This window comes from Blastococcus sp. TML/C7B, from assembly GCF_016612845.1.
In the GTDB taxonomy this organism is placed as follows: Bacteria; Actinomycetota; Actinomycetes; order Mycobacteriales; family Geodermatophilaceae; genus Blastococcus.
In genome coordinates this window covers 1247771-1305441 of the sequence record NZ_JAEOAA010000002.1, presented here as the reverse complement: position 1 = coordinate 1305441, position 57671 = coordinate 1247771, and the positions used below count along the sequence as shown (strand labels likewise).

Here is a 57671-nt window from a genome sequence, read left to right as displayed (position 1 = left end):
CGACGGCGGTCTTGGCGCCGTACTTCTTGGTGAGGCCGGAGACGTCGATCATGGCCGCGCGCCGGGGGAGGGAGTCGGTGGAGTCATGGCGGAGAGCCTCCCGGCCGGCGGGGGGCGGGCACATCGGGGAGCGCCCTGACCCGACCCTGAACCGCCCCCTACGGGCCTTCCCCGCCCCACATCGCCGATGTGGTCTCATCCGGGACGCGGACGGCCCCGGATCGCCGATGTGGGTGTCTCAGGCGGTCCGGGCGAGCTCCGGGCGGAGCAGCCGGCGCAGCTGGCGGGCGGCGGACTGCCCGGCCCGGTTGGCGCCGATCGTGCTGGCAGAGGGGCCGTAGCCGACCAGGTGGAGGCGGGGCTCGCCGGCCACGTGCGTGCCGTCCATCCGGATGCCCCCGCCCGGTGCGCGCAGGCGCAGCGGTGCGAGGTGGCCGACGGCGGCGCGGAAGCCGGTGGCCCACAGGATGACGTCGGCCCGCTGGGTGGTGCCGTCCTCCCAGGCGACGCCGTCGGGGGTGATCCGGTCGAAGACCGGCCGCCGCACCAGGACGCCGCGGTCCAGCCCGTCGCGCACGTAGGGCGTGGAGGTGAGCAGCCCGGTCAGCCCGACGACGCTTCCCGGGCGGCGGCCCTCGCGCACCGCGCGCTCGACCTCGGCGACGACCGCCCGGCCCGCGTCCTCGTCGAAGACGCCGTCCCGCCAGACCGGCTCGCGGCGGGTGACCCACGTGGTCGAGGTGACCCGGCTGATCTCGCTGAGCAGCTGGGTGGCCGAGGCGCCGCCACCCACGACGACGACGTGCTGCCCGCGGAACTCCTCGGCGGTGCGGTAGTCGACGGTGTGCAGTTGCCGGCCCCGGAAGGTCTCCTGGCCGGGGTAGCGCGGGACGAACGGCCGGGTCCAGGTGCCGGTGGCGTTGACGACGGCGCGCGCGGTCCAGGTGCCGGCGTCGGACTCCACGAGGAAGCGGTCGTCGTCGGTGCGGCGGACGGCGGTGACGCGCACCGGACGGAGCACCGGCAGGTCGAAGCGGCGCTCGTACTCCGCGTAGTAGGCGGGCACCGACTCGACGGCCGGTGCCGCGGGGTCGGCCGGCTCGAACGGCAGGCCGGGCAGGTCGTGCACCCGGTGCGTGGTGGTCAGGGTGAGCGAGGGCCAGCGGTGCTGCCAGGCGCCGCCGGGGGCGCCGTCCCCGTCCAGGACGACGAAGCCGGTGGACCGCTCGAAGCCCTGCCGCAGCAGGCCGTAGGCGGTGGACAGCCCCGCCTGACCGGCGCCGATCACGACGACGTCGGCGTGGCGGTCCCGGTCGGTCATGCCCGGTCAACGGCGGCCCGCCCCGCGGCCTTCCCGCCGTCGTCCGAGGTCACGGCTCGGTGGTCAGCGCGAACGGAAGGGGTGCCCCATCCGTCGTCGGGCCCTACAGTGCCGATCATGTGGTCCAGATCACATTCCGACGTGGGACGGGGGCGCTCGTGCTGACCGTCGACGACCTGCACGTGACCTACGGGGGTGCGGTGCAGGCGCTGCGCGGCATCTCCCTGCAGGTGCCCGACGGCGAGGTCGTGGCCGTCCTCGGCAGCAACGGAGCGGGCAAGACGACGCTGCTGCGGGCCATCTCCGGCACCCTGCGCCTGCAGAGCGGGCGGATCGAGTCCGGATCCGTGCGGTTCGACGGCAACGACCTGCGTGCGCGCGACCCGGCGCAGTCGGTCCGCATGGGGCTGGTGCAGGTCCCGGAGGGCCGGCGGATCTTCGGCCGGCTCACCGTCGAGGAGAACCTGCGGGCCGGCGGGATGGGGAGCCGGGACAAGGCGGCCAAGGCGCGCGCGCAGGACCGCGTCTACGACCTCTTCCCGGTGCTCCGCGAGCGCAGCTCCCAGCGCGGCGCCCTGCTCTCCGGCGGGGAGCAGCAGATGCTGGCGATCGGCCGCGCGCTCATGGCCAGCCCGAAGCTGCTCCTGCTCGACGAGCCGTCGCTCGGGCTCGCGCCGCGCATCATCGGCCAGATCGGCGAGGTCATCGCCGAGATCAACCGGCAGGGCACCTCGGTGCTGCTGGTGGAGCAGAACGCGACCATGGCCCTCGGCGTCGCCGACCTGGCCTACGTGCTCGACGTCGGCGAGGTGTCGCTGTCGGGCAAGGCCCGCGAGCTCGCCCAGACCGACGAGGTGCAGCGCCTCTACCTCGGTCACGACGGCGAGGGGAGCGGCGACGGCGCCCCGCGCACGCGGGCGGCGTCGGGCCGCAAGCTCTCGCGGTGGACGCCGTGAGCGCGCCGGGACCGGCCGCCGAGGTCCGGTCGGACGTCCCCCCGGTCCTCGTGGAGGGCGTCACCGTGCGGTTCGGCGCGATCACGGCCCTGTCCGAGGTCTCGTTCACGGTGGAGCCCGGCACGATCCACGCGATCATCGGCCCCAACGGCGCCGGCAAGTCGACGATGTTCAACGTCCTGTCCGGCGTCTACAAGGCGGCCGAGGGCCAGGTCCGCTTCGGCGAGCACCGCCTCGACCGGATGCGGCCGTACCAGATCGCCGGCATCGGGGTGGCGCGGTCCTTCCAGAACATCGCGCTGTCGGCAGGGCAGAGCGTGGCCGAGAACCTCATGCTCGGCCGCCACCACCTGACCCGGGCCGGCTTCGTCGCCGCGGGCCTGCGCCTGCCGCGGGCCACCCGCGAGGGCCGGGTCCACGGTGAGCGCGTCGCCGAGATCGCGGAGTTCCTCGAGCTCGGCGACAAGCTGCACACGCCGGTGGGGGTGCTCTCCTACGGCGACCAGAAGCGGGTCGAGGTGGCCCGGGCCCTGTGCACCGAACCGAAGTTGCTGCTGCTCGACGAGCCGGTCGCCGGCATGAACGCCCAGGAGACCGACCGGATGGCGGAGGCGGTGATCGAGATCCGGTCGGCGCTCGGGATCTCGGTGGTCCTCGTCGAGCACGACATGGGGATGGTCATGTCGCTGGCCGACCGGGTCACGGTCCTCGACTTCGGCCGCCGCATCGCCGACGGCACCCCCGCCGAGGTGCAGCGCGATCCCGAGGTCATCCGCGCCTACCTCGGCTCCGGGGACGAGATCAACCCCTCCGAGGCGGCCGAGGCCGCCGCCACCGGTGCGCACCCCTCCGAGACCCCCGGGACGCCGTCATGACCCAGTTCCTGTCGCTGCTCCTGAACGGCATCTCCCTCGGCGCGATCTACGCGCTCATCGCCCTCGGCTTCGTGGTCATCTTCAAGGCCAGCGAGGTCGTCAGCTTCACCCAGGGCTCGCTCCTGCTGCTGGGTGCGTACTGCATCGCGCGGCTGTCCGACCCGCTCGGCTTCTACCTCGCGGCCGCGGTGGGCATCGCCATCACCGCGCTGGCCGCCTTCGTGATCGAGCGGCTGATCATCAACCGGCTGCGCGGCGCCCCGGTGATCAGCCTCGCGATCGTGACCATCGGCGTCGACATCATCCTGCTCACCGAGCTGGTCCGCCGGATCGGCTCCGACATCCTCAACGTGCCGCACCCGTGGGGCGGGGGATCGGTCCGGATCGGTGACGTCGGCATCAGCGAGAACCGGCTGATCGCCATCATCGTGGCCGGCCTGCTCATCGCCCTGTTCTTCCTCGCCTTCAAGTTCTCCAGCTGGGGCGTGGCGATGCGCGCCTCCGCCGAGGACGGCGAGACGGCCGCGCTCATGGGCATCCGGCTGGGCCGGGTGTCGGCCCTCGCCTGGGTCGTGGCCGGCATCCTGACCGGCGTCGCGGCGCTGTTCCTCGTCGGCTCGCCGACGCCGGGGGTGAGCCCGACGGCGTACTCGGTCGCGCTCCGCGCCTTCCCCGCCGCCATCCTCGGCGGACTGGACTCCACCGGCGGCGCGCTCGTCGGGGGGCTGCTCATCGGCATGGCCGAGTCGTTCGCCGCCGGCTACCAGGACGACCTGCTGTTCCTGGGCCGCGGGTTCGGTGACGTCGTCCCGTACATCGTGATGATCGCGGTCCTGCTCGTCCGGCCGTCGGGGCTGTTCGGGACCCGGGAGCTGACCCGTGTCTGAGACGACCGCGACCGCCACCCGGGGCGCGTCCCGCAGCCGAGGCGGGGCGCCGCCGGCCCCGCGCCGCTCGTACCTGAAGCCGGTGCTGCTCGCCGTCGCGCTCGTGGTGGTGCTGGTCCTGCCCATCTACGTCGACGAGTTCTGGCTGCGCACCGGTTTCGCGGTGTGCGGGGCGGTGGTGGGGGCGATCGGTCTCAACCTGCTCGTCGGGACGACCGGTCAGCTGTCGCTGGCGCACGCGTTCTTCCTCGCGGTCGGCGCGGTCACCTACGTCTTCGTCGCCGGTGAGTCCGGCGGGCTGGGCCTGACAGACCTCAGCGGCCTCGGGTGGCCGCCGGTGGTCGGGATGATCGCCGGGGTCCTGCTGGCCGGCCTCGCGGGGCTGCTGTTCTCCCCGATCGCGGCCCGGTTGCGCGGCATCTACCTGGGCGTCGCGTCGCTGGGCCTGGTGTTCATCGGCCAGCACGTGCTGAACAGCTGGACGCAGGTGACCGGCGGGTTCAACGGCCGCTCCGCACCCGAGTTCTCCCTCTTCGGGTTCACCTTCGGCAACACCGACCCCGACCTGTATGTCCTCGAGGTGCCCTTCCGCGAGGCGGAGCGGCTCTGGTACCTCGGCCTGGCCCTGGCGCTGGCCGCCTACCTGTTCGCGCGGAACCTGCTGCGCAGCCGGCCGGGCCGGGCGCTGGAGACGCTGCGCGACAGCGAGGTCGCAGCCTCGGTCATGGGCGTCAACGTGCAGCGCTACAAGGGCCGCGTCTTCCTCGTCAGCTCGATGTACGCGGGGCTGGCCGGGGTGATGTACGCCCTCTCCATCGGCAGCATCGCGCCGGAGTCCTTCGGTCTGGAGCCGTCGATCCTCTACCTCGCGATGATCGTGCTCGGCGGGCTCGGCTCGGTGAGCGGCGCAGCTGTCGGCGCGCTCTTCGTCAGTGCGCTGCCGCTGATCTTCCAGCGGTACGCCGACGTGGTGCCCCTGGTCGGCGACGGCGGCCTGGCCGCGGGCGAGGCGGCCCGCTACCTCTTCGGGCTCGCGATCATCCTCGTCGTCCTCTTCGAGCCGGCGGGTCTGGCCGGCCTGGCGGCCCGGTTCCGGCGAAGAGGCCGCGACGCCGGCGGCCGGGCCCGGAGCCGGTCCGCAGCAGCCACCGACGAATCCACCACCTCCGTCCCGTCCGACCCGCCAGCACAAGGGAGCACGTCATGAGACTTCGTCAGGGTTCGCGCGGCGCAGCCGCTCTGGCCGCCGTGGTGCTCGCCGCCGCCGCGGGCTGCAGCACCAAGGCGCCGGAGTCCGGCGGTGGTGGCGGTGGCGGCGACGCCGCCGACGTCCAGACCGACATCGGCGTGGAGGGCGAGACCATCCGGCTCGGCGTCCTCACCGACCTGACCGGCGTCTTCGCCGCGCTGGGCAAGGACATCACCAACGCGAACACGCTGTTCTGGGAGGAGAACCAGGTCTGCGACACCTACACCGTCGAGCTCGACGTGCAGGACACCGGCTACGTCCCCCAGCAGGGCGTGCAGCTCTACAGCGGCATGAAGGACAGCATCCTGGCGATGCAGCAGACGATCGGGTCCCCGATCAACACGGCGCTGGCGCCGGAGTACGAGGCCGACCAGATCGTCAACTTCCCGTCGGCCTGGTCCAAGACGCTCACCGAGATCCCGGGCACCGGCGTGGTCGGCGCGACGTACGACGTCGAGATCGCCAACGGCTACGACTACCTGTTCGAGCAGGGGCTGCTGGCCGAGGGCGACACCGTCGGCCACATCTACTTCGAGGGCGAGTACGGGGCCAACGGGCTCGCGGGCACACAGGCGGTCGCGGAGGAGAAGAACCTGGAGGTCGTCGAGGCGCAGATCAAGGCGACCGACCAGGACATGAGCGCGCAGGTCACCCAGTTCGCCGCGGCCGGCGTCGACCTGATCGCGCTGACCGTCGCCCCCGGGCAGACGGCGTCGGTCGCGACCGTGGCCGAGGCGCAGGGCCTCGACGTCCCCATCCTGGGCAGCAATCCGGTCTTCGCCCCCGGTCTGCTGCAGGGCCCGGCCGCCAACTGGTTGAAGGAGCACCTCTACGTGGCCTCGCCGGTGTCGTCGTTCGACGCGCACCCGGAGCTGCTCGAGCAGTACAAGGAGGCCTACCCGGAGGCGACGGTCAGCCTGGGCGTGGTCGTCGGCTTCGGGATGAGCGAGCTCATGAAGCAGGTGCTCGACGCCGCGTGCGAGAACGGTGACCTCACCCGTCAGGGTGTCGTCGACGCCTTCGAGTCCCTCGAGGAGGTCGACACCGGCGGGCTCGTCGTCCCGATCCGCGGCTTCGAGCTGGGCAAGTCCCCGAGCCTGGAGAGCTTCGTGCTCCAGCCGGCGGACGTCGAAGGCGGCGCCACCGTCGTGGCCGAGGCCTTCGAGGGCGAGTTCGCGGAGCAGATCGCCGGCTGAGCTGCGGGCACCCGGCGCCTCTGACCGCAGGGGCGCCGGGTCACAGCCGGCCGGACCGCGCGACCGGCACCAGGCGCAACACCAGCGACGCGGTGAGGACGGCGGCCGCCGCCAGCGGCACGGGCGCCGAGGAGGCGCGGGCGGCCACGGCCATCGCGAAGGGAGCGGCGAACCCGAGGTAGGCGCACGCCAGGAACAGCGAGTTCAACGCACCGAGCCGCGCCGGCGCGGCCAGCCGGGCGGTGAGCGTGAGCCCCGCGGCCAGGCACAGCCCGCCGCCGGCGCCCAGCAGGGGAGCCGCGAGGACGAGCCAGCCCACGGCCTCCGTCGTCGCGAAGAGCGCGGCGGCGGCGAAGCCGAGGGCGCCCAGCCCCGCACCGACGACGGCGGTCCAGGCCAGGAACCGCCGCTGCAGACCGGCCACCAGCGTGCCGGCCCCGAGGGTCACCCCGGCCAGGAGACCGGTCACCGCCACCCCGCCGTAGGGCAGGTCCACCAGGAGCGGGACGGCGCTGATGATCGAGCTGGGGAAGGCGTAGACGCACACCGCGACCGGTGCCAGGACGGTAAGCACCAGCAGCCCGTCGCCCGGGCGGATCAGCGGGGCACCGGGCGACGCGTCCGCGCCGGCGGCCAGCGGCCGGGTGAGGTCGACCGTCTCGGGCAGCCGCACGGCGAGGACGAGGGCGACACCGACCAGGGCCACGTGCACGAGGTAGGGCAGCACCGTGGGTGCCGGCGCGTACTGGCCGAGCAGGCCGCTGGTCAGCGGGCCCAGGGAGAAGCCGGCCGTCATGGCGAAGGCCGCGCGCCGGCCGCCCGCACCCGCGCCGGAGGCGAGCGAGAGCTCGCCGACCCAGGCGCTGCCCACGCTGAAGACGATCCCGCTGACGACCCCCTGCGCGAAGCGGGCGAGGAAGAGCAGCGCCAGGGCGTCGCCGGCGGCGGCGAAGGCCAGGGAGGCGAGCGCGGAGAGCACGACGCCGGGGACGGCGACCCGCCGGCGGCCCAGCCGGTCCGACAGCGGCCCGGCGACGAGCAGCGCGGGGACCAGACCGGCGGCGTAGACGCCGAACAGCGTGGTGAGCACCTCGGGGGAGAGGGCGAGGCGCTCCTGGTAGACGAGCAGCAGCGGCGTCGGGACGTTGGTGCCCGCGGCCACGGCGAACAGGACGAACGCCGCCCGCTTCCAGGTCACGCCGGCGACCCTACGGAGATCCGGCCGCCGAGGACCCGCTCGCGGCCGTCCGCCCGGTCTCGACGGGCGGACCGGGCCGCCGACCAGCACCATCAGGGCGCGGGGCTGCGACGGCGGGGAGGCCGGGGTGAATCTCGAGAAGGTGGTGTTCGGGTTCTTCGTCGTGCTCGCCGCGACGCTGAACTTCGGGTTCTTCATCGGCGACATCTCCGATCCGACGCTGCACAACCCCTACGAACTGTTCGCCGCCGTCGTGGTCAACCTGATCGCGACCGTGCTCAAGTTCGGCGACCGCACCCAGATCGGCGCCGTCCACCTGGCGACCAGCCTCGTCGCGGTGCTCCAACTGGTCACCGCCTCGCTGGCCTACGGCTACGCCGAGTACGTGTCCAGCGCCGGGATGGACGCCGGCTGGACGGCCAGCGTGGTGTCGCTGTCGGCCGGGGCGCTGCTGGCGAACGTGGTGTCGGTGGTGCTGCTCGTGGTGGAGACGGTCTCCTTCCACCGCGGCTGACCGGAGGCCGTCATGGGCAACCCGCTGCTCACCTTCTGGAAGAACCTCTTCGACCCCGACGACGAGGACCGGCGCGCCCGCCGGGCGACCCTGCGCGTCGCCGCCGCCTCGTCCGCGCAGGCCGAGGCCACGATCTTCCTGGTCCTGCGCCGCATGCGGGCGCCGCTGATCGTGCTGATCGTCATCTTCGCCGTGAGCGTGCTCGGGCTGACCGTGATCCCGGGGCAGGACGTCGACGGCCGGCCGACCCGCATGGGGTTCTTCGACGCCTTCTACTTCATGAGCTACACCGCCTCGACCATCGGCTTCGGGGAGCTGCCGGACCCGTTCACCTACAACCAGCGGATGTGGGTGACCATCTCGATCTACCTGACGGTGATCGGCTGGGCCTACGCCGTCGGCTCGCTGCTGGCGCTGCTGCAGGACCGGGCGTTCCGGTCGGCGCTGTCGCTGCAGCACTTCAGCCGCAAGGTCTCGCGGCTGCGCGAGCCCTTCGTGCTGGTGGCCGGCTACGGGCGGACCGGCGAGCTGCTCGGGCATTCGCTGGACCGGCTCGGCCGGCGGATCGTCGTCCTCGACCACGACGGCGAACGGATCGACGGCCTGGAGCTCGACTCGTACCACGCCGACGTGCCCGGGCTGACCGCCGACGCCCGCGACCCGGGGCACCTCGCCGTCGCAGGGTTGGACCACCCGTCGTGCGAGGCGGTCGTCGCGCTCACCGACGACGAGGAGGCCAACCTGACGATCGTGATGGCCGCGGCGCTGCTCCGGCCGGAGCTCCCGGTCATCGCCCGGGTGACCTCCCGCGCGCTCGCCGAGCGGATGGACGCCTTCGGCAGCCCGAGCCTGGTCAACCCGTTCGACCGGTTCGGGGACCACCTGCGGCTGGCGCTGCGGGCGCCGTCGTCCTACCAGCTGCTCACCTGGCTGGAGAGCGGTCCGGGCGGGGAGCTGCCGGCCCGGGGTTCACCGCCGCGGGACGGGCGGTGGGTCATCTGCGGCTACGGCCGGCTGGGCCGCGAGCTCTCCGCGGACCTGCGCGCCGAGGGGCTGGAGGTCTCCATCGTCGACCCCGCCCCGGAGGACGACGGCACGCCCGGGCTGCGGGTAGGGGACGGCACCGATCCGTGGGTGCTCGCGCAGGAGGACCTGGACCGCGCCGTCGGCCTGGTCGCGGGCACCGACAACGACACGACCAACCTGTCGCTGGTCGCCGCGGCTCGCCGGAGCCGGCCGTCGCTGTTCCTCGTCGCCCGGCAGAACCGCCCGGCCAGCGCGCCGCTGTTCGCGGCCATGGACATCGACGCCCTGCTGGTGCCCAGCGAGCTGATCGCGCACGAGGTGTACGCGCAGCTGTCGACTCCGCTGCTGTGGCGGTTCGTGCGCGAGATGCCCGAGCGCGGGGACGCGTGGGCGGCCGGGGTGGTCGACCGGCTCACCGCCGTGTGCGGCACCCGGCTGCAGGCGATGTGGAAGGTGCGGCTGACCCGGCGGGAGGCGCCTGCGCTGGAGCAGCGGCTGGCCGGCGGGTCGCTGCGTCTGGGCGACCTGCTGCGCAACCCGGAGAACCGGGACGAGCCGCTGTCGGCGGTGACGCTGGTCGTGCTGCGGGACGGCGAGTCCACGCTCGCCCCCGACGACGACTTCGTGCTCCGGGCGGGGGACGAGCTGCTGCTCGCCGGCCGGCCCTCCGCGCGCCGGGCGCTGGGCACGGCGCTGTTCGTCGAGTCGGTGCTGGAGTACGTCGTCAGCGGGCGGCGGGTGCCCTCGAGCTGGATCTGGCGGAAGCTCACCTCGGAGCCGGCCCCGCCCGGGTGACTCTGCGCGCGGATTGCCGACGGTGCGCCCGCGATCGCGCCCGCATCGTCCGGAACGCGTCCGCGGAGTGAGGCGGCCGCGAACGACGGAGCGGCCCGGTCCTCGCGAGGACCGGGCCGCTCCGGGTGGTGCGCCATCAGGGACTCGAACCCCGAACCCGCTGATTAAGAGCCGCTATTCCGGCCCATTTCTTCTCCATTCCGGACGCTGCATCGTCGCTGCTCAGGAGGATGTTATACGTCGCTGACCTGCGGTAACGTGTGCCGCGAGGTGATGACGAGAATGTTGACATCAATTGGTGGGCGTCGGCTGAAAATGGCTGGAGACGGCTCTGTTGCGGACTCTCCGCGGACAGCTGCACTTCTTTCCCGCGCTGCGCGGTGCAGGAGTCGGCGGCTCGACGCCAGCTGCGCCGGCGGGCGGGCTGACCGGTGACCAGCATCGCGCGGCGGCCCAACGGGCGCTGGCGCCCGCGCTACCGCGACGCGGCGGGCAAGGAGCACGCGCGGCACTTCGAGAAGAAGGCCGACGCCCAGGCGTGGCTGGACTCGGTCACCACCTCGGTGCTCACCGGCGCCTACGTCGACCCCAAGCGAACCCGGGTCACCGTCGCCGAGTGGGCCGGCCAGTGGCTGGACAGCAAGGTCGACCTCAAGCCGACGACCCACCGCTGCTACGAGGTCTCGCTGCGGGTGCACATCCTGCCGACCTGGGGGCCGGTGCGGCTCGGCGACATTACCCACCAGGGCGTCGCCGCCTGGGTGACCCAGCTCTCCCGGTCGGGCAAGAGCGCCTCCACCGTGCGCCACGCCCACCGGGTGCTGTCGCTGATCCTGGGCCTGGCGGTGCGCGACGGCCGGCTGGCCCGCAACCCGGCGGTCGGCGTGCCGCTCCCGCGGAGGGTGCGCGGCGAGCAGATCTTCCTCACCTACGCGCAGGTCGACGACCTGGCCGCGGCCGCCGGCCGGGACCGGCTCGCCATCCTGTTTCTGGCCTACACCGGCGTGCGCTACGGCGAGATGGCGGCCCTGCGGGTCCGCAACCTCAACCTGCTGCGCCGACGAGCGCTGATCGCCGAGGCGGTCGCCGACGTCAACGGCCGCGCGGTCTTCGGCACGCCGAAGACTCACCAGCGCCGACAGGTGCCCATTCCGCGGTTCCTGGCCGAGGAGCTCGCCGCCCACGTCGCGGACAAGCTGCCCGGCGACTTCGTCTTCGCCGCGGAGAAGGGCGGCGTGCTGCACCTGCGCAACTTCCGCCGGATGAGCTTCGACCCCGCCGTCCGCGCCGCCGGCCTGGACGGGCTCACCCCGCACGCGCTCCGGCACACCGCCGCCTCGCTGGCCATCGCCAGCGGTGCGAACGTCAAGGTGGTGTGCAGACCATGCTCGGCCACCAGTCGGCGACGATGACCCTGGACCTGTACGGCCATCTGCTGAACGACCAGCTCGACGAAGTCGCCGACGCGATGGACGCGGCGCGTGCCGCCGAGGCATCGTCGCGTCGCCCGGCAGCGACCGTGGCGGCGCTGCCTACCGGTCGCTCGGCCGGCGGCCCGGTCGGATGACCGACCAGCGGCCGGGGGTGTGCAGCCGCGGGTCGGCCGCTTCCCACCCCGAGCAGGATGCCGGCCGCCTTGGTCGCCGCAAGGGCGCTGCGCGTCGCTGCGCGATGGGCCTGCGGCCCACCCTTGCCCCGACCTGCGCCGGCCGGCGGGAGGCGGGTTGTGGGATGCGGCCAGGAGCGTCAGACGTCGCCCGGGTCCGCGAGGAAGGTCGGCGTCGTCCAGGAGGGCTGTGGACGGCGAACGAGCCGTCCACAGGCCACGGGACGAAGCGCTCCGGCGACACCGCGACCGCCCACTGTCACCGCGATGACACCTGCACCGCTCCGCGACCGGCCCCGAGAGGACACTCGATGAACGACGCAACCAGCAGCGCGCGCGACGAGACCACTCGCGGCCCGTGGATGACACCCGCCCAGGCGCGGCAACTGGCCGCCGCGGCCGGCGACCTGTACTTCCAGCTCCGCGAAGCCGACCTCGCGCGCGACACCGACCCCGACCCGGCTCGGCGGCGCGCTGGCTGGCGGCTGGACCTCGCCGCCGGAGGTCCGCACAGCGCTGCCGAAGACCTGCTGGACACCGCCGACGAGCTCATCCGACTGGCCGCCCGGCGGACCGACGCCTGCTCGGTGCCGTGGGGCGTCTGCCCCGAGCACGGCGCGACGCTGCGGTCCACCGCGGGGCGCTGCTGGTGCACCGCCCCCGGCTGCCTCCGCCGGTGGTTCCACGACCGACTCGGCGAGCCGTGCGCCGAACCGGTCACCCACCGCGTCGTCGACGCCGATGGCGATTGGCTCGACCTCTGCGACGGTCACGCCATCGACGCCCGCACCCGCATCATCAACGCCACGGTGATCCCGCTGTCCTGACCGCTCACCGGAAGCCATACGAGACGCCCCGCTCTGGTCTGGTGTCTGGCTGCCCAAGCAGGTCCCGAAGTCGCGGCAGGGTGATCTTCGGTTCGCTGGGAGCTTCGGCAGGGTCAGGCCGTGTCGCGCGGCCACGCGTGCTCCATGCGGCAGGATCACCGAGAACGCGGCGGCCAGCATCGAACGCTGCGCCCAGCCGATTGATCCCGGGAGATCAGTATGCCGTTCAAGACGCCGATCACCATCGCTGAAGCGCTAGAGAAGATGCACCGGCACGAGTTCGTGCTGCCGGCCATCCAGCGGGAGTTCGTCTGGGGCCCGGAGCGGATCTGCACGCTCTTCGACAGCCTGATGCGCGGCTACCCGGTCGGTTCGCTGCTGTTCTGGCACGTGGACGGAGACACGGTCGGATCGCTGACCTTCTACGACTTCGTGCAGACCTATCACCAGCGCAACGCCCCACACTGCCCGGTGCTCGATGTGGAGAAGGGCCGGTCGGTCACCGCCGTGCTGGACGGGCAGCAGCGGCTCACCGCGCTGAACATCGGCCTGCGCGGCTCACACGCGGAGAAGCTGCCCCGGCTGTGGGCCGGGAACCCGAATGCCTACCCGGTCAAGAAGCTGTACCTGGACCTGCTCTTCGTCGCCGAGGACAACGACCTGGACCAGCGCTACCGATTCCGCTTCCTCACCCCGGCCGAGGCGGCCGACCGGTCCGGCCAGTTCTGGTTCGAGGTGGCGACGATCCGCACGTTCAAGGACAGTTTCGACGCGCTGAGCTACGCCGAGCAGAACTCGCTGGGCATCGCCTCCGGCCGAACGTTGCTGCGGCTGTACGAGGCCGTGCACAAAGAGGCCTCGCTCAACTACTTCGAGGAGATGGAACAGGATCTGGAGAAGGTGCTGAACATCTTCATCCGGGTCAACAGCAAGGCGGTGGCGCTCAGCTCCAGTGACCTGCTGTTGAGCGTCGCAACCGCCCAGTGGCGGGACCGTGACGCCCGCGAGGTGATCCACCAGCTGGTCGACGACCTCAACGAGACCGGTCAGGGCTTCGCGTTCACTAAGGATCTCGTACTCAAGGCCGGACTGGTGCTGCTAGGCCGCGGAGACATCCGGTCGAAGGTCGGCAACTTCGACCGGCAGACCATGCGCGAGATGGAGGACGCCTGGGACGACATCGACAGGGCGCTGCGGCTGGCGGCGCTGACCCTGAGCACCTTCGGGTTCTCTTCCGCGACTCTGCAGGCCGGCAGCGTGCTCATCCCGGTGGCGCACTACCTCCATCTGCGGGGGCTCAGCGAGAGCTATCTCACCGCCGCCCAGTACGCCGACGATCGCGAGGAAATGCGCACCTGGCTCATGCGGTCGCTGATCCAGAGCGGGGTGTGGGGAAGCGGGTTGGACACGCTGCTGAGCGGGTTGCGCGCGGTGCTCGACGCCGAGGCCCGGCACGGGTTCCCGCGGGTCGCGCTGGAACGGGAGATGGGCCGGCAGGGCAAATCGCTGCGCTTCGATCCGGCGCAGATCGAGGATTTGCTCGACACCCGCTACGGCCCCCGGGCCTATCCGCTGCTCGCGCTGCTCTATCCCGGCGTTGACGTGCGGGGGGCGTTCCACATCGACCACGTGTTCCCGAAGAGCAAGTTCACCCCCGCCCGTCTTCGCGCTGCCGGCTACAGCGGAGAGGTCGCCCTGCTGTCAGAGCAGGCCAACCGGCTGGCCAACCTGCAGCTGCTGGAGGGCGCTGAGAACGTCGACAAGCGGGCCAAGCTCCCAGGGGCGTGGATGGCTGAGGCGTATCCCAACGCGGACGCCCGCGCCGGCTACGTCACCCGCAACGACCTCGGCGACGTCCCGGAGGAGATCACCGGCTTCGCCGACTTCTACAACCAGCGCCGGTCGCGCATGCGCGACCGGCTCGTCGCCCTGCTCGACGTGGCTGAGGTCATCTACAGGGTCATCCGCCGCGCCGCAGGCGGACGACATGTACTTCGACCCCGCACCACGGTCGGAGGCGACCCGCCGCGACATCGGCGCGCATATCGTCTCGGCCTTCGCCGGGCTGCCCGAGGGTGCGTTTCTGACCGTGAGAGAAATCCGGGCGCACCGCAGCGACGAGTACGGCGACGAGTTTCCTTCGGCTGGCGCGATCAGCGCCCGGCTGTTCCCGTCCAGTGGGCGATGCACCGTGCCCGGCGTCGAGCCCGGCGAGAACGAGCGCGGCGTGCGGGGCGCCAGGCGGATCACCGCGTAGCCCTGCACCCCTCACCCGAACGGCGGCACCGCCATGCGGTCGTAGTCGTCCAGTGGCATGTCGTGGGCCTCGCGCGCGCGCCGTCGCCCGCGCAGCAATCCGATGGTGCGCGAGTCCGACCACGGCCCGCATCGTCCCACGTGAGCGGTCTGCGCACGGCGGGCCACGGTATGCGACGCGGGCGGGCGGCACGTGAGCGGACCGTGTCGTTCCGTAGGGCAGGATGGTGGACGGCGAGGAGAGGGGGCCGCGCGCGATGGGTGCGATCCGGCTGGAATGGGACGGCAAGAGCGCGGAGGTGCCGCGGCTGCGGCTGCCGCTGCAGACCGTGGAGACGGTCAACAGTCCCCGGGCCGACCGAGGCACGCTGTTCGAGTCCAGTGGGGACGACGGCGGGGACGGCTGGCGCAACCGGCTGATCTGGGGCGACAACCTGCACGTGCTCGCCTCGCTGGCCGACGAGCTGGCCGGGCAGGTCGACCTGGTCTACATCGACCCGCCGTTCGACTCCCGGCAGGACTACAAGGTGCGCATCGCCGTCGGCGACGGCGGCGCCGCGGCCGACCAGGACCTCGCCAAGCTCTCCTCGGTCATCGAGGAGAAGGCCTACCGCGACACCTGGGGCAAGGGGGTCGACAGCTACCTGCAGATGCTGTACCAGCGGCTGGTGCTGATCCGGGAGCTGCTCAGCGACCGCGGCTCGTTGTTCCTGCACCTCGCCCCGAACGTCAGTCACCTTGCCCGGGTGCTGCTCGATGAGATCTTCGGCGCCGACAATTTCCGCGCCGAGATTATTTGGAAGAGAACCACGTCGCACACCAGTACGCAGGATTTTGGGCCGGTGCACGATGTGATTGCGTGTTATTCCAAGAGCGATTCCCATCTCTGGCATCCGCAATTTGAGCCTTACGAGCAGGACTTCGTCGATCAGTACTACCGATACGACGATGGGGATGGCCGAAAGTACTGGCCAGGGGACATCACTGCTCCAGGTGTCCGGCGGGGAGACAGTGGCAAAGCTTGGCGGGAGTTTGATCCAACCAGCAAAGGGCGGCATTGGGGTGTCCCCTATGCAGACCTCGACACATTGGATGCCGAAAAACGAATCTACTGGCCGAAGCGTGGTTCAGGGTTCCCAATGCTCAAGCGCTACCTGGACGAAATGAAGGGCATGCCGGTCGGCGATGTTTGGACCGACATCAAGCGGATGAATCAGATGGCACAGGAACGCCTGGGCTACGACACGCAGAAGCCCGAGGCGTTGCTGGAGCGCATCATCAAGTCGTCTTCTGATGAGGGCTCGGTCGTACTCGATTGCTTCGCGGGCTCGGGCACGACGCCCGCGGTGGCCGAGAAGCTGAAGCGACGGTGGATCGCGGTCGACATCGGCCGGTTCGCCGTCCACACAACCCGCAAGCGGCTGCTCGACATCCCCGGCTGTGCGCCGTTCACCGTCGCCAACCTCGGCCGCTACGAGCGACAGGTGTGGCAGCAGGCCACCACCGGCGACGTGGTCCGCGCCTATCTCGACTTCGTCGTCCAGCTCTACGGAGCCGTCCCCGTCGAGGGCTTCAGCCACGTCCACGGCAACGTCGGCTCGCGGGCGGTGCACGTCGGGGCGGTCGACGCCCCGGTCTCCATGGAGGAGATCACCGACGCGGTCGACGATGCTCGCGCCGCCGGATACGTCGCCGTCGACGTGCTCGGCTGGGAGTTCGACATGGGCCTACATGAGCTGGTTCAGGACACGGCCCGCGACCGCGGCGTCGACCTGCGGCTCCGCCGCATCCCCCGCGAGGTGATGGACCCGCGCGTGGTGGCCAGCGGCGAAGCGGTGTTTCACGAGCTGGCCTACGTCAAGGTCGACACCGCGCTGCGCAACTCCAGCGTCGAGGTGCGGCTCGTTGACTTCGTCCTACCCAATCCCGAGTTGGTGCCGGCGTCGGTCCGCGACAAGATCACCGGCTGGGCCGACTACGTGGACTACTGGGCGGTCGACTTCACCTTCGGGGCCGAGGGCGGCTCCGACGGCAACAGCGCCGACACCTTCCGCAACCAGTGGCAGTCCTACCGCACGCGAGCTGACCGGCGCCTGGACCTGACTGCGCACCACGAGTACGACGAGCCTGGCCGGCACACCGTGTTGGTCAAGGTCGTCGACATCTTCGGCAACGACACAACCACCGCCGTCCACGCCGACGTGCCCGCTCCAAGGTCACGAAGGTGAGCGACCCCTTCGCCGTCCCGACCAGCCGACGCGAGAGCCACGCGCCGCTGGTTGCCGGCGTCCGCATCGAGGTCGATGCCTGGCGGGCGGAGAACTATCCCGGCGTCACCGACACCACGCGTCGACTGCTCGAACACTGGTTCCTCGATGAGCACCAGACCGTCGACGGCTACCCGTTTCGCTACTACTTCGCCCAGCGTGAGGCCGTCGAGACGCTGATCTATCTGCACGAGGTCACCCGCACCCGCTCGCTGGCCGACATGGTCGGCCGGTTCGCCCGCACACCGGTGCCGGTCGCGCCCCAGCCCTACCCCCGCTATGTGGTGAAGGCTGCCACCGGCTCGGGCAAGACCAAGGTGATGAGCCTGGCGATCGCCTGGGCCTACTTCCGGGCGCTACGCGACGAGGCGGACGACGTGGCTCCGACCTCTCTGGTGATCGCACCGAACCTGATCGTGTACGAGAGGCTGCGGACCGACTTCGAGGGCGGCGCGATCTTCCGCGGCGACCCCGTGGTACCGCCGGAGTGGCGGGCCGACTTCGACCTGCGGGTCTGCCTGCGCGACGACCCCATCCCGCAGCAGGCCCCAGGCGTCCTGGCCCTCACCAACGTCCAGGCCCTGTACGAGCGCCGTCCCAGCCCGGACGCCAACCCCATCTCCGTACTGCTCGGGCCGGTGCCGCCTGCGCGGCTCTCCGCCCCCGATCCGCTGCTGTTGCAGTTGTCCCGTCGTGGACGCGTCGTCGTCGTCAATGACGAGGCGCACCACCTGCACGACCAGGTCAAGTCCGACACCGGTGAACCCTTGGTCGCCGTGCAGACCCTGCGCCGGTTGCACGAACTGACCCGAGAAGCCGGGGGGGCGGGCGTCAGCGCCCAATTCGACTTCTCGGCCACCCCCCGCAACCAGCAGGGCCAGCTGTTCCCCGAGATCGTCGCCGACTATCCGCTGGCCCAGGCCATCGAGGACGGCATCGTCAAGCGTCCCGTGATCGGTGAGCTCTCCGGCGACCTGCAGGCAGTCAGTGATGACGCGGCCGAGCGGTATCGGCAGCAACTCGGCGCCGGAGTGCTCAAGTGGCGCGAGTTCCGCGACCGGCTGGCACCAGCCGGGCATCGGCCGCTGTTGTTCGTCATGGCCGAGAACACCGAGGCTGCCGATCAGATCGCGGCCTACCTGCAGAGTCTCTCCGACCTGGCGGGCAGGGTGCTCACCATCCACGTCAACATGGCCGGATCCGCCCGGGGTGAGATCCGCCGGGACGACCTCGAACTCGCGCGAGAGGCCGCCCGTGCAGTGGATGGGCCCGACAGCCCATACTCCGCGATCGTCAGTGTCCTCATGCTGCGCGAGGGCTGGGACGTCCGGAACGTCTCGGTGATCGTGCCGCTGCGTGCCTACACGGCGAGGTCGGCGATCCTGCCCGAGCAGACACTCGGCCGCGGCCTGCGCCGGATGACCCCGCCCGGGTCCGGTGTCGATGAGCAGGTCGTGGTCATCGAGCACGAGGCGTTCCGTGACCTCTGGGACAAGGCCATGGACGACGAGGGGCTGGAGATCGAGCGGCGCCGTTCCGACGACGTTCACCCCGAGCCGGTGGTCATCGCCGTCGAGCCCAACCGGCTGGGCTCCGACATCGAGATTCCCAGCCTCTCCCGCACCCTGGTCCGCAACACCGCCGACCTGGCCGCAATGCGCGCCACTGACATCCCCGAGCGCCGGCTCTCCCTGCCCGAAACCCTGCGCGGCGGAACCGTCGACTACACCGGCCGCGACCTGCTCACCCGCGAGGTGATCGAGCAGGCCCGCTACGAGCTGCCCGCCGCGGATGATCCCGGCGCCGTCCTCGCCTGGTACGTCAACGTGCTGCAGTACGCCACCCGGTTGACTGGACAGTTCGCCGTGCTCGCTCCGCTCGTGCAGGAGTACATCGAGACGCGGGTCTTTGGCGGGCCGGTGGGACATCACCGATCCGCTGGTGCTGCAGGTGCTGCGCGAGCCCGCCGTCCAGGAGACCGTCCTGGGTGCCCTGCGGGAGGCCGTCGACCGGACCACGCTGGTCACTCAGCGGGTGGCCGGGCGGGAGAAGCCGCTGCTGCTGTCGGCGACCCGGCCGTTCCTGTGGAGCGGGGAGGTCGCGTCGGCCCAGCGCTCGGTGTTCTCCGGCCAGCCGTGCGACAGCGGCCTGGAGGTGCGGCTGTGCGGTTGGTTCGACCGGGCCGAGGACGTCGCCGCCTTCGCCAAGCTCGCTCGGGAGGTCCGGTTCTCCCTGGAGTACCGCGCCGAGAACGGCCGGCTGGCGTACTACTACCCCGACTTCGTCGTCCGCCTGACCTCCGGCGAGCATCTGGTGATTGAGGCCAAGGGCCTGGCCGACCTCGACGTCCCCCGCAAGGACGAGCGCGCCGTGCGCTGGGCGGCCGACGCCACGTCGGCTTCCGGTGTGCGCTGGTCGTACCTCCGGGTGGACGAGAACGTGTTCGACCGCCATGCGCCTCGACTGCGCTCGGTCGCCGGCCTGGTCGAGGTGGTGGCCGAGGTGCGCCGGCAGGACTACCTCCGGTCGCAGCCGGAGCCGCGGCGGCGCAGCCGGGAGGAGATCCTGGCGGCCATGGCGAAGGCGCGGGAGGTCATCCTGCCGTTTGACATCGAGGCGGAGGTCCGGCGGCTGAGAGAGGATCCGCGTGCCTGACGCCTACGTCGTCGATACGGGTGTCTTCGTCCGCTGGTACGTGGCGCAGATCGGCTACGAGCACGCGCTACGGGTGCAAGCCGACTTCCTGGCCGGGACGGTCGCACTGGAGACCGTCGACCAGGTGCGCGTCGAGCTCGGCGACGTATTGCGGAAGCGCGGCCTGCAGGCAGGGGCACTCGATGAGACGGACTACGTGGCGGCAGTCCGGTCGCTCGACGACCTCGGTATCGACATCCACAGCACGGACGCCGACACACAGGAGCGCGTCGCGCTGCTGTGCGCGCGACGGCCGGTCACGTTCTACGACGGCCTGCTGGTCGACCGTGCGCTGCAACGCGGCCTGCCTCTGCTGACCGCGGACGCGAAGCTGGTGCGTGCCGTGGCGGGACTGTTGTCCACAGAATTGCTCGACGGCATCGACCCCTGACCGCCTGACCGTACGGTCGCCATCGTGCTGCTGCCGTCGGACCTCGCCCACGTCGAGAGCCTTGTGCGCGGCATGACCGACGGGCTTCCCGTCGAGATCGCCTGCGTCGTCCCGCGAAGTGCTGGGAGCTGGGGTGAGCCGGTCGTAGTGGGCCTCGGCGCCCCCGACTCCGTGGCGGCCCGGCCGCGCACCGTGCTGCGGGCGGTGCTCACCTCGGGCGCGGAGGCGTTCATCCTGGCGCATACGCACCTGACCCAGCAGCCGCCCGGGGACGACGACACTGCGGTCACCCGGCGCCTGGTCGCCGCCGGTTCCGTCGTCGGCGTCACAATGCTCGGACACCTCGTCGTCGGCCCCTCGACGGCGTGGCAGTGCACCGCCGACGGACGCTGGAGCTGTACGGGAGTTCTGTCGTCGGTGGTCGGCTGAACGACGAGGCGACCGGCGCCAGGTGGAGCCATGCGACGGTGCGTGTCTGGCCACCGGTTCACCGTTCGGCCACCTATTCGGAGGGCTTCTGCTTGGTGGCCACTATCCCGAGACCAGTCACGGCGACGGCACCGCCGACCATTACGGCCTTCTGTCCGGCTTCTGCTCCTGCCACTTTCAACTGCTTTGGATCGCGAACGGCCTCCGACCAAGTGATTGCTCGCAGTGCTTGCCGGTTCGTTCGGATGCCGAGTGGGACGCGGAAGTCCTCAATGACAGCCGCCGTGGCGTTCAGGGACTCGACCACGGAACGGGCTGCTCTGGCGTGGAGCACGATGTTCGCATTTGCGATGCCACCTGCGGCATCCATCCGCTCCATGAGTCGTTGCGTGTGTTCCAGCACCGACTCGCGCCGCTGCCTGCGCGCCTCCATGACGCCCAGACGATGTCCGTCGAGAGTGTGGGGCGCTGTGGTGAGCACATGGTCGAGCTCGACCACTCTGAACTCATCTTGGAGCTCGAAGCAGCGCGCGAGGATCGACAACTGGATTGCAGCCTCGCGCTCTATCTCATGTATTGCCCTCTTGAGGTCCCCGACCTTGCTCTTGCCTTCAACCTTGTCTGCGAGAGCGCCCAGTGCCTTCAGCGCTGTTTCCTGCACCTCCAGGATCGTTGCTGACTCGCCACTCACCTTGTCCCACAGGGTCTCTGGATCGCCGCCGTGCGCTCGGATCGTCATCGCTTCCTTGATCGCAGCGGCAGCGCGGTTCATCTTCGCGAGCACCGCGTCTCGCTGTGCGCGAAGTAGATCGTCGAGCTTCTCGTCCATCTTCACGAGCAGGGTCTTGAGCTCTTGGGCCTCTGACTGCTGAGCGAACTGGCTCAGGAGCCCTCCAAGACCCGAAAGCACCGCTGGATTCGTCAGCAGGGAGGCCGGGCCATCCTCAACCTGAAGCCACTTGTTGACCTTGCCCGGGTCTCCGAGCATGGCGTGGCTGATCCCCTCGGTCTTGGTCTTCATCAGTCCGCCGGCGTCCTTGAGCCGTTTCGCCGACTCGGGCGTCAACTTCAGGTAGAGCGCCGACTGCTCTGCGATGTCGGAAGCAGTCTTCGCGACCTCTCCCGATGCCTTCAGCAGCGTTGTGAGCTTGCTTAGCTCCAGCTCACCAGCGCTCGACAGGAGGCCTGCGTGCTCGAGGAACCGTTCGACAGCTGACCGCTCACCGGCTACCACGAGACCATCGTCATCGCTGACCAGTTCGATTTCGCCCGTCACTCCGTCTCCTTACCCCGGTAGAACGTATCGGGGCTCGTCGTTGAGGCTTGACTCGGCACGGATCGGCCTCGTCGTGGGCGGCATCGATCCAGCCGATAGTGCAGCAAGCTGCTGCACTCACTTCGATCTTCACGACGGCCATGGCGCCCAAGGCCCGTACCCTCGCCTGGTCGGTGCCGCAGCCGACTCCCGGGATGCACAGCGGCGCGGCGGCTACCGCGCTGACCGATGGTCTGGGAAGGATGGGTGGGCGCCCCGCCAGAGGCGTCACCTGCCAAACCCTCTGGCATGCTATAAGCATTATCAGGAGGGAGCTGTTAATGCTTATACCTACGCACGCCTGGGCGGCGCTGCTCGAGTCCGGGGTCACCGTTCGGCCCACGGGGCCGGCCCAGGTGGAGCTCGTGGCCGACGAGGGGGACGCGGTGGCCGTCACCGCGGCCGTGGAACGCCGGCCCACCGCGCTGTCGCCCAGCCATGTCCGCAGCCACCTGCTGCGCGGTTCGCCGGCGCGGGGGGAACTGCTGCTGGTGGTTCCCTCGGCCAGTCCGGCAGCCCTGGATGCGGCCGCCGCGGCCGGCATCTCGGTGCTCGTGGCCGACCCGACCGGCACCTCTGCGGTCACCGGACGGATTCGTGCTGCCGGACCGGACCATCGAACTGAGCGCCGACCTACCCCGCCCGGACGCGGGGCAGCCGCCGAGCCGTCCCGGCAGGCGACCGTGGGGTGCGCTCACCGTCGTTCGCCGGCTGCTCACCGCCGGTCCGGCCACCCAGGTCGACCTGGGCCGGTCCGCCGCGGTGTCCCAGGCGCGGGTGTCCCAGGCGCTGTCCGGGCTGGTCGCCGACGGACTCGTGCGGCGCACCGTCGACGCCGGCCGGCCCCGCTGGGCCCCCGCGGACTGGGAGGCGCTGGTCGACTGGTGGCTGACGAACTACCCGGGCCCCGGCGGCATCACCACCTACTGGTACGGACTGTCGGGCGTTCCCGAGCAGGCCCGAGGGGCCGTTGCCGCTCTGAGCGCCGCCGGAATGCCGGCCGCGGTGTCCGGCGACGTCGCCGCCGACCTGCTCGCGCCCTGGCGGCGACCCGGCCGGGCCGTCGTCTACGCCGACCCGTCCGGGCGACCGGTGCACGATGAGCTGACCGCGGCCGGGTTGACGCCGTCGGGTGCGGGGGAGGCCACCCTTGAGCTGATCGTGCCGGCCGATCCCGGCGTGTGGCCGGCGCCGGGCACGACCGCCGCCGAGGGCGACTTGCCGCTGGCCGACCCCCTCCAGCTGCTCTGGGACGTGGCCCGCGCCCCCGGTACCGACGTCGACCAGGCCGTCGCCGCGCTGCGGCCGGTGCTGAAGGCCCGCGCGGCGGCCGCTGCGTCACGGTGAGCACGGCACACCGCCTGGTCCTGGTGTCGGCCGGCCGGGCCAGCGACGCGGCGTTCCTCGCCGCGGCCGATCTGGCCGTGATCGCCGGCGAGCTCGACGTGCCCTACCGGCTCGTCGGCGGCAACGCCGTCACCCTGCTCGTCGCCGTGCACGGCGTCAGTGACATGGTGCCGGCACGCGAGACCGCCGACGCCGACTTCGGCGCGGCGTACCCGGTGGTCGCCGACCCGCGGCTGCTCGCCGCGCTGCGCGAGCGCGGGTACCGACAGCAGTCCGGCAACAGGTTCCTCCGCACGCACACTCTGGGGTCGACCACCGGACGCACGGCGCCGAGCTGGGACCTCGTCATCGACGTGCTGGCCCCGTCCTACGTCGGCCGCCTTCTGCCCAACCAACCGCACGGCGAGCTGGTGGTCGACGAGGTGCCGGGGCTGAACCTGGCGTTGGCCCGTGACGGCACGCCGATCACCGTCGAGGTGACCCTCACCTCGGGCCACAACGTGACGGCGGCCCTGATGCTGCCGGACGTGGTCTCCGCGATCTGCCTGAAGGCCTACGCCTACGCCGGTCGCTTCACCGAGCGGGACGCCGTCGATCTGTGGCGCCTGCTGGAGGCGGCGTACGCCGCCGGCATTACCGCGGCCACCTGGCCGACCGGGCCCACGGCCACCCAGGCAGCGGCCGTACTGCGCCGGCACTTCGGCCGCCCCGGCGCCGCCGGCCTGGCCCGCGCCGGCGACAGCATGCGCGACCGCACCCGCATCACTGCACTCGTGGCCCACGTCGTCGGTCCACCCTGACCGGAGCGGCCTTCCGGTCGTGCTCAACGCGGAGGCGGTGCGCTTCGTTGCCGTCTTCGTGGAGGGTCCGCCGATGCGCGGAGTCGGCCACAAAGGAAGTCCATCGGCTGCCAGGCATCCCGTGAGGAATCACAGACAGTTTCGCAGCCCGTCGATGTTGGTCGTGGATGGCTCAGGGCACACTTGATGGGAGGGAGAAGGGTCGAACGCCAGTGGACCCTTCTGCGTGGTAGATCGCGATCGCTCCTATCGCCGTGCCGAGGCCGTCGCTCAACGCCAACAGCCTGCCGGTGAACTCGCGGATTATGCCGTCGGAGCACAGCACGGGCAGATCGGCCGCCATGTCCTTGATCTCTGGAGACGCCATCGCGCGATGAAAGCCTGCCCAGTGCGCGTCCCGCAGATGTTCGGGGACGATCAGGTCCACCGGCTGTCCGACAGCAGCGGATGCTGCGTGGCCAAAGAGCCGCACGGCGCCTTCGTTCCAGGATGTGATGACGCCCTCGGTGTCCACGATGACGACAGCGTGCGCGTCCATGCAGGCATTCAACCGCAGGTCGCACCGGGCTCGAATCCGAGCGGTCGACAGCGTTCCGAATGAGGAACCCGCTACGGCGACGTTCGTCCGGTCCCGGGTAGCCGCGGCGCCGCGTACCGCAAGGGATCCGCTGGCGGTGACGGTCCAACGGCGGGATGCCCGGTGCGACCCATTCCCGCTGCGGCGTGTCGACGGGCGCCCACTGCGGTGAACGGCCGGGCGCTCACCCTCGGGGCCATGGCCCATTGCGAACACGGAACCCTGCTGGTCACCATCACCGAAGGCCGTCCGGGAAAGATCAACTTTCTGACGACCGGAGACGACGAGACCGTGAATCCTGAGAGCGCCGGCCTCCGTCGCCAGATGGGCGCCCTCGACGTTCTGTCGGCGGACGGCGGGAACTGCTCGGGTCGCCGGCCGTCACGCCGTCGCAGGGCGGTCTGATGAAGGAGTACCTGCTCCGACGCCCGAAGGCCTAGCCTTCTCACGCAGGAGGTTGCTGCACGGGTCCTTCTCGGACGGGGTTCGGCTACTGGGGCTGGTCAGCGGGTCGACAGGCGGGAGGCATCAGTCCAGGTGGTGCCCGAGTCGGTGCACGGCATATGCCTTGATCGCGTCAGCGAGCCAGGGCGGGAGCTGCGGGTCTACATCCTCGACCATGGCGCGCTGCTGCGGGTCGTCGAGCAGGAGGTCGCCGAGCGCGTGGTAGGCGGTTGCGTCGGCGGGCCAGAGCGCAGTCACCCCGCGGTGGTGTTCGACGACGAGGTCCAGCGCTCGATCGTCGTCCGGCGCGACGCCGCCGGCGCGGGCTTCCGACATCCGGGTCAGCAGGCGGCGCCCATCCGCGGCGGCGCGTTCGTGATCCTCTCGACTCCAGCCGGCCGTGGCCTGCTCGGCCGCGGCGAAATGGTCCCGCACGGCGTCGCCATAGCGGCCGACGAGTTCCTCCCGTAGCCGCTCCTTGTCCGCGGTGAAGCCGGCGAAGAACTCTTCGTCGCTGATCGTCCGCTCCCCGCTCAGGCCGGCGATCGTGGCGTCGATGGTGTCGAGGATGCGGTCGATCCGGTCCCGCTCACCGACCAGCTGCTCGCGGTGGCGCCGCAGCGCGGTCAGTTCGTCGGCCTCGCCGTCGACGATGTCCCGGATGCCCGGCAACGGAACGCGGAGCTCCTTGAGGAGCAGGATGCGCTGCAACCGCAGCAGCTCACGGCGCCCGTACCACCGGTAGCCGTTGGCGGAGACCCTCGCCGGGGAGAGCAGACCGATCTCGTCGTAGTGCCGCAGTGCACGGGCGGAGATCCCCGCCATCCGGGCGACCTGGCTGATCGAGTGCTCCACGTCCCCGACCGTAAGCGCTTGACCTTCTCGCAACGTCAACTTCTAGCGTCTCGGACGTGCCTACTCACCAGCCCTTCACCATCCGCGATGTCCGGCTCTTCGACGGGACTCGCCCGCTCGAGGCCACCTGCGTGCGTGTCGTCGAGGGCCGCATCGACGCCATCGGGACGCCTCCCGCCGCCGCGTCGGGTGACGCGGTCGTCGACGGGGGCGGCGGGACCCTGCTGCCGGGGCTGATCGACGCCCACGTGCACCTACTCCCCGGCTGCACCCAGTTGGCGGCGACGTTCGGCGTGACGACCGTGGTCGACCAGTTCAGCAAGCCCGAGGTCATCGACCCGGAGCGGGCCGCGGCGACCACCGCCCACGCCGGGCAGGGGCCGGTGCGGGCCGACCTGCGCACCTCGAGCATCGGCGCGACCGCCCCTGGGGGTCATCCCACCATCGCCTACTCGCCCCTTCCGTACGTCACCGGCCCCGCCGACGCGCTGCCGTTTGTCGAGGACCGGATCGGCGAAGGGGCGACCCACCTGAAAGTGATCTACGACGACGGCTCCGGGGCCATGCTCGACATATCCCCTCCCTGGACGAGGCCACGATCGAGGCCCTGGTCGCCGCGGCGCACCGCCACGGCCTGCCCGTGGTGGCGCACGTCTCGACCGCCCGCGGTGCGGTCACCGTCGCCCGCTGCGGGGTCGACGTGCTCGCCCACGCGCCGTTCGATCGGATGACCGACGGCGAGGTCCGCGATGTCGCGCGCGCCGGTGTCGCGTTGATCTCGACGCTGTCCATCATCGACGGATTCCCCGGGCCGGACGGCGTGATGCCACTGCTCGCCCAACCGGCACTGGCGTCCCGCCTGACGCGGCGGTGGCGTCGGGTCCTGGACGGTCAGTCCCGGCGGTGGATGCCGCCGGGAGCGCCAGACGGCGCCGCGGCGCGGGAGAACACCCTGGCCCTCTTCGAGGCCGGCGTGCGCGTGCTCGCCGGCACCGACGCACCCAACCCCGGCTTGGTGCACGGTGCGAGCCTGCACCGGGAGCTGCAGCACCTGGTTCGCGCCGGCCTGCGACCGAGCCGACGCGTTGACCGCGGCCACGTCCACGCCGGCGGAGGTCTTCGGCCTGGACGACCGCGGACGTCTCGTCGCCGGCGGGCGAGCCGACCTGGTTCTCCTCGACGGCGACCCCACCGCCGATATCACGGCCACCCAACGGCTCCGGCGGGTGTGGGTCCTCGGGCGCGAAGCCGAACTCGAGGCCTACGCGGGCAGCCCTGCCGAGCGGGAGGGCATCACTTGGCTCAACGACTCCACCGCCAAGATCGTTCAGGCCATCCAGGATTCCTGGCCGGGCATCCCCGCACCCGAGGACGTCCGCCGTGAGGAGGATGGTGAGCTGCTCGGTCGCGTCGTCCCCACCTCCGGCGGCTGGCAGGCCGTGACGACCTTCGGCGCTGCCCTCGGCACCGTCAGCAGCTACGACGACGCGCTGGACATCGTGCGCACGCTCGGCATGTCCTGTCTGGCCGAGCCGTGGTGGGCCCGCCCGCTCGACCAGCGCGAGTGGCGCGAGGTTCCGGCTCATGGAGATCCGCCCCGACCGTGTCCGCCTGCGCTGGACCGATCCGATGGCCGACCAACCACCATCCGGCCAGTGGTTCGACCTCGGCGACCTGGACCTGACCCTCAAGCCGCCCGCTGAGCCTCAGCGCTACTGATCCGGCCACCGGCGGCATGTAGGCGGTGACACTGACAGCCGAGGCCAACACGAATCATGAAGTGGACGCCGGGGCGCAGCCGCTCAGCGATGGTCTAGCGGTAGTCGTCCGGTGACATGAACGTGGAGATATCCGAGCTTGGCACGCAAGGCTTCGCCAGTCGCACGGCAAGCTCCTCCTCGGTCAGCTGCCGGGAGGCCGGCGCTACGTAGTTCGGATCGTGCCAGCCGCAGCGCATGCAGGCACCGGTCACCATCCGGTAGGAGCCGCAGCTCTCGCACCGGCTCCTCGCGCCGGTCCCAGCGCGAAGGCATACCGCGGTCATCGTCGACAGGAAGTGGCTCACCGCCGCCACACCGATGTGCGCGTCGTAGGCGATCGCGTTCTTCGCGTGAGTCAGCCAGTTGACGTAGTCCCACGTCTCGCGCGTCAGCTTGATGGCATAGGACCGCAGTTGCTTGCTGGAGGGTCCTGCGGCCAGGTGCGCGATCAGCAGGTTGGTCCAGCCCACGACGTCAGCTGCCTTGGGACCGACCTCGCCTTCTGGCCCCAGCGCGTCATCGGCAACTTCGTCGGCGTAGGTAATCATCACCTCGCGTAGTCGCACCCCGAGGGCTTGAAAGTCCTCGGCTTCGCGGCCGCTGTCGAGGGACTCGATCGCCTGTTCCCACAGGCGCCAGGCTCGCGGAAGCAGTCCCGCGGCCTCCTCGGTGATTGGGACCTCTTCCCGGCTGGCGATGCGCACCATGAGCCCGACGTGGAACGTCAGCGCGACGTCCCGGCTCTTGAAGTCGTCCTGCGAGTAGTAGTTCAGCGAGTTGCTGATCGCCCACCAGCGGCTTCCCTTGCAATGCACGTCCCAGATGTGGTGCAGCACCGAACCAACCCGCTCGACTGCGACCTTCTCCAGGTGCACCACCGGGTCCTCGGCCATCTGAGCCGCGAAGTAGTCGAGGATCTGCTCCCGTTCGAGGTCCGAGGCCTTCACCGTCGGCTTCCCTGCTCCCGCTTGACCACGTCCCCAGTCTGACTCGATCCGGAGTGATCTTGGTAGTGAGACGCCGTCGCGTGACGCGTCCGCTTAGACCAACGGCGACCGGCGCAGCCGCCAGGAGTACGACCGCCGAGCGGGAACGTCTGCAACTCGAGCCGGGCGAGCCCTTCACAGGTGTGGCCGTAAGGCCCGCCCGGTGATGATCCCCCGCAAGGGGACGACAACCGGCGCACGAGCGGGAGCCGTCGGCGAGAGCAGTTCCTGATCGATGTTCCGGCGCCCAGATCACCAACGCTATGCCGAAGTTCCAGGAGAGCCAGGCAAGTGGCGGCGACAACGCCGGGGGCCAACCACGCTGCAGCCGCCAGCAGTTCGCCTCCTCGCTCAGTTTCTTCGCGCGACTCAACCATTCAACGGCTATCAACGCCTCCTGCCAAACCAAACTCCGACACCTCGCGCTTTGAATCCGGATCGGCCTACTCTGTCGTATTGAAACCCTCCGAAAGGAACGGCACGCATGCTATCAAGATAGGGAGATCGGGCTCCGCTTCGCGGAGCCCATCGGCATTTCTAGGAGTGACGCGTTGGACGTTATTGGGTGGCGTTGACAAATGCAGGGCGGGATGAAGGTGTACGCCGGTGCGCCGGCGGCCGCGCGGTGCTACGTGGAGGCCGACCGGGGGCGGGCGGACGACTACTACCTCACCGAGGGCACCGGAGTCGCGCGCCGGTTCACCGCCACCGACGGTCGCGTGAGGGAGCTGGCGCCGCTGACCGGCGAGGCCTACGAGACTTGGGTGGCCGGCCGCGACCCGGCCACCGGGGAGCCGCGCGGGCGGCTGCGTTCCGACGCGCACGCCGTCCGCTTCGTGGAGGTGGTGGTCAACGGGCCGAAGACCTGGTCGCTGGCGGCCGCTCTTCATCCGGACATTGCCGCGGCGTACGAGGCGGCGCAGGACCGGGCCGCCGAGCAGATCGTCGCCTGGTTGTCCGAGCATGCGACCACCCGGGTCGGCCCGGCCGGCGGGCAGGTGCAGGTGCCGGTGGAGGTGCTGGAGGCGGCCACAGTGCGGCACTTCACCAGCCGCGCGAACGATCCGCACTGGCACCTGCACCTCCAGTTTCTCTCCCGGGTGTACGCCGCCGCCAAATGGCGCGGCCTGCACACCGTCGGCATCCGCGACTTCCTGGGCGCGATCAACGGGATCGGGCACGCGGCGATGGACACCGACCCGGAATTGAACGCCGCGTTCGCCGCGAACGGCTACACCAAGGACCCAACCGGAGAAATACCGCAGCTGGCCAAATATGTGGGCCCGTTCAGCGCGCGGCATGCGCAGATCGCACGGAATGTGGACCGCTACGAACGGGAATGGGCCGCCGCGCACCCCGACGAAACACCCGGGCCGGCACTGCGCCACGCGTGGGACGCCCGCGCGTGGGCGGAGGGCCGCCCGGACAAGGTCTCCCCGCAGCCCCGCGCGGACGTCGGCGAACGCTGGCGGACGGATCTTGCCGAGCTCGGCTTCCGCGCACCGACCAGTCCCGTCCCGCTGTCGCCCACCCCGGTCGGCGCGCTGGACCGCGACGAGCTCGTCGGGCGGGCGCTGACTCGCCTGGCCGCCGCCCGCTCGGCATGGAACGCCGCGGACGTGCGCGGAGAGGTGGAGCGGCTGATCGCCGCCGAGGGCGTCGTCGTCGATGCCGGGGTGCGGATCGAGCTGGCCGAGGATCTCACCGCCCGCGCCATGCGTATGTGTGTGCCACTGCTGCAGCGGGACGGCGTGGCGGAGCACATCCGGGCCTGGACGTCCCGGCCGGTGCTCGCCGTCGAGGCCGACCTGACCGCCCGTCTCGCGGCCCCGCGCCGTCGGGCGCTCAACGGACGCACGTGACACCGGTCTGATACCCCCGCCGGCCCACCTGACACCGACGGTCGCGCCCGCGGCGAGCGCCGGAAAGCTGGACGCCGGTCAGACGGCGGCGGTCGCCGCGCTGGCCGGCGACCGCCCGCTGATCGTGATCGAGGGCGCCGCGGGCGCGGGCAAGACCACCACCCTCGCGGCCACCCGCCAGGCACTCGAGGAACAGGGGCGGCGGCTGGTGGTGGTCACCCCCACGCTGAAGGCCGCGAAGGTCGCCGCCGCCGAGATCGGGACTGCGGCCGGGTCGGCGGCCCGGCTGGCCTTCGAGTACGGCTGGCGCTGGGACGACGACGGCGCCTGGACCCGCCTCGCCGTTGGTCAGACCGACACGGTCACCGGGAAGACCTACGCCGGGCCGGGTGAGGCGGCGCGGCTGCTCTCTGGCGATCTCCTCGTCGTGGACGAAGCGGGCATGCTGGACCAGGACACCGCCCGTGCCGTGTTGACCATCGCCGACGAGTGTCAGGTGCGCGCCGCACTGCTCGGCGACCGCCACCAGCTCGCCGCCGTGGGCCGCGGCGGCGTTCTCCACCTCGCGGTCGGCCAGGTCGACGCCGATGCCTACCTGACACTGCAGGGGCTGCACCGGTTCGCCCGCACCGGCCCCGACGGCCGCGCCCTGCCCGACACCGCATACGCGGACCTGACCCTGGCGATGCGCGCCGGCGATGACCCCGGCAAGGTGTTCGACGCACTTCTCGGGCGGGGGCAGATCCGGCTGCACCCCGACCCGGAGACGCTGCGGGAGACGCTGGCTGCGACCGCCGCCGCGCCGTCCTCCACCGACGGTGAGCGCATCGCCATCGTGGCCGACACTCGGGAGCAGGTCGCCGAGCTCAACACCGCCATCCGCGACCGGCTCGTCGCCGCCGGCCGGGTCGACGACGTGCACACCGTCGTCACCGCGGCGGGGCAGCGGATCGGGGTGGGAGATCGGATCTCGTGACCCGCCGCAACGACCGCGATCTCGACGTGGCCAACCGGGACACCTGGCTGGTCCGCGCCGTCGCCGGCTCGCGGGGCGGACTTCTTGTCACCCCGGCCGATGTCACCCCTGCTGTCACCCCGCGCTGGCAGGGTGCGCGGGTGCTGCCCGCCGACTACGTCGCCGCGCACGTGGAGCTCGCCTACGCGACGACCGCGCACGGCGCGCAGGGGGAGACGGTCACCGCCGCGCACCTGGTGGTCGGCGAACACACCGGGGCCACCTCTGCCTACGTCGGAATGACGCGCGGCCGGCGGGCCAACACCGCGCACCTGATCGCCACCGATGTCAACCAGGCGCGGGAGCAGTGGGTCACGGTTTTCGCCCGCGACCGCGCCGACCTCGGCCCCGCCGACGCCGCCCAGCAGGCAGCGGCCGAGGCCGCCCGCTACGCCGCACCGCGGCCGCTGGACGACGTCCTCGCCGACCTGCGCGCCGCCTGGACCGAGCAGCAGCCGCTGCGGCGACCTGCTCACCCGCCAGCAGCTGCAACGCGAAGCCCTCCGCGCAACCGTCGCCCGACACGCCGAAAGCACCCAGCGGCTCTCCCCCCTGAAGGCCGACTGCGCGCAGGCCGCGACCGACGCCGCCACCGCCCGGCAGCGGGCCGAGGCCAGCGGCTCCCGCGTCGCCGCCGACGCCGACCAGATCCGCGACACCCTCCTCAACCGATGGGACGCCGGGCGGGAGACCGCCCGGCAGGCCGCCCGGGTAATCCTCGACGGCCCCGGCCGGCTGGGGCTGCGCCGCGGCGCAGCGGCCCGCGCCGGCGAGCAGCTCACCGACTGGCACGCCACCTGGGCGCCGCACCTGCCGGGCCTGCCCGCCGACCACGCCCGGCTGACCCGGACCGCCGCCGGGAACGATGATCGGTCGGCCCTGGAGGCGGCGCTGGGGGCCGCGGCCCGCCGTGCCGCCGAACACGCGCACCCCGATTACGCCGCCCTCGCCGCCGCTGCCGTCGCCGCCGAGCGCACCCACTACACCGCGCAACGCGCGCTGGACCGGGCCCGGTACGACCACGACCACCGCTACGGCACCACGGGCCAGAACGACCACGCCCTGCAGTTGGCCGACGCCGAGCGGGCACTGGCCGCCACCCGCCAGCAACTGACCGACGTCCGAGCGCGCATTGCCACCCTGCAAACCGAACCGGCCCTGCTCGCCCAGCCGCCCGAGCGGCTCCAACTGGAGCACCAGGCCTGGCGCGCTCGCCGCGACGTCGCCCAACGCGCGGCCCGGACCACCCCGCGGACCACGGCCGGGCCCGACCGGACCGTGCAGCACCCGCAGCCCGAGGATATCCGCCACCTCGCCCCGCGCCGCGCCCTCGGCCGCGGCATTGGGCGCTGAACGCGCGGCAGTCGGCGCCCTGCTGCTGCACGAGGGAACTCTCCTCACCCGCCCGGTGGGCGGCAGCAGAAGAACAACAGGAAGACCGGCTGCAAGAGGACTGGAGGCCCAACTGGAGGCGTACCGGAGAAAAACAGGAGGTCGCGGCCAGAAACTGGCCATGGGGTGTCAGCAATGACCCGACATGGACGCCTTCTACCGGTGTCGGGCCCCAGCCACACGATCTTCGAGGGAGACAGCCATGCACCTCCAGCCCGCCGGCCACGAACCGGAACTGCTCACCATCGCCGAGGCCGCCCAGCTGCTGCGCACCCCGGTCGCCACCCTCCGGTACTGGCGGCACCGCAACACCGGTCCCCGCAGCTTCCGCGTCGGCCGCCGCGTCCTCTACCGCCGCGACGACCTCCGGGCCTGGATTGATGCCCAGCGCGAGGACGCCGTGCCGACCGAGGCGTGAGTCGGGTCGCAGGAGCCCTTGGCCGGGGCCCAGAGTTCCGTCGAGGCCCATCGGGCAACCGTGATACTGGACCTGTACGGGCACCCTGCGCAGGTCCGGCCAGCGGGTCGGAGCCATGCCAGCTCGTCGCGGCGCGGATGACGAGCCGGAAATGGCGTTCGACTACGCGACGTCTCTCAGTGACACTCGGGCGTGCTCGTCACTCTGTCCACCACGCACGTGCCCGCGACCGATCTCGGCTTTCTGCTGCACAAGAACCCAGCGCGGGCCCAGCAGGTCGACGTCTCGACCGGCACGGCGCACGTGTTCTACCCGGAGGCGGACGAGCACCGGTGCACAGCGGCGTTGCTGCTCGAGGTCGACCCGATCGGGCTGGTGCGCACGGCTCGGGCCGGCGGGGATGACGGCGCGCTCGCCCAGTACGTCAACGACCGGCCGTACGCGGCGTCGAGCCTGCTGGCCGTCGCGCTCGGCAAGGCGTTCTCCAGCGCCCGCCGTGGGGTGAGCAAGGAGCGACCGGAGCTGGTCGACGTCGCGCTGCCGTTGGAGGTGCACATCCCCGCGTTGTCGTGCCGGGGCGGCGTGGAGATGGCGCACCGGTACTTCGCGCCGCTGGGCTGGCGGGTCGACGCGACGGCGGTGCCGCTGGACGAGACCCTGCCGGACTGGGGCGAGTCCCGGTACGTCGACCTGCGGCTGACCGGGGAGCTCCGGCTCGCGGACGCGCTCAACCACCTCTACGTGGCCCTGCCGGTGCTCGACGACGCGAAGCACTACTGGATCGGGACCGACGAGATCGAGAAGCTGCTGCGCGCCGGCAGCGGCTGGCTGGCCACGCACCCGGAGCGCGACCTGATCACCCGCCGGTACCTGGGCCACCGGACCGCCCTGAGCCGCCGGGCGATCGAGCGGCTCGCCGAGGTCGACGACGCCGATCCCGAGGCACTGGACGACGCGATCGCGCCGCCGCTCGCGGCGGCCGGCGGCCCGCAGATCGCGGACGGCGAGGACGACTCGGCCGACCGACCGGTGCCCCTGGCGCTGCAGCGGCACGGGGCGGTGCTGGCCGCGCTGCGCTCGGCCGGCGCGCAGCGGGTCATCGACCTCGGCTGCGGAGCCGGTGCGCTCCTGCCCGCGCTGCTGGCCGAGCGGGCGTTCACCGAGATCCTCGGCGTTGACGTCAGCGCCCGGGCGCTGGAGGTGGCCGCCCGGCGCCTGCGGTTCGACCGGCTCCCGGAGCGGCAGCGGGCGCGGATCAAGCTGCTGCAGAGCGGACTGACCTACACCGACGCCCGACTCCGGGGATACGACGCAGCGGTGCTGATGGAGGTTATCGAGCACCTCGATCTTGACCGCCTGCCGGCGCTCGAGCACGCCGTCTTCGGTGCCGCTGCCCCGGCCACCGTCGTCGTCACTACTCCCAACTCCGAGTACAACGTCCGTTTCGAGGGGCTGCCGGCCGGCACGTTCCGGCACCGGGACCACCGGTTCGAGTGGACCCGTGCGCAGTTCGCCGCCTGGGCCGCCGCCGTCGGCGACCGGTACGGGTACACGGCGCGGCTGCTCGGCGTCGGTGACGACGACCCGGACGTCGGCACGCCCACGCAGATGGCCGTGTTCACCCGTGCCACGGTGACGGGGGTGGCCGGCATGATCACGCCGACCGAGGAGCGCCCGACCGGCGAGCCGCGCACCGTCGTCGTCCCCGACCTGTGCCTGGTCGTGCTGATCGGCGTGAGCGGCTCGGGCAAGAGCACCTTCGCCCGCCGGCACTTCCGTGGCACCCAGGTGCTCTCCAGCGACTTCTGTCGTGGCCTGGTAGCCGACGACGAGAACGACCAGTCGGCGACGCCGGAGGCCTTCGCCCTGCTGCACCACATCGCCGGAGTCCGGCTGCGCGCCGGACGGCTGACGGTGGTCGACGCGACCAACGTCAAGCGCGAGGACCGTGCCTCCCTCGTGGCGCTGGCGCGCGAGCACGACGTGCTGCCGGTGGCGATCGTCCTCGACGTGCCCGAGGGCGAGTGCCTGGCCCGCAACGCCGCCCGGCCGGACCGCGACATCGCACCCGGGGTGATCCGGCGGCAGCGGTCGGACCTGCGGCGCGGGCTGCGCGGCCTGCGCCGCGAGGGTTTCCGCAAGGTGCAGCGTGCTGGACGGCACCGCGGAGATCGACCGCGCGGTCATCACCTACGAGAAGGCCTACAACGACCGCCGCGAGGACACCGGCCCGTTCGACGTCGTGGGCGACGTGCACGGCTGCCGCGCCGAGCTCGAGGAGCTGCTCGACGAGCTCGGCTACGAGCTTCGCCGCGATGAGCACGGTCGCCCGGTGGACGCCGAGCACCCGGCCGGACGCCGGGCGATCTTCGTCGGCGACCTCGTCGACCGCGGGCCGGACTCACCCGGTGTGCTGCGGCTGGTCATGGGCATGGTCGCCGCCGGACATGCCCTGTGCGTGCCCGGCAACCACGAGAACAAGCTGGTGCGCGCCCTGCGTGGGCGCAACGTGCAGATCACCCACGGCCTGGAGCGCACGTTGGCCCAGCTGGAGGCGGAGGACGACGACTTCCGCCGCCAGGTCGAGGAGTTCTGCTACGGCCTGGTCAGCCACTACGTGTTCGACGGCGGAGCGCTGGTCGTCGCGCACGCCGGGCTCAAGGAGTCGCTGCAGGGCCGCGCCAGCGCCCGGGTGCGGGACTTCGCCCTCTACGGCGAGACGACCGGGGAGACCGACGAGTTCGGTCTGCCCGTGCGCTACCCGTGGGCGACCGAGTACCGCGGCCGCGCGATGGTGCTCTACGGGCACACCCCGGTTCCCACGCCGGAGTGGATCAACAACACCCTGTGCCTCGACACCGGCTGCGTCTTCGGTGGCCGGCTCACGGCGCTGCGCTACCCCGAGCGGGAGCTGGTCAGCGTCGCGGCCAAGCAGACCTACTACGAGCCGGCCCGCCCGTTCCTGGCCGAGGGGGAGGCCGCCCCGCTGTCCGAGCCGCGGCGCCGGGACGACGTCCTCGACGTCGCCGACGTGCTCGGCAAGCGGGTCGTCGAGACCCGGCTCTCCGGCCGGGTGACCGTGCGCGAGGAGAACGCCGCGGCGGCGATCGAGGTGATGAGCCGCTTCGCGGTGGCGCCGGAGCAGCTGCTGTACCTGCCGCCGACGATGAGCCCGTCCGCCACCTCGACCCGGCCGGGGTTGCTGGAGCACCCGGCCGAGGCGTTCGCCTACTTCCGCGGCGAGGGCGTGGCCGAGGTCGTCTGCCAGGAGAAGCACATGGGCTCCCGCGCGGTTGCGGTGGTCCGCCGTGATGGCAGTGGTGTGCTGCACACCCGCACCGGCCGCTCCTTCTTCGGCCCCGAGCTCACCGCCGCGTTCCTGGGCCGCCTCGGCACCGCGGCGGAGAAGGCGGGGCTGTTCGATGAGTTCGACACCGACTGGCTGCTGCTCGACGCCGAGCTGCTTCCGTGGTCGGTCAAGGCGGGCGACCTGATCCGCAGCCAGTACGCCGCGGTCGGTGCTGCCGCGCGGACGGCGCTCCCCGCCGCCGTGGCAGCCCTGGAGCAGGCGGCCGCGCGGGGTCTCGAGATCGGGGAGGTGCTCGACCGCCAGCGGCGGCGCGTCGCCGACGTCGAGGCGTTCTCACAGGTGTACCGGCGCTACTGCTGGCCCACCGACGGGTTGAGCGGCGTCGCCTTCGCGCCCTTCCAGCTGCTCGCCTCCGCCGGCGCGACGTACTCCGACCGGCCGCACGCCTGGCACCTCGCCGTCGCCGACCGCCTCGCCGAGGCCGACCCCGACCTCGTCCGCAGCACCCGCTCGCTCACGGTCGACGTCACGGACCCGACCAGCGAGACTGCGGCGACGGCCTGGTGGGAGGAGATGACGGCAGTCGGCGGCGAGGGCATGGTTGTCAAGCCCGCGGCCAACCTGACCCGCGGGCGGCGCGGTGTGGTGCAGCCCGGCCTCAAGGTCCGCGGCCGGGAGTACCTGCGGCTGATCTACGGCCCGGACTACACCGAGCCGCAGCACCTCGAACGGCTGCGGGAACGGTCGCTCGGCCGCAAGCGCGGACTCGCCCTCCGGGAGTACGCCCTCGGCCTGGAGGGGCTGGAGCGCCTCGCCCGTGGTGAGCCGCTCTGGCGGGTTCCACGAGTGTGTCTTCGCCGTCCTGGCGCTGGAGTCCGAGCCGGTAGACCCGCGACTTTGACTCGACGGGCTGTGGACCAACGCCATCTCGCCGATCGCATCTACAGCCGAGCAGCCGCGGACCGCCTGGACATTGTCGCTCGGCGGATCGTTGAGCGGATCGATCAGCGGCAGGGTCTCGACCCTCGCGGGAGACAGCCGTCCACGCGTCTCGTGACCGCGCTCGGGAGAGCAACCCGTGCGACGTGTTCTACGTCACGTGGACGGGCCCCGAGACGGCGCCGTGGCACCGGATCGGCGTGGCCCCGAGGCCGTTCCCAGATTGTGGATCGCGGACTTCTGCGGACTGTTTGCGGACAGCTCGCCGGTCCGCCGTCTCTTTGATCTTGTACTGTCGGACGAATCCGCTGGTCAGCGGCCTGTTGCGTGGTGCGCCATCAGGGACTCGAACCCCGAACCCGCTGATTAAGAGTCAGCTGCTCTGCCAATTGAGCTAATGGCGCCGGTCGCCCGGCCGGCCGGGCAACGAGGCGAAACGATACCAGCGCCCCCGGGGTGCGGTGCGAGGTGGGCGCGAGTCCCTCGCCACACCCCCCCCCGCCCCGAGCGCGTCGCCGCTCGTCGCGGCCCCCAGGCCGTCCGGGCGTGGACACTGAGGTCTCCGGCCCCCGTGGCGGGGCCGGTCGGGGGAGAGGAGTCGCGCGATGCGGCGTGCAGCGGCGGTGGTGGCGGCGGGCGCCCTGGTGTTCCTGGCCGGGTGCAGCGGTGACGACGACGGGGGCGGCGGCTCGTCGGAGCGCACGCCCGGCGCCGCGCCGGCGGAGGTCGTCCTGACCCCGGCCGACGGTGCCCAGGACGTCTCGCCGATCACCCCGCTGGAGATCTCGGTGACCGGCGGCGAGCTCGCCGACGTCACGGTGGTCGACGCCCAGGGCAGCCCCGTGGAGGGTGAGACCGCCGCGGCACCGGGCGACCCCGCGACCGAGGTGTGGACGGCGGCGACCCCGCTGGCGTACGGCACGACCTACACGCTCACCGCTACGGCGACCGACGGCGCCGACGAGGAGACCGAGGCATCCGCGACGTTCACCACCGTCACCCCGGCCACCCTCTCCACGCCCTCGATCGGCCCGCTGGACGGCACCACGGTCGGCGTCGGCATGCCGATCCGCGTCTACTTCGACGACCCGGTCGCCGACAAGGCCGCCGCCGAGAGCCACCTGCGGGTCACCACCTCCACCCCGACCGACGGGGCGTGGAACTGGCTGACCGACAGCGAGGTGCACTTCCGGCCGTCGCAGTACTGGCCGGCCGGCATCGAGGTCACCCTCGACGCCGAGCTGTACGGCGTCGACCTCGGCGAGGGAGTGTGGGGCGAGAAGGACCGCACGGTCAGCTTCTCGGTCGGCGACCGGCACGTCTCCGTCGTCGACGCCGCCACCCACGTCATGGACGTCTACGACGGCGACCGGCTGGTGCAGAGCTTCCCGATGAGCGCCCCGGCAGCGCGGAGAACCCGACCCGCAACGGCCCGCACGTGGTCACCGAGTCCCACCGCGACATCACGATGGACTCCAGCACCTTCGGGCTCGCCGTCGACGCACCCGGCGGCTACCGCACCGACGTCGAGTACGCCGTCCGCATCTCCAACAACGGCGAGTTCGTGCACGCCGCCCCCTGGTCGGAGTCCAGCCAGGGCATCGAGAACGTGTCGCACGGCTGCATCAACCTCTCCACCGACCGCGCCGGCTGGTTCTTCGGATTCGCTCAGCCCGGCGACGTCGTCGAGGTCAAGAACTCGATCGGCCCGCAGCTGTCCGCGGCCGACGGCGACATCTACGACTGGGCGATCCCGTGGGAGGAGTGGAAGGCCGGCAGCGCGCTGAAGTGAGCCGGGCGGCCCGGCCCCCGGCGCCGGGCGGCGTTTCTCCGCGCTGGTCGGCGGGCACCCTCCCCGTCGACCGGAGGAGGTCGTCGTGGACACCTGGCTGATCATCGTGATCGTCGTCGTCGCAGTCCTGCTGCTGGCGCTGCTCGCCCTGACCCTGAGCAAGCGCTCCCGGATCTCCCGCGCCCGCAAGCGCGAGCAGGCCCGCGAGCACCTGCAGGAGGCGCAGATCCGCGGTGCCCGCGCGGAGAAGGAGCAGGCGCTCGCCGAGGAGCAGGCCGCCGGTGCCCGGCGCCAGCTGGCCGAGGCGCAGGAGCGCGCCGCGCTCGCCGAGAAGGAGGCCCGCGAGCGCGCGGCGCGCGCCGACGAGGACCGGACGGCCGCCGAGCAGCTGCGCGCCCGCGCGCAGAAGGCGGCGCCCGACCTGGTGCGCGACGGGCAGACCCGGCAGATGCCGCAGGTCGACGACGCGGGCCGGCACGCCGCCACCCAGCCCGACGGCCAGGCCGTCGACGGCACGGCTCCCGACGAGACCGGGACCGGCGGCGCCACCCGCCGCTGAGTTCCGGCCCTGCCGGCGGTCTGCCCTCCCGACGACCACCGACGCCGGGAGGGCACCATGACAGATCTGCTCGCGATCGGCACGCGCAAGGGGCTGTGGCTGGCCCTCAGCGAGGACGACCGGCGCACCTGGACCCTGGGGGAGCCGCACCTGCTCGCGCAGGAGGTGGCAGCGGTCGGCATCGACACCCGCCGGGACCGGCCCCGGGTGCTGGCCGGCATCCAGTACGGCCACTGGGGCCCCTCGGTGGTGCGCTCCGACGACCTCGGCGCCACCTGGCAGGAGACCGACGAGGGCGCCGTCCGCTTCCCGGCGGACACCGGCGCGGCGCTGGCACGGGTGTGGCAGCTCCGACCGGACAGCGCCGACCGCCCCGACGTCGTCTGGGCCGGCTGCGAGCCGCACTCGCTGTGGCGCAGCACCGACGGGGGCTGCACCTTCGACCTGGTCCGCGGCCTCTGGGACCACCCCCACCGGCCCACCTGGGAGCCCGGCGCGGGCGGCGGCGCGGTGCACACGGTGCTGCCCGATCCCGGGTCGGACCGGGTGACGGTGGCGATGAGCGGCGGCGGCGTCTACGTCAGCGAGGACGGCGGCGGGGGCTGGGAGCCGCGCAACCGCGGGATCAGCGCGGTCTTCCTCCCGGAGCCCGCGCCGGAGTACGGCCAGTGCGTGCACAAGGTCGCCGCCGACGCCGGCGACCCCGGCCGGATGTACGCGCAGAACCACTTCGGCGTCTTCCGCACCGATGACGCCGGGCGGTCGTGGACCTCGATCGCCGACGGGCTGCCGGCCGACTTCGGCTTCCCGGTCGCCGCCTCGCCGAGGACGCCGGGCACCGCCTGGGTCGTGCCGCTCGTGGCCGACATGGAGCGGGTGCCGCCCGCGGGGCGGCTGCGGGTGCACCGGACCCGCGACGTGGGGGCGACGTGGACGGAGTCCGCCGCGGGCCTGCCCGACGCCGCGTGGACCGCGGTGCTGCGGGACGCCTTCTGCGTCGACGAGGGCGACCCGACCGGCGTGTACGTCGGCACCCGAGACGGCTGCGTCTACGCCAGCCGTGACGAGGGGGAGACCTTCGAGCTGGTCGTCGACCACCTGCCCGACGTGCTCGCGGTGCGCGCCGCGCGGCTGGCATGACGGTGCAGGTGGTGCTGCCCGGGGTGCTGGCCGACCTGGCCGGCGGGGCGAAGCACCTCGACGTCGAGCCGGCCGGCGGCACGCTGGGCGGGCTGCTCGACGTGCTGGCCGCGGAGCACCCGGCGCTGGGCCGGCGGATCCGGGACGAGACCGGTCAGGTGCGCCGGTTCGTGCGGGTCTTCGTGGACGGCGAGGACGTCCGCTGGCAGGGCGGGCTGGCCGCGGCCGTGCCCGACGGCGCCGTCGTCCAGGTGTTGCCCTCGATCGCCGGCGGGTGAGCCCGGCTCATCGGGTCAGAGCGCGGCGAGCTCCGCGCAGGTCTCGCACAGCTGCTGGTCGTCGTAGCCCTCCGGCGGCCACGGCTGCTGCTCGTCGATGGAGACGTAGGCGCCGCACAGCGCCTTGCGGCTCTGCCCGCTGACCCGGCCGATGGTGGCGTGCGCCGGGCCGATCTGGCGCGGCTGGAGCCCGCCCACGCCGAAGGAGCCGACCATCACGACCGCGTGTGCGGTGCCGTACGCGTAGACGCTGGTCATGCCGCCAGGGTCCGAGCCCCGGCAGTCCGGGGCCAGCACCGCCGGGTGCGTGTTCGGCGCAGGCGTCACTCGCGCCCCGCGCGTCGCTGCGGCTACCGGGGGCCGAGCGCGGCGGCCAGGGCGGCGCGGACCTCCGCGGTCTCGGCCGCGCCGGCCGGCAGCTGCGGCAGCCGCATGGCCGGCCCGGGGATCAGGCCGAGCAGGGACAGCGCCAGCTTCGAGCGCAGCGCGCCGTTGCCCGTGCCGGAGATCAGGTCGATCACCGGGAGCACGGACCGGAAGACCTCGCGGGCCCGCTCCGGCTCGCCGGCCTCCGCGAGCGCGATCACCTCGGCGAGCTGCCGGCCGACCAGGTGCCCCGCCATGCTCACCATGCCCACCGCGCCGACGGACAGGAACGGCAGCAGCAGGCCGTCGTCCCCGCAGTACCAGGCCAACCCGGTCTCAGGGATCAGCCGGAGGGCGGCGGCCGGGTCCCCGGTCGCGTCCTTGACTGCGGTGATCCGCGGGTGCGCGGCGAGCCGGCGCAGCGAGTCCGCGCTCAGCCGCAGGCCGGTCCGCGCGGGGACGTCGTAGAGCATCACCGGCAGCTCGGAGGCGTCCGCGACGGCGGTGAGGTGCGCGAGGACGCCGTCCTGCGACGGGCGCGAGTAGTAGGGGGTGACCGCCAGCAGGCCGTCGGCGCCGGCGTCGGCCGCCGCGCGCGCCAGGCCGGTCGCGTGCCGGGTGTCGTACGAGCCGGCGCCGGCCAGCACCACCGCGCGCCCGGCGACCGCGTCGACGACGACCCGCACCAGGTCCGCCTTCTCGCGGTCGGAGGTGGTCGGCGCCTCGCCGGTCGTGCCGTTGAGCACCAGGCCGTCGTGCCCGGCGTCCGACCAGGTGGACGGCGAGCCGCGCGGCGGCGTCCAGATCCACGGCGCCGTCGTCGGTCATGGGCGTGACCACCGCCGTCAGCAGCGCACCGAACGGCCGGGCGGGGGAGACGGGCATGGCCGGGAAATCTACGGGGCGGGAGCCGGCCGACCGCCCGCCGGGAGCGTGTGACCTGGGACTCAGAACCGTCGGCGGGGTCGGTTATCTTCTCCGCAGCCTCCGCCTGGGGGCGTGACCCGACCCCCGGGGGTGGCTGTGCAGTCCGCGCTCTACGACGCCGAGCACGAGGCGTTCCGCGCCATGCTGCGGGAGTTCCTCGCCAAGGAGGTCGTCCCGCACCACGCCGCGTGGGAGGAGGCCGGCGTCGTCGACCGGTCGGTCTGGCTCAAGGCCGGCGAGCAGGGGCTGCTCGGCATGGACGTGCCCGAGGAGTACGGCGGCGGCGGGGTGACGGACTTCCGCTACAACGCGATCCTCACCGCCGAGATCGGGCGGGTGGGGGCGAGCGGCCTGGGCTTCACGCTGCAGAACGACGTCGTCGCCCCCTATCTGATCGGCCTCACCACCGAGGAGCAGAAGCGGCGCTGGCTGCCCGGCCTCGTCAGCGGCGCGATCATCACCGCGATCGCCATGACCGAGCCCGGTGCCGGCTCCGACCTCCAGGGCCTCACGACCTCGGCGCGCCGGGACGGCGAGGAGTGGGTGCTCAACGGGTCAAAGACCTTCATCACCAACGGCATCAACGCCGACCTCGTGATCGTCGTCGCCCGCACCGACCCCGAGGCCGGCGCCCGCGGCTTCTCGCTGCTCGTCGTCGAGCGGGGGATGCCCGGCTTCGAGCGCGGGCGCAACCTGGACAAGGTCGGCCTCAAGGCGCAGGACACCGCCGAGCTGTTCTTCGAGGACGTCCGCGTCCCGGCCGCCAACCTGCTCGGCACCGAGGGGCACGGCTTCTTCCACCTCATGGAGAACCTGCCGCAGGAGCGGTTGTCGATCGCCGCGGGCGCCGTCGCCTCGGCCCGGTCGGTGCTGGACCTGACCGTCGCGTACTGCAAGGAGCGCACCGCCTTCGGCAAGCCGATCGGGGCGTTCCAGAACACCCGCTTCGAGCTCGCCGAGATGCACACCGAGGTCTCCGTCGCCGAGACCTACCTGGAGAAGGCGATCCTCGAGCACAACGCCCGCCGGTTCACCGCCGAGGACGCCGCCATGGCCAAGTGGTGGACGACCGAGCTGCAGAAGCGCGTCATCGACCGGTGCGTGCAGCTGCACGGCGGCTACGGCTACATGCTCGAGTACCCGGTCGCCAAGGCGTTCGTCGACTCGCGCATCCAGACGATCTACGGCGGCACGACCGAGATCATGAAGGAGATCATCGGGCGCTCCCTCGGTGTCTGAGCGGTCGACCGGTCCCCGTCCCGCCCGCTCGTCGCACCGCCCCGGAGGCCCGCAGTGAGCACCCCCGACCAGGTCGAGCCGACCGTCCGCACCGAGCGGACCGGGCACGTCCTGCTCGTCACGATCAACCGGCCGGCGGCCCGCAACGCCCTCGACCTGGACGTCGCCATCCGGCTCGCCGACGCCCTCGACACCGCCGAGGCCGACCCGGGGATCCGCTGCCTCGTGCTCACCGGAGCGGGCGACCAGGCGTTCTCCGCCGGGGCCGACCTCAAGGCCCTGGCCCGGGGGGAGCGGGCGATCGTGCCCGGTCGCGAGCACTATGGGTTCGCCGGCGTCGTGCGCCACCCGACGAGCACGCCGGTCATCGCCGCGGTCAACGGCGCGGCGCTGGGCGGCGGCACCGAGTTGGCGCTCGCCGCCGACCTCGTCGTCGCCGCGGAGCACGCCACGTTCGGGGTGCCGGAGGTCACGCGCGGCCTGCTCGCCGCCGCCGGCGGGGTGTTCCGGCTGCCCGAGCAGCTGCCGCGCAAGGTCGCGATGCGCCTGGTCCTCACCGGCGAGCCGATGAGCGCTGCGGAGGCGCTGCGCTGGGGGCTGGTGAACGAGGTGGTGCCGGCCGCCGACGTGGTGCCGACGGCGCTGCGGCTGGCCGAGGTGATCGCGTCCAACGCCCCGCTGGCGGTGCAGGCCAGCAAGCGGCTGGCGCTGGGCATCGTCGACGGCGACCGGCCCGCCGAGTCCGCCCCGTGGGACCGCTCGGGCGCGGAGATGGGCCGGCTGCTCGCCTCCGCCGACGCTGCCGAGGGCATCGCGGCGTTCGCGGAGAAGCGTCCCCCGCGGTGGACGGCCGGCTGAGCGCCCGGCCGTTTCGCCGTCGCGGGGGTGAGCGGCGGCCGGCGCGGGCAGGTACCCCCGCATGAGCACCGCCGCCCCGCGCCTGCCCGACGCCCTGCAGGCGCTCCGCGACCTCCTGGCGGAGGCGCCGCTGCACCTCGACGTCGCCGGCCGGGACGAGGCGCGCCGCTCGGCCCGCGCCGTCGTCGACCAGGTCGACGACTACCTGCTCCCGCGGCTGCGCGACCTCGACGCCCCCCTGCTGGCGGTCGTCGGCGGCTCCACCGGCGCCGGTAAGTCCACCCTGGTCAACAGCCTGCTGGGCGTCCCCGTGACCACCGCCGGCGTGCTGCGCCCGACCACCCGCGCGCCCGTGCTGGTCTGCGCACCGACGGACCGGGACGCCTTCGCCGGTGACCGCGTGCTGCCGGGCCTGGCCCGCAGCACCGGGGAGGGCGAGGTCACCGGCGGGCTGCGGCTCGTGGTCAGCGACGCGCTGCCACCCGGGCTGGCCGTGCTCGACGCCCCCGACGTCGACTCGGTGGTGGAGACCAACCGCGAGCTGGCCGGCCAGCTCCTCGCCGCCGCCGACCTCTGGCTGTTCGTCACCACCGCCGCGCGGTACGCCGACGCCGTCCCGTGGGAGCTGCTGCGCACCGCTCAGGAGCGCGGCACCGCGCTGGCCGTCGTCCTGGACCGGGTGCCGCCGGAGGCCGCCCGGGAGATCGCCGACGACCTCGGCGGGATGCTGCGCAGGGCGGGCCTCGAGGCGGCCCGGCTGTTCGTCGTCGAGGAGCGCCCGCTGGAGGGCGGCTTCCTGCCCGAGGACCAGGTCGCGCCGCTGCGCGCCTGGCTGCACGGCCTGGCCGCGGACCAGGAGCAGCGCGCCGCCGTCGTCCGGCAGACCCTCGCCGGCGCGCTGGACAGCCTGGCCGCCCGGGTCGAGGGGGTGGCCGGGCAGGTCCGGGCCCAGGAGGACGCGGCGGAGGCGCTGCGGGCGGCGGCCGACGCCGCCTACGCCCGCGCCTGCACGAGCGTCTCCGACGGCGTGGCCAGCGGGGCGCTGCTGCGCGGGGAGGTGCTGGCCCGCTGGCAGGAGTTCGTCGGCACCGGCGAGTGGATGCGCACGCTGCAGGGCCACGTCGGCCGGCTGCGCGACCGGATCACGGCCTCGCTCACCGGTCGCCCGGCCGCCGGCGCCGGGCTGCAGCAGGCGCTGGAGTCCGGCGTCGAGACGCTGCTGCGCGACGCCGCCGAGGAGGCCGCCGAGCGCACGGTCACCGCCTGGCGTGGTACGCCCGGGGGCCCCGGCCTGATCGCGGACCGGCACCGCGAGCTGGAGACCGCCTCGGCGGAGTTCGCCGAGGCGGCGTCGGCGGAGGTGCGCGACTGGCAGGGCGGGGTGCTGGACCTGGTGCGCAGCGAGGGCGCCGGCAAGCGGACCCGCGCCCGCACGCTCTCCTGGGGCGTCAACGGCGCCGGGGCCGTCGTCATGATGGCGGTGTTCGCCTCCACGGGCGGGCTGACCGGCGGCGAGGTCGCGGTCGCCGGCGGGACGACGGCGCTGGGCCAGCGGGTGCTGGAGGCGGTGTTCGGCGACGCCGCGGTGCGGTCGCTGGCCGCCCGGGCCCGCGCGGACCTGGAGCAGCGCGCCGACCGGCTGCTCACCGACGAGCGCGGCCGCTTCGACGCGCTGGTCGACGCCGCGGCGCCACCCGAGGGGGCCGTCGAGGCGCTGCGGGCCGCCTTCGCGGAGCTCACCGCGGCGCGTGGGGACCGGCGATGAGGCGGCGGGACCGCGGCGAGCTGCCGCTGGGGGACCGGCTGGCCGCGCTCCGGGAGGCGGTCGAGGTCGCCGAGGGGCGGCTGGAGGTCCCGGACGTCGCCCGCGCGCGGACGCTGCTGGCCAAGGCCGGTGCGCGGGAAGCGCTCGGGGACGCCACCGTCGTCGCGCTGGCCGGCGCCACCGGCAGCGGCAAGTCCACGATGTTCAACGAGCTCTCCGGTGCCGAGGTGAGCACGCCCGGCGTCCGGCGGCCGACCACCGGGGTCGCGCACGCCTCGGTCTGGGGCGAGGCCGGCGCCGACCGGCTGCTCGACTGGCTCGAGGTGCCCCGCCGCCACCGCGTCGCCGGCACCCCGGAGCTCGACGGCCTGGTGCTGCTCGACCTGCCCGATCACGACAGCGTCCGGCTGGAGCACCGGCTCGAGGTGGACCGGCTGGTCGAGCTCGTCGACGTGCTGGTGTGGGTGCTGGACCCGCAGAAGTACGCCGACCAGGCGGTGCACGGCCGCTACCTGGCGCCGATGGCCGGGCACGCCGGCGTGCTCGTCGTCGTCCTCAACCAGATCGACCGGCTCGACGAGCAGGCGGCCGCGGCCTGCCTGGCCGACCTGCGCCGGCTGCTGGACGCCGAGGGTCTGGCCGACGCCCCGGTGATCGCCACCTCGGCGCGCACCGGCGCGGGCCTGGCCGAGCTGCGCGCCGAGCTGGCCCGCCGGGTCTCCGCCCGGCGGGCGGCGTCCGAGCGGCTCACCGCCGACGTGCGGGCCACCGCCGCCGCGCTGGCCGCCCACTGCCCGGACGGCGACGCCGGGGCGGGCTCCGGTCGCGCGGCCGAGACCGAGCTGACCGGAGCCCTGGCGGGGGCCGCCGGGGTGCCGGTGGTGGCGGCGGCGGTGGAGCGCTCCGCCGTCCGCGACGGCGCGGCGCGCACCGGCTGGCCGCTGCTGCGCTGGGTCCGGCGGCTGCGCCCCGATCCGCTGGAGCGGCTGCACCTGGGCGACGAGCGGGCCCGGTCCTCCCTGCCGGTGGCCGGGGCCGTGCAGCAGGCGGCGATGACCGCCGCGCTGCGCCGGGTCCGGACGACGGCCGGCGAGGGGCTGCCGCAGGCCTGGCGGGACGAGCTGCGGCGCACCGCCGATCGTTCGGAGTCCGGGCTGGCCGACCGGCTCGACCGGGCGGTCACCGGCACCGACCTCGGCCCGACCCGCGTCCCGGTGTGGCAGCGGGCGGTGGGCGGGCTGCAGTGGGCGCTGCTGGCCTGCGCCCTGGTCGGCGCCCTCTGGTTGCTGGGACTCGCCGTCCTGGGCTGGCTGCAGCTCGACGACGTGCTGCCGCTGCCCCGGGTGGAGGGCATCCCGATGCCGACCCTGCTGCTGGTCGCCGGCCTGCTCAGCGGGGCGCTGCTCGCGGCCCTCGCCCGGCCGTTCGTCCATGCCGGGGCCCGACGGCGACGGCGCCGGGCCGAGCAGCGGCTCACCGCGCGGGTGGGCGAGGTGGCCCGGGCGGAGGTGCTGGAGCCGCTGGAGGGGACCGTCGAGGACGCGCGCGCCTTCTGCGCCGCCGTGGCCCGCGCGGGCAGCTAGGGGACCAGCTCGGCCGCGGCGATCATCCGGCTGAGCGTCTCGGTCCAGGCGGCCTGCACCTCGGCGGGCTGGTCCTCGACGACGGCGCGGATCCCGCCGTCGTCGAGGTCGCCCGGCCGGGTGACCGCCTCGAAGCCGAGGCGGAACAGCAGGTCGGTGATCGTCGAGGGGCTCAGTCCGGCATCCGCGAGGGGCTGCAGGATCCATGCGCGCGGGTCCACGTCGGGCATTCGTGCCGGACCGCGCTCCCGGATGCAGGGGATCCGAGACCGGAGGGGCTCCAGCACTGTGCTTCAGATCGGGCCGACGGGGCCGAAGGACCAGAGGTGACCATCCCCGGCGCGGAGCCGAGAACCTCCGCACGCAGCGGCCTGCTGGCCGGCATCCCCCGCGGTGCCCGGCTGGACGAGCAGCACTTCCGGAGCCGGCACCGGATCATCTCCGCCGTCCTGGCGGCGCACCCGCCGGCCCTGGCCGCGATCGGCCTGGCCCGCGGGGTCGGCGGCTGGCTGCTGTGGGGCCAGCTGGCCGCGATCGTGGTGCTGCTCGTCCTCGGCTGGACGCTGCGCTCGCAGGTCGCCCGCGCCGCCGTCGTCGGCCTCGGCCTGATGATCGGCGCCGACGTGCTCGTGCACGTCACCGGCGGCCTCACCGACATGCACATCTGGTTCTACGCGCTGCTGGCCCTCGTGGCGCTCTACCAGATGTGGACCCCGTTCCTGCTGTCCGTCGGCTTCGTCGCGGTGCACCACGCCGCGATGAGCTACTGGATGCCGGAGTCGGTGTTCTCCACCCACGAGGCGCAGCACAACCCGCTCGGGTTCGCGCTGCTGCACGCGGTCTTCCTGCTCGCCGAGGCGACGTTCCTCGCCTACGGCTGGAAGTTCACCGAGGACGCCGACCGCGGCCGGCGGGCCGAGCAGCGGCGCGCCGAGGAGCAGACCCTCGCGCAGGCCGCCGCCCAGGCCGAGCTGGAGCGGGAGCGCGCCCGGGCCGCCGAGGCCGCGGCCGCCGACCTCGCCGCGCGGCAGCAGCGGGCCGAGCTGATGACCACCCGGGTGGCCGGGCTGGTCGACGCCGGCCGCCGGCTGGACGGCAACGTGGGGACGGCGACATCGGTCATGGCCGGCCTGCGCGCGGCGATCGCCGAGATCGCGGCGGCGGCGAGCTCGGCGACCGCGACCGCCCACGAGGCCAGCGAGGGGTCGCGGCGCAGCGCGGGGACCGTCGAGCGGCTCGCGACGACGATGGCCGAGATCGACCAGATCGCGGGCAGCATCTCCGCCATCGCCGACCAGACGAACCTGCTGGCGCTCAACGCCACCATCGAGGCGGCCCGCGCCGGCGAGACGGGCAAGGGCTTCGCCGTCGTCGCCGGGGAGGTCAAGGACCTGGCGGCGGAGACCGCGCGGGCGACCGAGCGCATCCGCCGGGTCGTCGACGCCGTACGCGGTGACGTCGATGCGGCCGGGGCCTCGCTCGTCGGTGTGCAGGAGGTCATCCAGGGCGTCGTCGAGGCGCAGACGACCATCGCCGCCGCCGTCGAGGAGCAGAGCGCCTCCACGGCGCAGGCCCAGGAGGCGATCGTCGGCGCCTCGCAGGAGGCCAGCCGCATGGCCGCTGACCTGCAGCGCATCGTCGACGGCGTGCGTTCCGGGGACGGGCAGGCCTGACGGTCACCCGCCGCAGGTCGCCGTCGGGATCGGTTGTGCCCCGTATTACTGTCCGCCCGTGATCCGCCGCAAGCTGTTGCCGCCACTCGTCGCCGTGCTCGCTCTCCCCGGCCTCGCCGCCTGCGGGGCGGACTCCTCGGGCGACGTGGCCGGCGGCTCCGCGCAGGCTGCGGAGGCGACCCCCGCCCCGGCCCAGCCGGTCACCTGGGAGTAGGTCGGCACCCCCGACGAGTGCGAGTGCAGCGACGGCACCGAGTTCCACTACTGGGTGCACGAGGGCGACGCGAGCAAGGTCGCGTTCGTCCTCGAGGGCGGGGGCGCGTGCTTCAGCGGCGCCACCTGCGGGCCCGACGACCCCACCTCCACGGTGAACCTGGCCGACCAGACCTCCGAGGGGCCGATCGCCCAGGGGCTGATGGACCTGGAGAACCCGGACAACCCGGACAACCCGCTGGCCGGCTACAGCGTCGTCTTCGTGCCGTACTGCACCGGCGACCTGCACCTGGGCGACAAGATCCAGGACTACGGCGACGGCGTCGTCGTCGAGCACAAGGGGCGGGTCAACGCCACGACCGCCCTGGAGGGCATGGCCGAGGCGTTCCCCGACGCCGAGGAGGTGGTCGTCGTGGGCTTCAGCGCCGGCTCGGCGGGCGCGCCGCTGTACGGCGGCCTGGCCCACGACCTGCTGCCCGACGCCGAGATCTCGGTGCTCGCCGACGCGTCCGGCGCCTACCCCGGGGACGAGCTGATCACCAGCGCCATCGGCGGGCTGTGGGGCATCTTCGACGACCTGCCCGAGTGGCCCGAGAGCGCCGGCCAGCCGCAGTCGGCCTGGTCGCTGCCGGGCCTGTTCGTGCAGTCCGGGCGGCACGTCCCCGGCATCCGGTTCGCGACGATCGACACCGCCGAGGACCGCGTGCAGCGCGACTTCACCGAGCTGATCGGCTTCGGCAGCACGCCGCTGCTGGAGCTGATCGACACCAACGCCGCGTTCGTGGCCGCCAGCGGCATCGACGTCAGCACCTGGGTCGGGCCGGGGAGGCAGCACGTCAGCACCGCCGACGACGACGTCCTCTACGGCAGCGAGGTCGACGGCACGGCGCTGGTGGACTGGGTCCGCGACTTCCTCGCCGGCGACGAGGTCCCCGACGTCCGCTGCGCCGACTGCAGCTGACCGCCCCGCGCCCCCGCGACGATCAGGGAACCTGATCCCCGAGCGTCCTCCCTCACCGTGCACCGTAAGGGAGGACGCTCGACGATCAGGTCAGCTGATCGTCGCGCCGCGTCGGCGACCGGTCGGCGCGGCTCGCTCTGGGACGATGGGCGGGTGGCCGCGACCGGCCGCACCGAGACCGGCTCGCTCCGCGGGCCCGACCCGAGCGCTGCTCGCCAGGAGTGACCTGATGTCCCGCCGTACCGCCTCCCGGGCGCTGCTCGCCGTCGCCGCCGCCGTCTCCCTGGTCGCCTGCGGCGACTCCGACGACGGGTCCGACGCCGCGGCGAGCAGCTCCGCCGAGCCGACGCAGCAGGCCTGCGAGTCGCGCCCGGCGACCGAGGAGCCGCTCGAGGGCGTCTCCGCCGACCTGGCCGAGCGGCCGGAGGTGCCCGGGACCGATGCCGCCCCGCCCTGCGACCTGGTGATCAGCGACATCGTCGTCGGCACCGGCGCGGTCGCCGAGACCGGCGGCACGGCGGCGGTGAAGTACGTCGGCGCCTTCTACGAGACCGGTGAGGAGTTCGACTCGTCCTGGTCCCGGTCGGCCGACGAGACGATCCCGGTGCCCCTCGGCGGCGGCCGGGTCATCCCCGGCTTCGAGCAGGGCATCGAGGGCATGCAGGTCGGCGGGCGTCGGGTGGTCACCATCCCGAGCGACCTGGGCTACGGCGACGCGGGCCGCGCACCGATCCCCGGCGGCGCCACCCTCGTGTTCGTGCTCGACCTCGTCGAGGTCAGCCCCTGATGCGCAGCCGTGCCGCGCTGGTCCCCGCCGTCGTCCTGGCGCTGGCCGCGACCGCCTGCGGGCACGCGGACGGCGAGGTCGGCGTCATCGCCACGGTGACGCCCTCCAGCAGCAGTGCCGCCCCGACGACGGCGGCGGTCGCGCCCATCGACGCGGGGGCCGAGCTCAACGAGCGGGGCAACATCGTGAAGGCGGTCGGCGAGCCGGGTGGGATCCGCCGGACGGCCGATCCGGAGGCGCCGACGGTGCTGACTTTCACCGTCGAGGACATGGTCATCAACCCGGAGTGCGACAGCGGGTTCGAGCTGGCCCCCGCGACGGCCAACTACCTGGGCATCCGCATGCGGGTGGAGACGACGCCGGACTACGACCCGCGCCAGCTGCGCACGATCTCCGAGTACGACTTCGCGATCCTCGACGCCGACGGCACGCCGCTGCCCGACGTGATCGGCAACGGGCAGGTCTGCTTCGGCGAGGAGGACGAGCTCTCGCACCGCCGGTTCGGCCCGGGCCTCGCGTACGAGGGGTGGGTCGTGCTGGACATGCCGATCCGCACCGGCACGCTGGTCTACCAGCCGGCCGACCAGCCCAACGGGTGGGAGTGGGCGTTCTGACCGTCGGGTGACCGCAGGTCGGCCGAGGGCTCCGCCGCCGGGTCGTCCGCCGGTTCCCAGGCGGCGGTCGACCGCCGGCCCAGGGCGATGATCACGGCCGTCTCGGCCGCCAGGCCGAGCACGGAGACCCAAATCCAGGCCATGCGTCGCCTCCGGGTGCAGGGCCGGCTCGGCCCGGGATGTGCTGCCGGCGCCCCGTCGCGCAGCGGAGCCGATGGTGCCGGTCCCAGGGGCGGGCGGGCTCCTCCGCCGGGGATGAGCCGCACCGGGTACCGCTCAGCCCAGCCGGTGGGCGGCGACGGCCGCGACGGTGCCGAGCGTGTTCGTCGCGAGGTGTAGGAGGGCCGGGGCCACCAGGCTGCCGCTGCGCAGCCGGAGCCAGCTGAACAGGGCCCCCGCGCACGCGGTGAAGGCGCAGACGCCCACCACCAGCAGTGCGCGCAGCCAGGCGGAGTCGCCCAGGTCGTTGGCCGCGAGGCCGCTGAGGGTGGGCCGGACGTGCCAGGCCCCGAAGACGACCGCGGCCACGGCCACCGCCCGGCCGACCGGCAGCACCCGGACGAGCGCGGCCAGCAGGACGCCCCGGAAGGCGACCTCCTCCCACAGCACCGTCCCGAGCGGGATGCGGACGAGGAGCTCACCGGCTGAGGTCTGCGCCGTCCCGGCCGGCGGCGCGGGCGTCCGCGAGCAGCGGCCGGAGGACCGGGACGACGACGGCGACGGCGAGCCCGACCGCCACGAGGCCGAACGCGGCGCCACCCCACCGGAGCCCGGCCGCCACCCGGTGCCGGGACAGCCCGAGCGCCGCCCACGACAGGCCGCTCCACCGCGCCACCGCCAGCAGGACGGCGCTCGCGGCGAGGTTCACCGGCACGTAGGCCGCCGACGGCACCCGGCCGACGAGGACCCCGTTCCACACCGGCAGCAGCACGACCAGGGCGGCCGCGAACGCCCGGTCCGTCGTCGACGGGACGTGCGCGGCCGACGGTCGGCGCGCGGCGCGGGTCACCCGCGCAGGCTCCACCCCGGGAGCGGGGACGGCGTCGCCCCCGGCGGACGAGCCCGGCCTAGCCGACGGGCCGCAGCGCCTCGCGGGTCAGGGAGGCGATCGACGGGTAGCCGTTGACCGCCATCGTCAGGTCGATCTCCGCCAGCAGGCAGCGCAGCACGTGCTCGATGCCCTCCTGGCCGCCGACGGCGAGGCCGTAGGCGTAGGGCCGCCCCACCGCGACCGCCCGGGCGCCCAGGGCCAGGGCCTTGACGACGTCGGGCCCCCCGCGGACCCCGCTGTCGAAGATGACCGGCGCATCGCCCGCGGCGTCCACGACGTCGGGCAGGCAGTCCAGCGCCGGGAGCCCGCCGTTGGCCTGCCGGCCGCCGTGGTTGGAGCAGTAGATGCCGTCGACGCCGGCGTCGATCGCGCGGCGGGCGTCGTCGGGGGAGCAGATCCCCTTGAGCAGGATCGGCAGCGTGGTGAGCGACCGCAGCCAGCCCAGGTCGTCCCAGCTCAGGCTCTGGTTGCCGAAGATCGAGGCCCAGTGGCCGACGGCGCCCTGCGGGTCCTCCTCCGGCGGCGCGGCCAGCCGGGAGCGGAACACCGGGTCGGAGGTGTAGTTGGCCAGGCACAGGCCGGTCAGCTGAGGGAAGCTCGCGATCGTCAGGTCGCGGGGCCGCCAACCGAGCGTGAGCGTGTCCAGCGTGATGACGATGGCGGTGAAGCCGGCGGCCTCGGCCCGCCGGACCAGGCTCTCGGTGAGCTCGCGGTCGTTCGGCGGGTAGAGCTGGAACCAGCCGGGGGTGTCCCCGAGCGCTGCGGCGACGTCCTCCATCGGGTCCTGCATGAGCGTGGAGGCGATCATGGGGACGCCGGTGGTCGCGGCGGCACGGGCCGTGGTCAGGTCGCCGTGGCCCTCGGGCTCGCAGATGCCGATCACGCCGACCGGGGCGAGCATCAGCGGGCTCGGGAGCTGCTGGCCGAACAGCTCGACGCCCAGCTCGCGCTGGGCGGCGCCGGAGAGCATGCGGGGCATGAGCCCCCACCGCTCGAAGGCGTGCACGTTGATGCGCTGGGTGTGCTCGTTGCCCGCACCCCCGGCGACGTAGGACCAGACCTCCTCGGTCATGGCGGCCTCCGCGGCGCGCTCGAGGGCGCCGTACTCCATGGGCAGCGACGGCTTCTGGCCGACCAGCCCGTTGAAGTAGATCCCGAACTGCCAGTCGCCGTGGTTGGCCACGTGCACTCCTCGTGGGTCGGGCCGGCGCGCGGGGAGCCCACCGATCGGGCGCATCGTAGGCAGCGGTGCCGACGAGGGACCGGTCGTCGCGTTCCGAGCCGCGGCTGACCCCCTTGACGGCGTGACCTGAACCACATTTCATTTCCGGGCATGACCGTCGACGACAGGTTCGCCGAGTTCCGCGAGCAGCAGGCCGAGCGGGAGGACCTGGGTACCTGGAACGAGATCGTCACGGGGCCCGTGTCGGACTGGGCGACGGACTTCTCGCACACGGAGCCGGAGTACGCGCAGCGCGCGATCGAGATCTGGGCGGACCTCCCCGAGCGGTGCCCGATCGCGCGCACCGAGCGGTTCGGCGGCGCCTGGCTGCCGACCCGGTACGAGGACGTCCAGGCGATCGCCTACGACACCGAGCACTTCAGCTCCCGGGCCATCATCGCCGGCAACTACCGCCCGCCGCTGGACATCGCACCGGTCGGCGGTGAGCCGCCCATCTCCTCGGACCCGCCGTTCCACCACGACGCCCGCAAGCTGCTGCTGCCGGCGTTCACCAAGGCGAACGTCGCGAAGCAGGCGGTCACGACCGAGGCCTTCTGCCACTCGCTGATCGACGGCTTCGCGGGGCGGGACGTCGTCGACGCCGCCACCGAGTACGGCATGCACATCCCGATCCGCGTGATCGCCGACATGCTCGGCTTCCCGGCCGAGGACAGTGACCGGTTCAAGCACTTCGTCGAGGACGCCCTCGAGGGCATCAACACCCCGCTCGAGGAGCGCGAGGCGCAGCCCGACCAGCTCTTCGACTACCTCCTCGCGCAGATCCAGGACCACCTGGACAACCCGCGCGAGGACCTCACCACGTACCTGCTCAACGCCGAGCTGTACGGCCAGAAGCTGGAGCCGCAGCACGTCGCCGGCACGATGGCGCTGCTGCTCATCGCCGGCATCGACACCACCTGGAGCGCGATCGGGGCCTCGCTCTGGCACCTCGCCCAGCACCCGGAGGACCGGCGCCGGATGGTCGAGGAGCCGGCCGTGCGGGCGACGGCCGTGGAGGAGTTCCTGCGCGCCTACGCGCCGGTCACCATGGCCCGGCTGGTGAAGGAGGACATCGCGTTCGGCGGCGTCGAGATGAAGGCCGAGGACTGGGTGCTGCTGCCCTTCCCGGCCGCCAACCGCGACCCCGAGCGCTTCGAGCGCGCCGACGAGGTGCTCATCGACCGCGAGGTGAACCGGCACGCGGCATTCGGGCTCGGCATCCACCGCTGCGTCGGGTCGCACCTCGCCCGCATGGAGCTGCGGATCGCCCTCGACGTCTGGATGGACCGCATCCCCGACTTCGAGCTCGCGGACCCGGCGGCCGTGCGCTGGTCGACCGGGCAGATCCGGGGGCCGCGGAGCCTCCCGCTCCGGCTGCGCTGAGCCCACCTACGTCGCGCCCCAGGCCCTTGACATTGTGAACTGAATCACATGTCATTTCGCCATGGGGCGCACGGTGGGGGCGAACGCGGAGGACACCCGGCGGCGCCTGCTGCGCGCTGCCGCTGACGTCTTCGCCGCCCGCGGCTACGACGGCACCCGCGTGGCCGACATCGCCAGGGCGGCGGGGCTGAGCAACGGCGCGCTGTACTGCTACTTCGCCTCCCGGGCCGAGCTGCTCATCGGCGCGCTGCGCACGCACGGGCGCCGGCCGCTGGAGGAGCTGGTGGCCCGGTTCCCGACCCGGTCGGTGGCCGACCTGCTCCTCCAGACCGGCGCGGCGCTGCGCCGGCGACCGGACCCCGACGGCTTCCTCGCCGTCGAGGCGCTGATCGCCGCCCGGCACCACGGCGAGGTGGCGACGGCGCTGCGCGACTACATCCGCGAGCGCGCCGACTGGCTGGCCTCCCTGGTCCGCGACGGCCAGGCCCGCGGGGAGCTGGACCCCGCTCTGTCGCCCCAGGCGGTCGCGCACTTCTGCCTGGCCCTGGCCGCCGGCACCACGCTGATCGGCCCCGACCTGCACGACGTCGGCGACGAGGAGTGGACCGAAATCCTCATCCGCGTCGTCAGCTGCCTGGACCCCGTCCGCACCGGAGAAGAGATCGGAACCCACGCATGAGAGTCAGCATCGATTCCGCGACGTGCCAGGGGCACGGCCGCTGCTACGACCTCGCCCCCGACCTGTTCGGCGAGGACGAGGAGGGCTACGCCACGCTCACCGCCCTGACCGCGGACGGCGAGGTGCCCGCCGGCCGGGAGGGCGACGTGCGGCTGGCCGCCGCCAACTGCCCGGAGTCCGCGGTGCTCGTCCACGAGGAGGCGCGGCTGTGACCGTCGACGACAGGTTCACCGAGGAGGCCAGGCAGCAGCGCATCGCCGAGTCCCAGCTCGGCACGGTCAACGAGATCATCACCGGCCCGGTGAAGGACTGGACCACGGACTTCTCGCACTTCGAGGAGGAGTACGCGGAGAACGCGATCCAGATCTGGGACGACCTGCGCGGCCGCTGCCCCGTGGCGCACACCGAGCGGTTCGGCGGTGCCTGGCTGCCGACGCGCTACGAGGACGTGCAGGCGATCGCGTACGACACCGAGCACTTCACGTCGCGGGCGATCATCATCAGCAACGTCCGGCCGCCGCTGGACATCGCGCCGGTGGGCTTCGCCCCGCCGATCTCGTCGGACCCGCCGTTCCACCACGACGCGCGCAAGCTGCTGCTGCCGGCGTTCACCAAGGCGAACGTGGCCAAGCAGGCGGTGACGACCGAGGCCTTCTGCCACTCGCTGATCGACGGCTTCGCCGGCCGGGACGTCGTCGACGCGGCGACCGAGTACGGCATGTACATCCCCATGCGGGTCATCGCCGACATGCTCGGCTTCCCCCAGGAGGACACGGAGAAGTTCACCCGCTTCGTCGAGAACGTGCTCGAGGGGGCGAACGACCCGATCGAGGAGCGCCAGGAGAGGGGCATGGCGCTCTCCAACTACCTGTTCGAGCAGGTCCGCGACCACATCGACAACCCGCGCGACGACCTGACCACCTACCTGCTCAACGCCGAGCTGTACGGCCAGAAGCTCGAGCCGCAGCACGTGGTGGGCACGATGACGCTGCTGCTCATCGCCGGCATCGACACGACGTGGAGCGCCATCGGCGCCTCGCTGTGGCACCTCGCGAAGAACCCCGAGGACCGCAA

The 57671-nt window shown here is 72.7% G+C and carries 51 protein-coding genes, 1 tRNA gene and 4 pseudogenes (2 of these 56 running past the window's edge); 42 read left to right on the top strand and 14 right to left on the bottom strand.

Annotated elements, in window-relative coordinates; genetic code table 11:
* Both JKP76_RS19180 and JKP76_RS19175 read right to left on the bottom strand, forming a co-directional pair.
* Positions 1 to 52: the 5' portion of an ABC transporter ATP-binding protein gene (locus tag JKP76_RS19180; protein ID WP_200492366.1), read on the bottom strand. 878 nt of this gene lie to the left of the window's left edge; 52 of the gene's 930 nt are visible here — the first part of the coding sequence; it begins with the start codon at positions 50 to 52; its stop codon lies beyond the left edge, outside the window.
* Positions 53 to 238: 186 nt separating this feature from the next.
* Entirely contained in the window at positions 239 to 1321 is a 1083-nt protein-coding gene (locus JKP76_RS19175; protein ID WP_200492365.1) for an NAD(P)-binding domain-containing protein, read from the bottom strand.
* A gap of 158 nt (positions 1322 to 1479) precedes the next feature.
* Between JKP76_RS19175 and JKP76_RS19170 the strand changes: the two genes are divergently transcribed.
* Genes JKP76_RS19170 through JKP76_RS19150 form a run of 5 tightly spaced genes read left to right on the top strand, consistent with a single transcriptional unit; the run spans position 1480 to position 6484 of the window.
* Positions 1480 to 2277 (top strand): ABC transporter ATP-binding protein, encoded by a 798-nt coding sequence (locus JKP76_RS19170; RefSeq protein ID WP_200492642.1) that lies wholly within the window; start codon positions 1480 to 1482, stop codon positions 2275 to 2277.
* Positions 2274 to 3152: an ABC transporter ATP-binding protein gene (locus JKP76_RS19165; RefSeq protein ID WP_200492364.1), complete on the top strand. Its 879-nt coding sequence runs from the start codon at positions 2274 to 2276 to the stop codon at positions 3150 to 3152. Before JKP76_RS19170 ends, JKP76_RS19165 begins: the two co-directional genes overlap by 4 nt.
* Entirely contained in the window at positions 3149 to 4039 is an 891-nt protein-coding gene (locus JKP76_RS19160; RefSeq protein WP_200492363.1) for a branched-chain amino acid ABC transporter permease, read from the top strand. The genes JKP76_RS19165 and JKP76_RS19160 overlap by 4 nt, the downstream gene beginning before the upstream one ends.
* The gene (locus tag JKP76_RS19155; protein WP_200492362.1) at positions 4032 to 5246 is read left to right on the top strand and encodes a branched-chain amino acid ABC transporter permease; all 1215 of its coding nucleotides are present in this window, start codon (positions 4032 to 4034) and stop codon (positions 5244 to 5246) included. Before JKP76_RS19160 ends, JKP76_RS19155 begins: the two co-directional genes overlap by 8 nt.
* A complete protein-coding gene (locus tag JKP76_RS19150) occupies positions 5243 to 6484 on the top strand; it encodes an ABC transporter substrate-binding protein (protein WP_200492361.1) in 1242 nt (413 codons plus the stop codon). The genes JKP76_RS19155 and JKP76_RS19150 overlap by 4 nt, the downstream gene beginning before the upstream one ends.
* A 40-nt stretch (positions 6485 to 6524) precedes the next feature.
* Here the strand turns inward: JKP76_RS19150 and JKP76_RS19145 are convergent, their stop codons facing one another.
* Positions 6525 to 7682: an MFS transporter gene (locus JKP76_RS19145; RefSeq protein ID WP_200492360.1), complete on the bottom strand. Its 1158-nt coding sequence runs from the start codon at positions 7680 to 7682 to the stop codon at positions 6525 to 6527.
* A gap of 127 nt (positions 7683 to 7809) precedes the next feature.
* On the opposite strand from JKP76_RS19145, the gene JKP76_RS19140 reads away from it, so the two are divergent.
* From JKP76_RS19140 to JKP76_RS19100, 11 genes are all read left to right on the top strand, one after another.
* On the top strand, positions 7810 to 8196 hold the full coding sequence (locus JKP76_RS19140) for a DUF6394 family protein (RefSeq protein WP_200492358.1): 387 nt from the start codon (positions 7810 to 7812) through the stop codon (positions 8194 to 8196).
* A 12-nt stretch (positions 8197 to 8208) separates the two neighbouring features.
* Positions 8209 to 10017 carry a TrkA family potassium uptake protein gene (locus JKP76_RS23070; RefSeq protein ID WP_200492356.1) on the top strand — a complete coding sequence of 603 codons (1809 nt, stop codon included), beginning with the start codon at positions 8209 to 8211 and terminating at the stop codon, positions 10015 to 10017.
* Between the two features lie 431 nt (positions 10018 to 10448).
* Complete coding sequence (locus JKP76_RS23680; RefSeq protein ID WP_309233060.1) at positions 10449 to 11429, top strand: tyrosine-type recombinase/integrase; 981 nt, start codon at positions 10449 to 10451, stop codon at positions 11427 to 11429.
* On the top strand, positions 11393 to 11584 hold the full coding sequence (locus JKP76_RS21875; protein ID WP_242472022.1) for a hypothetical protein: 192 nt from the start codon (positions 11393 to 11395) through the stop codon (positions 11582 to 11584). Before JKP76_RS23680 ends, JKP76_RS21875 begins: the two co-directional genes overlap by 37 nt.
* A gap of 350 nt (positions 11585 to 11934) precedes the next feature.
* A complete protein-coding gene (locus JKP76_RS19125) occupies positions 11935 to 12450 on the top strand; it encodes a hypothetical protein (RefSeq protein ID WP_200492354.1) in 516 nt (171 codons plus the stop codon).
* 219 nt (positions 12451 to 12669) lie between these two features.
* Positions 12670 to 15126, top strand: a complete 2457-nt coding sequence (locus JKP76_RS19120; protein WP_200492353.1) for a DUF262 domain-containing protein — start codon at positions 12670 to 12672, stop codon at positions 15124 to 15126.
* Entirely contained in the window at positions 15036 to 16934 is a 1899-nt protein-coding gene (locus JKP76_RS21870) for a site-specific DNA-methyltransferase (protein ID WP_309233078.1), read from the top strand. The genes JKP76_RS19120 and JKP76_RS21870 overlap by 91 nt, the downstream gene beginning before the upstream one ends.
* Positions 16931 to 19294 carry a DEAD/DEAH box helicase family protein gene (locus JKP76_RS19115; protein ID WP_200492352.1) on the top strand — a complete coding sequence of 788 codons (2364 nt, stop codon included), beginning with the start codon at positions 16931 to 16933 and terminating at the stop codon, positions 19292 to 19294. Before JKP76_RS21870 ends, JKP76_RS19115 begins: the two co-directional genes overlap by 4 nt.
* Positions 19287 to 19628, top strand: coding sequence for a hypothetical protein (locus tag JKP76_RS19110; RefSeq protein WP_200492351.1), 342 nt, complete (start codon positions 19287 to 19289; stop codon positions 19626 to 19628). Before JKP76_RS19115 ends, JKP76_RS19110 begins: the two co-directional genes overlap by 8 nt.
* Positions 19621 to 20058, top strand: a complete 438-nt coding sequence (locus JKP76_RS19105; protein WP_200492350.1) for a type II toxin-antitoxin system VapC family toxin — start codon at positions 19621 to 19623, stop codon at positions 20056 to 20058. Before JKP76_RS19110 ends, JKP76_RS19105 begins: the two co-directional genes overlap by 8 nt.
* A 24-nt stretch (positions 20059 to 20082) precedes the next feature.
* Positions 20083 to 20487: a JAB domain-containing protein gene (locus JKP76_RS19100; RefSeq protein ID WP_200492349.1), complete on the top strand. Its 405-nt coding sequence runs from the start codon at positions 20083 to 20085 to the stop codon at positions 20485 to 20487.
* Between the two features lie 73 nt (positions 20488 to 20560).
* Here JKP76_RS19100 and JKP76_RS19095 read toward each other — a convergent pair whose 3' ends face one another.
* Positions 20561 to 21763, bottom strand: coding sequence for a hypothetical protein (locus JKP76_RS19095; protein ID WP_200492348.1), 1203 nt, complete (start codon positions 21761 to 21763; stop codon positions 20561 to 20563).
* 636 nt (positions 21764 to 22399) lie between these two features.
* Here JKP76_RS19095 and JKP76_RS19090 point away from each other — a divergent pair.
* Positions 22400 to 23149 carry a helix-turn-helix domain-containing protein gene (locus tag JKP76_RS19090; RefSeq protein ID WP_200492346.1) on the top strand — a complete coding sequence of 250 codons (750 nt, stop codon included), beginning with the start codon at positions 22400 to 22402 and terminating at the stop codon, positions 23147 to 23149.
* A complete protein-coding gene (locus JKP76_RS19085; RefSeq protein ID WP_200492344.1) occupies positions 23146 to 23949 on the top strand; it encodes a hypothetical protein in 804 nt (267 codons plus the stop codon). Before JKP76_RS19090 ends, JKP76_RS19085 begins: the two co-directional genes overlap by 4 nt.
* A gap of 172 nt (positions 23950 to 24121) precedes the next feature.
* Here JKP76_RS19085 and JKP76_RS19080 read toward each other — a convergent pair whose 3' ends face one another.
* The gene (locus JKP76_RS19080) at positions 24122 to 24487 is read right to left on the bottom strand and encodes a PAS domain S-box protein (protein ID WP_200492343.1); all 366 of its coding nucleotides are present in this window, start codon (positions 24485 to 24487) and stop codon (positions 24122 to 24124) included.
* Between the two features lie 567 nt (positions 24488 to 25054).
* Positions 25055 to 25825 (bottom strand): MerR family transcriptional regulator, encoded by a 771-nt coding sequence (locus JKP76_RS19075; protein WP_200492342.1) that lies wholly within the window; start codon positions 25823 to 25825, stop codon positions 25055 to 25057.
* 56 nt (positions 25826 to 25881) lie between these two features.
* Here JKP76_RS19075 and JKP76_RS19070 point away from each other — a divergent pair, with 56 nt between their 5' ends.
* Both JKP76_RS19070 and JKP76_RS19065 read left to right on the top strand, forming a co-directional pair.
* Positions 25882 to 26556, top strand: a complete 675-nt coding sequence (locus JKP76_RS19070) for a hypothetical protein (protein WP_200492341.1) — start codon at positions 25882 to 25884, stop codon at positions 26554 to 26556.
* A 291-nt stretch (positions 26557 to 26847) separates the two neighbouring features.
* Positions 26848 to 27528, top strand: coding sequence for an amidohydrolase family protein (locus tag JKP76_RS19065; RefSeq protein ID WP_375335664.1), 681 nt, complete (start codon positions 26848 to 26850; stop codon positions 27526 to 27528).
* Between the two features lie 110 nt (positions 27529 to 27638).
* On the opposite strand, the gene JKP76_RS19060 is transcribed toward JKP76_RS19065, so the two are convergent.
* Positions 27639 to 28532, bottom strand: coding sequence for a hypothetical protein (locus JKP76_RS19060; protein ID WP_200492339.1), 894 nt, complete (start codon positions 28530 to 28532; stop codon positions 27639 to 27641).
* A 629-nt stretch (positions 28533 to 29161) separates the two neighbouring features.
* On the opposite strand from JKP76_RS19060, the pseudogene mobF reads away from it, so the two are divergent.
* The 4 genes and pseudogenes from mobF to JKP76_RS21850 all read left to right on the top strand — a co-directional run bounded on the left by mobF (position 29162) and on the right by JKP76_RS21850 (position 37792).
* A pseudogene (mobF, locus tag JKP76_RS24260) lies at positions 29162 to 32801 on the top strand (MobF family relaxase).
* Positions 32802 to 33042: 241 nt separating this feature from the next.
* Positions 33043 to 33258, top strand: coding sequence for an AlpA family transcriptional regulator (locus JKP76_RS19050; protein ID WP_200492338.1), 216 nt, complete (start codon positions 33043 to 33045; stop codon positions 33256 to 33258).
* A 192-nt stretch (positions 33259 to 33450) separates the two neighbouring features.
* Positions 33451 to 35277 (top strand): annotated as a pseudogene (locus JKP76_RS19045) (3' terminal RNA ribose 2'-O-methyltransferase Hen1); the annotation flags it as partial.
* A gap of 130 nt (positions 35278 to 35407) precedes the next feature.
* On the top strand, positions 35408 to 37792 hold the full coding sequence (locus JKP76_RS21850) for a polynucleotide kinase-phosphatase (protein WP_375335663.1): 2385 nt from the start codon (positions 35408 to 35410) through the stop codon (positions 37790 to 37792).
* A gap of 43 nt (positions 37793 to 37835) precedes the next feature.
* On the opposite strand, the gene JKP76_RS19040 is transcribed toward JKP76_RS21850, so the two are convergent.
* A tRNA-Lys gene (locus tag JKP76_RS19040) sits at positions 37836 to 37911 on the bottom strand.
* A gap of 201 nt (positions 37912 to 38112) precedes the next feature.
* Between JKP76_RS19040 and JKP76_RS21845 the strand changes: the two are divergent.
* The 5 genes and pseudogenes from JKP76_RS21845 to JKP76_RS19020 form a co-directional block, all read left to right on the top strand.
* A pseudogene (locus JKP76_RS21845) lies at positions 38113 to 38703 on the top strand (Ig-like domain-containing protein); the annotation flags it as partial.
* Positions 38704 to 38945: 242 nt separating this feature from the next.
* Positions 38946 to 39299, top strand: a complete 354-nt coding sequence (locus JKP76_RS21840; protein WP_309233058.1) for a L,D-transpeptidase — start codon at positions 38946 to 38948, stop codon at positions 39297 to 39299.
* Between the two features lie 85 nt (positions 39300 to 39384).
* Positions 39385 to 39858, top strand: a complete 474-nt coding sequence (locus JKP76_RS19030) for a hypothetical protein (RefSeq protein ID WP_200492330.1) — start codon at positions 39385 to 39387, stop codon at positions 39856 to 39858.
* 57 nt (positions 39859 to 39915) lie between these two features.
* The gene (locus tag JKP76_RS19025; RefSeq protein ID WP_200492328.1) at positions 39916 to 40998 is read left to right on the top strand and encodes a sialidase family protein; all 1083 of its coding nucleotides are present in this window, start codon (positions 39916 to 39918) and stop codon (positions 40996 to 40998) included.
* On the top strand, positions 40995 to 41276 hold the full coding sequence (locus JKP76_RS19020; protein WP_200492326.1) for a MoaD/ThiS family protein: 282 nt from the start codon (positions 40995 to 40997) through the stop codon (positions 41274 to 41276). The genes JKP76_RS19025 and JKP76_RS19020 overlap by 4 nt, the downstream gene beginning before the upstream one ends.
* 15 nt (positions 41277 to 41291) lie before the next feature.
* Here JKP76_RS19020 and JKP76_RS19015 read toward each other — a convergent pair whose 3' ends face one another.
* Positions 41292 to 41534, bottom strand: coding sequence for a hypothetical protein (locus JKP76_RS19015; RefSeq protein WP_200492324.1), 243 nt, complete (start codon positions 41532 to 41534; stop codon positions 41292 to 41294).
* A 92-nt stretch (positions 41535 to 41626) separates the two neighbouring features.
* Positions 41627 to 42388 carry a dihydrodipicolinate synthase family protein gene (locus JKP76_RS19010; RefSeq protein WP_309233057.1) on the bottom strand — a complete coding sequence of 254 codons (762 nt, stop codon included), beginning with the start codon at positions 42386 to 42388 and terminating at the stop codon, positions 41627 to 41629.
* Between the two features lie 253 nt (positions 42389 to 42641).
* Here JKP76_RS19010 and JKP76_RS19005 point away from each other — a divergent pair, with 253 nt between their 5' ends.
* The 4 genes from JKP76_RS19005 to JKP76_RS23065 all read left to right on the top strand — a co-directional run bounded on the left by JKP76_RS19005 (position 42642) and on the right by JKP76_RS23065 (position 48014).
* On the top strand, positions 42642 to 43808 hold the full coding sequence (locus tag JKP76_RS19005) for an acyl-CoA dehydrogenase family protein (protein ID WP_309229517.1): 1167 nt from the start codon (positions 42642 to 42644) through the stop codon (positions 43806 to 43808).
* A 54-nt stretch (positions 43809 to 43862) separates the two neighbouring features.
* Positions 43863 to 44666 (top strand): crotonase/enoyl-CoA hydratase family protein, encoded by an 804-nt coding sequence (locus JKP76_RS19000; protein ID WP_200492322.1) that lies wholly within the window; start codon positions 43863 to 43865, stop codon positions 44664 to 44666.
* A gap of 61 nt (positions 44667 to 44727) precedes the next feature.
* Entirely contained in the window at positions 44728 to 46431 is a 1704-nt protein-coding gene (locus JKP76_RS18995; protein ID WP_200492320.1) for an ABC transporter, read from the top strand.
* Positions 46428 to 48014, top strand: coding sequence for a GTPase (locus JKP76_RS23065; protein WP_200492318.1), 1587 nt, complete (start codon positions 46428 to 46430; stop codon positions 48012 to 48014). Before JKP76_RS18995 ends, JKP76_RS23065 begins: the two co-directional genes overlap by 4 nt.
* Here the strand turns inward: JKP76_RS23065 and JKP76_RS18985 are convergent.
* On the bottom strand, positions 48011 to 48235 hold the full coding sequence (locus JKP76_RS18985) for a hypothetical protein (protein WP_200492310.1): 225 nt from the start codon (positions 48233 to 48235) through the stop codon (positions 48011 to 48013). The genes JKP76_RS23065 and JKP76_RS18985 overlap by 4 nt on opposite strands.
* Before the next feature lie 105 nt (positions 48236 to 48340).
* Between JKP76_RS18985 and JKP76_RS18980 the strand changes: the two genes are divergently transcribed.
* From JKP76_RS18980 to JKP76_RS18960, 5 genes and pseudogenes are all read left to right on the top strand, one after another.
* Positions 48341 to 49687 (top strand): methyl-accepting chemotaxis protein, encoded by a 1347-nt coding sequence (locus tag JKP76_RS18980; protein WP_309229518.1) that lies wholly within the window; start codon positions 48341 to 48343, stop codon positions 49685 to 49687.
* A gap of 58 nt (positions 49688 to 49745) precedes the next feature.
* Positions 49746 to 49901 (top strand): hypothetical protein, encoded by a 156-nt coding sequence (locus JKP76_RS18975; RefSeq protein ID WP_200492308.1) that lies wholly within the window; start codon positions 49746 to 49748, stop codon positions 49899 to 49901.
* Between the two features lie 30 nt (positions 49902 to 49931).
* A pseudogene (locus JKP76_RS18970) lies at positions 49932 to 50861 on the top strand (pectin acetylesterase-family hydrolase); the annotation flags it as partial.
* 229 nt (positions 50862 to 51090) lie between these two features.
* Entirely contained in the window at positions 51091 to 51648 is a 558-nt protein-coding gene (locus JKP76_RS18965; RefSeq protein ID WP_200492306.1) for an FKBP-type peptidyl-prolyl cis-trans isomerase, read from the top strand.
* On the top strand, positions 51648 to 52262 hold the full coding sequence (locus tag JKP76_RS18960) for a hypothetical protein (protein ID WP_200492305.1): 615 nt from the start codon (positions 51648 to 51650) through the stop codon (positions 52260 to 52262). The genes JKP76_RS18965 and JKP76_RS18960 overlap by 1 nt, the downstream gene beginning before the upstream one ends.
* A gap of 276 nt (positions 52263 to 52538) precedes the next feature.
* Here the strand turns inward: JKP76_RS18960 and JKP76_RS18955 are convergent, their stop codons facing one another.
* Genes JKP76_RS18955 through JKP76_RS18945 form a run of 3 tightly spaced genes read right to left on the bottom strand, consistent with a single transcriptional unit; the run spans position 52539 to position 54496 of the window.
* Positions 52539 to 52871: a CPBP family intramembrane glutamic endopeptidase gene (locus tag JKP76_RS18955; RefSeq protein ID WP_200492304.1), complete on the bottom strand. Its 333-nt coding sequence runs from the start codon at positions 52869 to 52871 to the stop codon at positions 52539 to 52541.
* A gap of 28 nt (positions 52872 to 52899) precedes the next feature.
* Entirely contained in the window at positions 52900 to 53271 is a 372-nt protein-coding gene (locus JKP76_RS18950) for a hypothetical protein (protein ID WP_200492303.1), read from the bottom strand.
* A 58-nt stretch (positions 53272 to 53329) separates the two neighbouring features.
* Complete coding sequence (locus JKP76_RS18945) at positions 53330 to 54496, bottom strand: lactate 2-monooxygenase (RefSeq protein WP_309229519.1); 1167 nt, start codon at positions 54494 to 54496, stop codon at positions 53330 to 53332.
* Positions 54497 to 54646: 150 nt separating this feature from the next.
* Here JKP76_RS18945 and JKP76_RS18940 point away from each other — a divergent pair, with 150 nt between their 5' ends.
* The 4 genes from JKP76_RS18940 to JKP76_RS23670 form a co-directional block, all read left to right on the top strand.
* Positions 54647 to 55918 (top strand): cytochrome P450, encoded by a 1272-nt coding sequence (locus JKP76_RS18940; RefSeq protein WP_200492301.1) that lies wholly within the window; start codon positions 54647 to 54649, stop codon positions 55916 to 55918.
* Between the two features lie 61 nt (positions 55919 to 55979).
* On the top strand, positions 55980 to 56597 hold the full coding sequence (locus JKP76_RS18935) for a TetR/AcrR family transcriptional regulator (protein WP_242472019.1): 618 nt from the start codon (positions 55980 to 55982) through the stop codon (positions 56595 to 56597).
* The gene (locus JKP76_RS18930; RefSeq protein ID WP_200492299.1) at positions 56594 to 56809 is read left to right on the top strand and encodes a ferredoxin; all 216 of its coding nucleotides are present in this window, start codon (positions 56594 to 56596) and stop codon (positions 56807 to 56809) included. Before JKP76_RS18935 ends, JKP76_RS18930 begins: the two co-directional genes overlap by 4 nt.
* A protein-coding gene (locus JKP76_RS23670) for a cytochrome P450 (protein ID WP_200492297.1) crosses the window boundary here: on the top strand, positions 56806 to 57671 show its 5' portion. Its footprint extends 409 nt past the window's final position; only the first 866 of its 1275 coding nucleotides appear in the window; it begins with the start codon at positions 56806 to 56808; the stop codon falls past the right edge of the window. The genes JKP76_RS18930 and JKP76_RS23670 overlap by 4 nt, the downstream gene beginning before the upstream one ends.

What these genes read in the sequence shown, in the direction of transcription:
- JKP76_RS19050 (WP_200492338.1), top strand. Translation starts at nt 33,043, where the DNA reads ATGCACCTCCAGCCCGCCGGCCACGAACCGGAACTGCTCACCATCGCC.
- JKP76_RS19125 (WP_200492354.1), top strand. Translation starts at nt 11,935, where the DNA reads ATGAACGACGCAACCAGCAGCGCGCGCGACGAGACCACTCGCGGCCCG.
- JKP76_RS19160 (WP_200492363.1), top strand. Translation starts at nt 3,149, where the DNA reads ATGACCCAGTTCCTGTCGCTGCTCCTGAACGGCATCTCCCTCGGCGCG.
- JKP76_RS18940 (WP_200492301.1), top strand. Translation starts at nt 54,647, where the DNA reads ATGACCGTCGACGACAGGTTCGCCGAGTTCCGCGAGCAGCAGGCCGAG.
- JKP76_RS19080 (WP_200492343.1), bottom strand. Translation starts at nt 24,487, where the DNA reads ATGGACGCGCACGCTGTCGTCATCGTGGACACCGAGGGCGTCATCACA.
- JKP76_RS19015 (WP_200492324.1), bottom strand. Translation starts at nt 41,534, where the DNA reads ATGACCAGCGTCTACGCGTACGGCACCGCACACGCGGTCGTGATGGTC.
- JKP76_RS19020 (WP_200492326.1), top strand. Translation starts at nt 40,995, where the DNA reads ATGACGGTGCAGGTGGTGCTGCCCGGGGTGCTGGCCGACCTGGCCGGC.
- JKP76_RS19150 (WP_200492361.1), top strand. Translation starts at nt 5,243, where the DNA reads ATGAGACTTCGTCAGGGTTCGCGCGGCGCAGCCGCTCTGGCCGCCGTG.
- JKP76_RS19025 (WP_200492328.1), top strand. Translation starts at nt 39,916, where the DNA reads ATGACAGATCTGCTCGCGATCGGCACGCGCAAGGGGCTGTGGCTGGCC.
- JKP76_RS19175 (WP_200492365.1), bottom strand. Translation starts at nt 1,321, where the DNA reads ATGACCGACCGGGACCGCCACGCCGACGTCGTCGTGATCGGCGCCGGT.
- JKP76_RS18935 (WP_242472019.1), top strand. Translation starts at nt 55,980, where the DNA reads ATGGGGCGCACGGTGGGGGCGAACGCGGAGGACACCCGGCGGCGCCTG.
- JKP76_RS18960 (WP_200492305.1), top strand. Translation starts at nt 51,648, where the DNA reads ATGCGCAGCCGTGCCGCGCTGGTCCCCGCCGTCGTCCTGGCGCTGGCC.
- JKP76_RS18995 (WP_200492320.1), top strand. Translation starts at nt 44,728, where the DNA reads ATGAGCACCGCCGCCCCGCGCCTGCCCGACGCCCTGCAGGCGCTCCGC.
- JKP76_RS23065 (WP_200492318.1), top strand. Translation starts at nt 46,428, where the DNA reads ATGAGGCGGCGGGACCGCGGCGAGCTGCCGCTGGGGGACCGGCTGGCC.
- JKP76_RS18965 (WP_200492306.1), top strand. Translation starts at nt 51,091, where the DNA reads ATGTCCCGCCGTACCGCCTCCCGGGCGCTGCTCGCCGTCGCCGCCGCC.
- JKP76_RS19120 (WP_200492353.1), top strand. Translation starts at nt 12,670, where the DNA reads ATGCCGTTCAAGACGCCGATCACCATCGCTGAAGCGCTAGAGAAGATG.
- JKP76_RS18930 (WP_200492299.1), top strand. Translation starts at nt 56,594, where the DNA reads ATGAGAGTCAGCATCGATTCCGCGACGTGCCAGGGGCACGGCCGCTGC.
- JKP76_RS23070 (WP_200492356.1), top strand. Translation starts at nt 8,209, where the DNA reads ATGGGCAACCCGCTGCTCACCTTCTGGAAGAACCTCTTCGACCCCGAC.